The organism is Leucobacter sp. wl10, assembly GCF_003569785.1.
GTDB lineage: Bacteria > Actinomycetota > Actinomycetes > Actinomycetales > Microbacteriaceae > Leucobacter.
This window is the reverse complement of record NZ_KZ983993.1, coordinates 112375-168812: the sequence shown is the minus strand read 5'-3', so window position 1 is coordinate 168812 and position 56438 is coordinate 112375. Positions and strand designations below refer to the sequence as shown.

Sequence of the window (56438 nt, the reverse complement as noted above, 5' to 3'; positions counted from 1 at the left end):
GCTGTACGGCGACGACGGGTTGTACGGGGTCCGCTCCGTGAAGCGCTCCGGATCGTCGAGCGCGAGATCCCCGTACACCTCGTCCGTGGAGACGTGGTGGTACCGCTTGCCGTGCCGTCGCACCGCCTCCAGCAGCGTGTACGTGCCCACGATGTTCGTGTCCACGAACGGACGCGGATCGCGCAGCGAGTTGTCGTTGTGCGACTCCGCGGCATAGTGCACCACGACGTCGGCGGCCGCGACGAGCTCGTCGACCAGCCCGGCGTCGCAGACATCCCCGCGCACCACCGCGACGCGGTTCCCCGGCAATCCCGCCAGCGACGCCGCGTTCCCCGCGTAGGTGAACTTGTCCAGCACCGTCACCGCGTCGTCCGTGCGCCCCACCAGATAGTGCACGAAATTCGAACCGATGAACCCGGCCCCGCCCGTCACCAGCACCCTGCGAGCCATCATCGGCCATCCTCGAGGAGCCTGAGCAGGTAGTTGCCGTATCCGCTCTTGACCAGCGACGCCGCGAGATCGGCGAGCTGCGCGTCGTCGATCCACCCGTTGCGCCAGGCGAGCTCCTCCACGCAGCCGATCTTCAGCCCCTGCCGCTCCTCGATGACCCGCACGTAGTCGGAGGCCTGCATCATCGACTCGAAAGTGCCCGTGTCCAGCCACGCCGTGCCCCGGTCGAGCACCTGCACGTGCAGCCTCCCCGCGCGCAGGTAGTGCTCGTTCACCGACGAGATCTCGAGCTCGCCCCGGGCGCTGGGCGTGATGCTCTTCGCGATCCCCACGACGTCGTTGTCGTAGAAGTACAGACCCGGAACCGCGTAATTGCTCTTCGGATTCTCGGGCTTCTCCTCGATCGACAGCGCCCTGCCGTCCCCGTCGAACTCGACCACGCCGTACGCGCGAGGATTCGCGACGTGGTAGGCGAAGATCCTCGCCCCTTCGATCTCGGCGTGCCGCTGCAGCGCCGTGCCCAGGCCCGTGCCGTGGAACAGGTTGTCGCCGAGCACCAGCGCGGCGCTCTCGCCCGCGATGAAGTCCTCGCCGATGATGAACGCCTGCGCCAGGCCGTCCGGAGAGGGCTGCACCGCGTACTCGATCCGCATCCCCCAGCCCGAGCCGTCGCCGAGCAGCGCCCGGAACTGCGCGTTGTACTCGGGGGTCGTGATGATCAGCACCTCGCGGATGCCGGCGGCCATCAGCGTCGCCAACGGATAGAACACCATCGGCTTGTCGTACACGGGCATCAGCTGCTTCGAGATGCCCCTGGTGATGGGCCACAACCGGGTACCGGAACCCCCTGCAAGAACAATGCCGCGCACATCGCACCTCACCTCCGGCTGCCCGAGGCGCCGGCCGGACGGGCCCGCACCAGGTCGCCTCTGATCTGGATGCTCCGATCCTCTCACGAGGAGCCCGGAATGCGGCAACCACCGGACCGCAGCGCGATCGCCTCGGGACGGGCCATCGCGGCGCGAGTCCGCCGATCTGCGCGGCACCCGGTCGGCCGGGCTCAGCCCGGCAGCTCGGCGAGCCCGGGGCCCGCTTCCCCCTCGATCTCGGTGAATGTCAGACTCTCCCCAGATACTCACCTGGTTAGAAACGACATTTGAATCCGACGGCACCTCACGGGAGACCCAGCACTTTTGAAGCATCGATGAGATTCGCTGACTGTGTCAGAGATTGCGGCCCCGGCGATCGGAATTCACAGGTCTCACTTTGACGCCCTCACATCAGTCGTCAGGTCTTCTTCATAGGTTGTCGAGGTCGAAGGCGCCGTCATCCTCCTCCGCAGAGACGGCGACTTGGCGATCCTGCAGATTGTTAATGTGAAGTGGGTCATTGAGATTTTCGGGTTCCCGACGAACGCATTCCCATAGGCCGTCGATATGCTCGTGCAGAGAGTCGGAAATGTGAGCCCACATGGGATCGAGCACAAAATCAATACCCGCGCGTCGCGCGTGCTTCGCTGCAGGCACGAAATCGCTGTCACCCGCGATCATGATGATCTGATTGACGTGGCCGTTCATGGCCAGTGTTGCAATATCGAGGCCGAGCCTCATATCTACACCCTTCTGGGTGATATCGAGTGTGAAATCAGCTTCAGTGAGGTCACGGACGGCGATTGAGCCTCCCAGTAGGCGCTTCAGCTTGTCCGGTTTCAGCTGGTAGCCGGACTGAGTTTCAAGAACCTCACCGCGCCTCAGTGCCACCTTACGTCGTTTGACAAGCGCCTGATGAAATTCGACCATCCAGTCGTGATCCTTCGTCTTGGCGAGATTGATGTCTCGCCTGGTCAATGGATGGAATAGGACTTTCTCGGAAGGCGGGCAGTCGTAGTAGAAGATTCGATAGAGCCGAGACTTTGCTTTCCTCGTATGACGGCGACAATACTCGAGAAGCTCATCAGCACGTTGTTCCGGCGTCTTGTGGCCGAAGAGACGCGCGGCACGACGACGATAGAAACCGCCGTCAACCAAGATGGCAGTGACCTGCTCGGCTCGCGTCGGAAGCGGGGAGGAATTCCGATGGCCCGTAACCGCTACTGGTTCAGTCCCAGGGCTACCGCGCCGTCCTCGTCCGCCTGCCATCTGCAACCTCTTCTGTTTATAGAAAAGGCCCCTGTCATCGGCCGACCCATGATCAATCGGGTGGTCAACGGCAGGAGCTCTTGTTCGCATGATTCTACCTCAACTCTGCGAGTCGGGCGGCATCTCTGACAATGCGAACTGCGCTCAGAACCCCTCGATGGCCCGCTCCAGCCGTTCGAGCTTGCCATCCAGCTCCCCCTCGTAGCCGGGACGGATGTCGGCCTTGATCACGAGCGAGATGCGGGAGCCGAACGGCTCGACCGCCTCGGTCGCGCGCTTCACGACGTCGAAGACCTCGTCCCACGAGCCTTCAACCTCTGTGAACATTGCCGAAGTCCTGTTGGGCAGGCCCGAGTCCCTGACGACCTTGACGGCGGCCGCGACAGCGTCGTGGACCGAACCGTCAGCACGGCCGTTGCCGGACGGGGCTACCGAGAATGCGAGCAGCATGACGGTGTCTCCTTAGATCGCTTCCGGGCTGACAGACAACCCTTGTCCTAGATTGACGATATTTGTGAACATGCTGCTCGTGCGGTGCGTCGTGATCGATTGATGCGTTCCGCAGCCGGGCCGCTCAACCCTCGACCGGAATCCTGACGCCTCCGGTGCGCGCCGGCCGCGGGCCGAAGAACAGCGCGATGGCGGCACCCACCAGGATGATGCCCAGGGGCATGAGGATCGACTGCGTCATGGCGGTGGCGAAACCCTCGCGCAGTGGTTCTGGCAGCGCAGAGCCGGCCGATCCGCCCTCGCCTCCGAACCCGCCGGCCCCGACGGCCGCGTCTCCGAGCTGGGCCGCGATGCGCGCGTTCATGAGCGCCGCCATCGCTGCGGAGCCCATCACCGCGCCCACCTGCCGGCTCGTGTTGTAGACCCCGGATCCCGCCCCCGCGAGCCGCGGCTCGAGGCCGAACGTGGTGATCGAGGCGAGCGGGCCCCACATGAAGGCGTTGCCGAAGCCGAGCACGGCGCTCGGGATCAGCAGGAGCCAGACCGGGGTGTCGGGGCGCACCAGCAGCGCGTAGAGCAGCAGCCCGGCGGCCACGAGCAGCAGACCGAGCAGGGGGAGGCGTCGCGGATCCCGGCGGTCGATGAGCAGGCCGACCGGTCGCGCGAGCACGATCGAGAGGATCGCCATCGGCACCATCATCAGCGCCGACTGCGTGGGCGTCAGCCCGAGCACCAACTGCAGGAAGAACATCAGCGGCAGGCTCATGCTCGTCACCGAGAGCCCGACCGTCACGATCACCGCGGCGCCGACCGAGAAGTTGCGGTCTCGGAAGATGCGCAGCGGGATCAGGGGCTCCCCCCTCTGCACCCGCTGCCACACGACGAAGAGGGCCAGCACCGCCGCGCCCGCGATGATCAGGCCCCACACCGTGATCGGCCCCCAGATCACGCCCCAGTCGTAGCTCGAGCCCTCCTGGATCCCGAACACCAGCATGAACATGCCGGCCGCGCTCAGCAGCACCCCCAGCCAGTCGAAGCGATGGGCGCTCGTGGGCAGCTTCGGAACGAAGCACATCGCCAGCACGAAGGCGATCATCCCGACCGGCACGTTGATGAAGAAGATCCACTCCCAGCCCCACGCGTCGAGCAGGAAGCCGCCGAGGATCGGGCCGACGAGCGTCGCCGCTCCCGCGGTCACGCCCCAGATCGCCATGGCGGAGCCCCGCTCCCGCGGCCCGAAGATGCGGGTGATCACGGCCATCGTCTGCGGCGTCATGAGCGATGCGCCGAGCCCCTGGAAGACGCGGGCGCCGATGAGCGTCTCGATGTTGGGCGATATCCCGCACGCGAGCGACGAGAGGGTGAACACGGTGAGCCCGATCAGGTAGATGCGCCGCGGGCCGAAGCGGTCGCCGAGGCGGCCCGTGATCAGCAGCGGCACGGCGTAGGCGAGCAGGTACGCGCTCGTCGCCCACAGAGTGGCCACCATGGTGGTTTCGAGGCCCTGCATGATCGACGGATTGGCCACCGACACGATCGTGGTGTCGACGAGGATCATGAAGAAGCCGAGCACCATCGACCAGAGGGCGGCCCACGGTAGGATCTGGGGGCGCGCCGACTGCGCGGTCTGATGCTGCATCACTCAGTCAGCCTACTCCCGACCGCCGACGTCGCCGCCCTCCCCGTGCGCCGCGTGCGCCTCGTGCGCCGCGCGCCTCGTCGCCAGAACCGCCCGAGCCGCACCGACTTGACCTCGGTGCACCAGCTGGACCGTTCCAGGCGGTGCCGCAGGGCAAATCGGTGCAGTTGAGGAGTCGGCGATCGCGGGATCGGGTGGTCCCGGCCCTCAGAGCGCCTTGCGCCACTCCGGGACGCGCGCCGTCACGCGGTGCGAGAGATCCTTGATCTCGACCTCGCCGCCCGGGTTCGCGAAGATCGCCTCGTGGGCGATGCCGGTGAAGAGTCCGTTCTCGACCACACCGGCGATCCAGTTCAGGTTGGTGTCGAGCAGCACCTTGTCGCGCAGTTGCCCGAGGTGGGCGTCGATGATGAAGTTGCCGCTGTCCGTGACGACGACCTCGCCGTCGCGCTCCCGCAGCACGAGCGGCACGTCGGCGCCGTAGCCGAGATCGACGAGGAGTGCTCGGATCGAGTTGCGGGTCGCCTTCCAGGCGTAGGGGATGACCTCGATGGGCAGCGGGAACCCGCCCAGCCGGTCCTTCAGCTTCGAGTCGTCGGCGATGCAGACCATCCTCTCCGAGGCCTCCGCGACGAGGCGCTCCCAGAGCAGGCAGGCGCCGCCGCCCTTGATCATGTCGCCATCGTGGTCGATCTCGTCGGGGCCGTCGATGGTCACCTCGAGCCTGCGGCCCTCGTCCGCGAGGTCGTTGAGGTCGACGAGCGGGATGTCCAGCGAGAGTGCGAGCTCGCGGGTGGAGTTCGAGGTCGGCACACCCGTCACTCGCAAGCCCTCGGCGACCTTCTCGCCGAGGGCCCGCACGAACCAGGCGGAGGTGGTCCCGGATCCCAGTCCGAGCAGCGCGCCCTCGTGCGCGTAGCGCTCCACGGCGGCTCTGCCCGCCGCGTACTTGGCGGCGTCCTGCGGAGAGAGGTTTTCGTACATGATTCTTCCTTCGATGATGTGGATGAGGTCGAGAGACGCCGGGTGTCACCCCCCGGGGGGCGGTACGGTTCAGCACCCGGTCGAGACGAGCGACAGGAGATCCGAGAAGCTGCGCAGCCCGGTCCTGGCATCGGCGAGGGGTCGGCCCCAGGCCACGTGGGCGTAGCGAACACCGGCTGCTGCCGCGGTCTGCGCGTCGATATCGGTGTCGCCGACGTAGAGGCACTCATCGGGCGTCGCGTGGAGTTCGGCGAGGGTCTCGAGCAGGTGAGCCGCGTCGGGCTTCGAGCGGCTCGCCCGGTCGCTGCCGACCACGGAGCCGAAGCAGTCGCGCACGCCGAGGTGGTCGAGTACGCGCTCGGCGATGTCGGTGCGCTTGTTCGTGCACACGCCCAGCTTGAGGCCGCGCGCGGCGAACTGCGGGAGCACATCGGCGGCATCGGCGAAGAACGTCGTGCGATCGACGGGGTGCGCGCGGTAGGCGGCCGTGTACGCCTCGACGAGTCCGTCGAGGCGGCGCCGGTCGGCGCTCCGCCCCACCGCGTCGATTGCCTGCTGCACGAGCGCCCGGGGCCCTCCGCCGAGCATGGCGAGCACCTCCGACGCGGTCAGCTCGCGGACGGCGAGCGGCGCGAACGCGGTGTTCAGCGCGGCCGCGATGTCCGGCGACGAGTCGACGAGCGTTCCGTCGAGGTCGAACACGATGCTGGTCGCGGTCACGCCCTGCCCTCCTCTCCGGCGCTCAGGGTGGCAAGTCCCGCCTGCACCCCCGCAAGCTGTTCGAAGAGGCCGGCGTGCACGCGGTAGACGCGATCGTATCGGCCGGCACGATCGGGATCCGGCCGCACACGGGCGATCTTCTCCACCTCGGCGAAGACCTGCTCGTAGTCGGACCACAGGCCCGCCCCGACGCCGGCGGCGAGGGCGGCGCCGAACGCGCCCCCCTCTGCGCCGGCCGCGAGCGTCACGACCTCCCGGTCGCAGACGTCCGCGAGGATCTGCACCCACAGGGGGCTCCTACTGGCACCGCCGGAGGCGACGATACGCGCGCAGGGCACCCCGAGCTCGTCGAATTCCTCGAGGATGCGCCGGAGGTTGAGGACGGCCCCCTCGATCACGGCGCGCGCGAGATGCGGTGCGCCGTGCGTGCGCGTCAGGCCGACGAACGCGGCGGTGGCATCGGGGGCCACGTGCGGCGAGCGCTCGCCGTTGAGGTACGGCAGGAAGAGCAGGCCGCCGCTTCCCGGCGGGGCGGCGGCGGCCAGCTCGGTGAGCGCGTCGAAGTCGGGGCGCTCGAGGCCGGCGTACTGCGCGACGATCTCGCCGAACCACTGGAAGGCGCCCGCAGCGGCCAGCGAGACCCCCATGATGTGCCAGGCGCCGGGGGCGTTGCCCACGGAGACCTGTACGCGCGCCCCGGCGTTGTCCGGGCAGAAGTCGGTCGAGGCGGCCACGATGCCGGCCGTGCCCAGCGTGATCCCGACGTCGCCGGGCGCGATGATCCCCATCGAGGTGGTCTGGATCACGGCGTCTCCGCCACCGCCGAACACCGGCACGCCGCGGGGCAGGCCGAGCTCGTGCGCGATGTCGTCGAGTACCGCGCCCGTCTGCTCGGTCGACCCAGCGATGCGCGGCAGCATCGACGGCGTCGCGCCGCACGCCTCGACGACCTCGGGCACCCAGCTCCGGGTGCGCGGGTCGAAGAAACCGGTGCCCGAGGCGTCGGACTCGTCGGTGACGAGCAGTCCGGTGAGGCGATAGCGCAGGTAGTCCTTCGGCAGGCAGAGCCGCGTCATCTTCGCGTAGAGCTCGGGTTCGTGATCCCGGAACCAGCGCACCTTGCCCCCGGTGAACCCCGGCAGCATGCGGTTGTTGGTCAGCGAGACGAGCGCGTCGAGGCCGCCGAGCTCGGCGGTGATGAGCTCGCACTCGGCTGCGCAGCGCTGGTCGTTCCACAGGATCGCGCGCCGCAGCACCCGGCCCGCGTCGTCGAGCGCGACGAGGCCGTGCATCTGGCCGCTCAGCCCGACTCCGGCGATCTCGGCACCGCCGAGTTCGCCGACGAGCGCCGCGATCCCCTCTCGGGTGGCGTTCCACCAGTCGAGGGGATCCTGCTCCGACCAGCCCGGCCGTTCCGAGTAGAGCGGGTAGTCGCGCATCGTGCTCGCGACGACGACGCCGCGCTCGTCGACGGCGACCGTCTTGCAGCCGGAGGTGCCGATGTCGACCCCGAGAGTGACGACGCCCATCACGCTCCCGACGCGCCGTGGTGGATCCGCGTGTGCTTGATCTGCAGATAGCCGTGCAGGCCCTCGGAGCCGTGCTCGGAGCCGAACCCGCTGCCCTTGCGGCCGCCGTACGGCGCGTTCATGATCCCGGGATCGGGGTTGTTGATCGCCACGTTGCCGTAGTCGAGAAGGGCGCTCAGGCGGTGGGTCTCGCGCAGGTTCTCGGTGTAGGCGTAGGCGGCGAGTCCGGAGTCCCTCCGATTGGCGAGTCCGATCGCCTCGTCCAGGGAGTCGACCGGGGCGACACCGACGATGGGGCCGAAGGTCTCCTCCCGCATGACCAGCATCTCAGGCGTGCAGTCCGCGAGCACGGTGGGCGCCACGAAATAACCCGTGTCCGGTACCCGCCGCTCCGCCGTCAGCACGCGAGCGCCCAGAGCCACCGCATCGTCGACGTGCGCCCGGGCCTTTCGCTGCCCCTCCTCGTTCGCAAGCGGACCCATGTCGACGTTCTGCTGCGCGCCGTCGCCGACGCGGAGCTCGTCCACCGCCGCTGCGAGCAGCGCGAGAAACTCCTCGTAGCGGCTGCGGTGCACGTAGATGCGGTTGACGGCGATGCAGATCTGGCCGGCGTTGCGAAACCCGCGTCGAGCGGCTCCGGCGGCGGCCTTCGCCACATCGGCGTGCTCGGTCACGATCATCGGGCAGCTGCCGCCGAGCTCCATCGAGAGCGGGATGGCGTGGTGCACCGACCGAGCGATGCGGTTGCCCGTCTGCGTCGACCCGGTGAAGGCGATCTTGCCGACGAGGGGGTGCGCGACGAGTTGCGGTCCGATGCCGCGACCGTAGACGAGATTCGCGACTCCCGCGGGTACGCCCGCCTCTTCGAGGCACTCGAAGAGCGAGGCCGCGGAAGCGGTCGAGTACTCGGAGGGCTTCACCACGATGGTGGCTCCCGCCGCGAGCGCGGCGCAGAGCTTCCAGCCGATCAGCTCGAGCGGATAGTTCCAGGGGGTGATCGCAGCGACGACGCCGACCGGCTCGTAGCTGACGAGGCTCGTCACGTCGAGCGTCTCGTTGGGCACGATCTCGCCCATGATCCGCACGGCCTCCTCGGCGTAGAAGCGGAATGCTCGGGCGAGTTTCTGCACTTCGCCGGAGGACTCGGCGAGCGTCTTGCCCATCTCCCTGGTGACGGCGAGCGCGAGCTCGCCCTCGCGCCGATCGACGATGTCCGCGATCCCGCGCAGCAGCTCGGCGCGTTCGAATGGCGTGGTGCGGCGCCAGCTCTGGAACGCCGCGTCGGCGGCGACCACGGCGGCGTCGACGTCGTCGGCAGTGGCCTGCGCGACCCTCGCCAGTTGCCCGCGGTTCGCGGGATTCAGCACGGTGAAGGTCTCGGCACTCGATCTCCAGGCGCCGTCGATGTAGTTTCGGATCTCGATCATCGAATCGTTCACGGCAGCAAACCCCTCTACTCGGTCACAGCCGCCGGATGCGGCACCGGACGGTTGACAGGACAGCGCAGCGGCTCACCCAGCGCGGCGCGCTGGGCTTCTTCCACGGCCAGGCGCTGCAGATTCTGCATGGAGCTCTCCGAGTAGAAAGCCGCATGCGGAGTGAGGATCGCATTCTCGAGCGAGCGGATCGGGTGATCCTCGGGGAGAGGCTCCGGCTCGAACACGTCCAGGCCGACACCCGCGAGCTGTCCGCTCTCCAGAGCGTCGCCGACGGCGTCCAGGTCGACGAGTGCCCCGCGGGCGGTGTTGACGACGTACGACCCGCGAGGCATCGCGGCGATGCTCTCGGCATTGACCGCGCCGACCGTAGCCGGCGTGGCGGGAGCGTGCAGCGTCACGAGATCGGATCGGCTCCAGAACTCGTCCAACGCGACGAGCTCGATCCCGAGCGCATCCAGCTGATCCTTGTTCGCGTAGGGATCGTGGGCGAGCAGGGTGAAGCCGAATGGCCGCAGCCGCTCCGCCACGGTCAACCCGATCTTGCCGGTGCCGAACAGGCCGATCGTGGTTTCCGAGAACTCCTGGATCGGAGCCTGGCTGGCGGGCTTCACCCACCCACCGGCGGATATGACGGCGCTGAACTGGTGCAGTCGGCGCAAGAGAGTCAGGGCGAGGCTCACCGCGTGATCGGCTACGGTCGTGGTGCCGTAGTCGGGCACGTTGCACACTGAGACGCCGCGCTCGGCGGCGGCGACGACGTTGACGTTGTCCCAGCCGACTCCGTAGCGGATGACCACGGCCCCCGGCGCAAGGGCGTCGAGCACGGCGGGGGTCACCGGGGCGAAGTTCACAAAAACTATGTTCGCACCACCCACGGCTTCGATGGTTTCGTGTTCGGAAGTGCACTGGGCCGAGCGGAACTCGGCTCCGATGCGGGCCGCGAACGCTCGCTCCCTCTCGAGGTCCGCGAAGATGTGGTCGGTGACGACGACGACGGTCATGCGTATCCCCTATCGGCCGACGCGCTCGAGGAGGCCGCGATCGCGGAGGTTGGCGATGAATGCGCGCAGGCCGAAGGTCCAGGGCTCGGCCCGCTCGGAGGTGTTGACGCGGTTGACGAGCGCGCCGAGCTTCGGACTCGAAATACGGACCACGTCGCCGACGGTGTGCGTGAACCCCCTGCCCTCGGCGCCCCGGTCCTTCGTGGGGGCGAAGAGCGTGCCGGTGTAGAGCACCAGGCCGTCCGGGTACTGGTGGCTGTCGCTCACGGTGTACGCGGCGAGAAACTCGACATCGCGGCTGATCTGGTCCATGCTGCTGGTCTCGTCGAGCACGAACCCGTCCTCTCCGAGCACCGTGAGGTCGACCTCGGCGATGCGCACGTCGTCGATGGTGAAGTGCTCGTCGAAGAGCCGGATGAAGGGGCCGAGCGACGCCGAGGCGTTGTTGTCTTTCGCCTTGGGCAGCAGCAGCGCCGAACGCCCCTCGACATCGCGGAGATTCACGTCGTTGCCGAGCGTCGCTCCGAGGATGCGGCCGCCGGAGCTCAGCAGGAGCACGACCTCCGGCTCGGGATTGTTCCAGTCGGAGACCTCCGCGACCCCGATCTCCTGGCCGAACCCGACGGCGGAGAGCGGCTGCGCCTTGGTGAAGATCTCCGGATCGGGTCCGAGGCCCACCTCCAGATACTGCGACCACAGCCCCTGCTCCACCATCGTGCGCTTGAGTTCGGCGGCCCCCTCGCTGCCCGGCGCGATATCGGCGAGGTCGACTCCGACGGTCTCTTCGAAACTCGCGCGGATCTCGGCCGCCTTCTCGAAGTCGCCGCCCGCTCGCTCCTCGATCAGGCGCTCGACGAGCGAGGCTGCGAAGGTGACCCCGGCCGCCTTGACCGCGGCGAGATCGATCGGCGCCAGCAGATGCACCGCATCGCGACGCTGCCCGAGCGAGTTCTCCAGCACGTCGGACAGCGGCCAGCTCGCTCCGCCCTCCACGGCGCGTACCGCGGCGAGCACATCGTCCTGCTCCGACAGGTCGGTCATCGTCGGAAACGTCTCACTGATGTCGACCAGTCGGTCCTCCCGGAGCGCGACCACGGCCGGGCCGCCGAACTCCGGCACATGGACCCTGCCGACGAGGGTTGCGCGCCCGACGTCCTCGGGAAGCGCGTCTCGGGTTGTCTCGATCAGAGGTATGGACATCGTCGTGGTCACTCCTTGGCGGTCCCGCTGCACCGCTTCGGGCAGCTCCGTTTTTTCGGCATCGATTCTCGATACTTAAGATCATAATATGATCTTGATGATGAGGACAAGCTACGCTGGAGACGCAGGCGCGGATTCGTCGGGGCTTCCGAGGGGTCGCGCCCGCTCATTCCCAGAGGAGTTGCAGGACACCATGTCATCGACCGACCAGCCGCACCGGGCTCCTCAGCGACCCAAGCGCCTTCCGGAGATCGTCGCGGACCAGCTCCAGGAGTACATCCTGAGCAACGGACTCAGCGCGGGGGATCGGCTTCCCACCGAACCCGCCCTCACCGAGATGTACGAGGTCAGCCGACAGGTCGTGCGCGAAGCCGCCCGGCTCCTCGAGCAACGGGGCGTGGTCGAGATCCGAGCCGGGCGCGGCATGAGCGTCGCCGACGTCTCGGTGGACCGCGTTCACGACATCTACCGCCTCTTCCTCCGCTTCAAGCCTGAGAACTTCCAGGACCTCCTCGCCACTCGCCTCGTACTCGAGCCCGGGACGGCCGCGCTCGCCGCCACTCAGCGCAGCGAAGAGGACATTGCACGCATGAGGGAGACGCTCCAAGCCAGCAAGAGCCTGGCCTCGGATGCGTTCAGCGAGCATCTCGCACTCGACCTGGAATTCCACCGACGGGTCAGCGACGCCTGCCACAATCCGTTCCTCATCGCGCTCTCCACACCCATCAACGAATCCCTGCGCGAGGTGTACGCCGAACCGATCGCCTATCTTTCATCCCTTCCTCGAACCCATGCCGAGCACGAGACCATCCTGGAGGCGATAGCCGCCGGCGACGAGGAGGCGGCGCGCACGGCCACCGTCGCACACCTCGGCAGAGTGCGCGACGAGGCCCGGAAGCTGATCCCCGACGCCGGATGACGCGGGCGCCGGGAGCGGAACCCCGCCTCTGCCCCGCACCCGGCGCTACCGACGACGAGGCTATCGCAGCGAGTAGCCGCCGTCGACGAGCAGCTCCGACCCGCAGTAGTAGCTCGCGTCCTCGCTGAGGAGGAAGGCGACCGTGCCGGCGATCTCCTCGGGCCGCGCAAAACGACCCGAGGGGGTATGCCCCAGCCACTCCTCGAACTGATGCCGCTTCTTCGCCAGCAGAGGGGTGTCGACGTAGCCGGGCGCCACCGCGTTGACGCGCACACCCCGGTCCGCCCACTCGGAGGCGAGCGACCGTGCGAGGGCCGACACCCCGGCCTTCGAGGCGTTGTACGCGCACTGCTTCTGCGGCACGTTGACCACGTGATTGCCGCTCATCGACGAAATGAGCACGATGTTGCCGGCTCCGCGCTCGAGGAACTCCCGGCCGAACGCCTGAGCGGAGAAGAACAACCCGCGCAGGTTCACTCCGAGCGTGAAATCGAAGACCTCCGGGCTCATGTCCTCGGCCGCCACATCGTCCTCGACCACGCCGGCCGCCGCGACCAGGCCGTCGACCGAGCCTTCAGCCTCCACGACGGCGGCCACCGCCGCCGCGAGCGACGCGGGGTCGGTGACGTCGACCTCGATCCCGTACGATCCCTGAGCCCGCAAGTCGAGCTCGTAGACCGTCGCGCCCTCGTCGCGGAGCCGAGCGCAGACGGCGAGACCGATCCCGCCCGCCGCGCCGGTGACCGCGTACACCCGTCCCGAAACACCGCGCATGCTAGGCACCAGCCGTTCCGACATGGGCTTCTCTCGCGGCCTGGCGACGCCTGATCACTCCACGCCAGTAGTTGAGGAACTTCTCGCGATTGGCCCTCGTGGTGCCGAGTTTCGCGGCCAGTACCGCGCCCACGAGCACCACGCCGTTGAAAACCGGCTGCACCCAGGCATCGGCGCCCATCATGAAGAGGCCCGTGGTACCGGCGGCGACCAGGAACACCGCCACGAAAGTGCCCCACACGTTGTAGAAGCCGCGGCGGATGGAGGTCTCTCCGAGGAAGCAAGCGGCGATGGCGGGCATCAGGAATTCGGAGCCGTTCGTCGGCGCCGCCGATCCCACCTGAGCGACCTGCACCACGCCCCCGAGGCCCGCAAGGACCGCGCCGAAGACGAATGAGCCGACCACCGTGCGCTCCACTCGGATGCCCGTGAGGCGCGCCGCGTCCTCGTTGCCTCCGATCGCGTAGAGGCGGCGTCCGATCGGACGGAAGTAGAGCACGAACCAGATGACGAGCGCCGCGATGAGCGCGTAGACGAAGGGCAGCGGAATTCCGGCGGGACGAGTCTGACCGAGCGCCTTGAACTCATCGGGAATGCCGCTGTATATGACCTGCCCTTTTGAGTAGAGCAGGATCGCGCCGAAGAGGATCGTCTGCGTGCCCAGTGTCACGACGAGGGATTGCAGCTTGAACAGCGCGACCAGAACGCCATTGATGAGCCCGACCAGCGCGCTCACGGCGACCACGATCAGGATCGCGATGGACCAGTGGGGCACGGTGCCGTAGGCCATGAGTCCCGTGGCCAGGACGCCCCCGAAGCCCGCCATCGTGGCGACGCTCAGGTCGAAGTGGCCGGCGATGAGCGGCAGCATGAGTCCGAGCGAGACGAGCACGATCGACGAGTTCGCCTGCAGCACGGAGCCGAAATTGCCGAGCGTGGGGTAGGTCTCGGGGCGCAGAACGGTGAAGATCGATACCACGACGATCAGCGCGATGACGATGCCGTACTTGCTCGCCTGCTGACCGACGACGCGCAGGCCCCGTGGTTTCGTAGCGTGTTGCTGGGTGGTCATGTTTCTCCGTTGGTAGCGGTGGTCTGGTCGGTGGCGTAGCTCGCCGCGGCGATCGCGTCGACGGTGACTTCCTCACCGATGAGCTCGGAGACGAAACGGCCGGAGCGCATGATCAGCACCCGGTCGGCGTACTCGGAGATGAGATCGATGTCGGAGTCGAGCAGGAGAACGGCGAGCCCGCTCCGCGCGATCCGCTCGACGATGGTGCCCAGGATCGAGCGTCGGGCGCCGACGTCGACGCCATAGGTGCACTCGTCAAGGATCAGCACCCGCAGGTCGAGTTCGAGCCATTTGCCGAGGATCGCCTTCTGCTGGTTGCCTCCGGAGAGCTCGGAAATCTTGCGGGTCGCGTCGGGCGGCCGCACGTCGAGCGCCGCGATGGCCCGATCGGCGGTGCGGCGCTGGCTGCGCTTCGAGAGCACCGGGCCGCGCAGATGCCGCTCGAGCGTCGCGAGCGTCAGGTTCTCGATGAGATCGAACGTCGCGATCGCCGCCTGCTTGCGGTCCTGCGGCACATAGCCGATGCCACGCCTGACACTCGCATGCGGTGATATCCCCGACAGCGGTTCGCCTTGGTACTCGATCGAGCCGGTCGTCAGCGCCTGCGACCCGAAGAGCAGGCGCCCGATCTCGCTGCGGCCGGATCCGGCGAGTCCCGTGACGGCGAGCACCTCCCCCGGGTACAGGCGAAGACTGGCGTTCTGCACTCGCGCGCCGGAGACGCCGAGAGCCTCGAGCACGGGCGGCGTGGTGCGCAGCTGATGCGTGACGGTGTCGTCGAACACGGCGCCGGGACGCCGATGACGAGCGGCGGCCTCGGCGCTCAGCCCGGTGATGACGGAGGTGAGCCGGTCCTCGTCGGTCTCGGCGATCGCGCCCGAGAAGACGAGGTTGCCGTCGCGCAGCACCGACACGGTGTCGGCCATCGCGAAGACCTCGTCGAGGCGGTGCGAGACGTAGATCAGCGCGACTCCCCGGTCTCGCAGCGCGCGGCAGCGCTCCAGCAGTTCGTCGACCTGGTCGTTGGGGAGCCTCGCCGTCGGCTCGTCGAGCACCAGAATGCCGCCGGAGTCGATGATGCCCTTGGTAGCGCGCGCGACTGCCACCAGCGTCTGCTGAATCGGCCCCAGGTCGCGCACCAGAGTGTCCGGATCGATGTCGTCGATCCCGACGGCCGCGAGATCCTCACGCACCTCCTCGCGCTGCCTCCTCCAGCCGATCGCGGGGCCCGAGGTCTTGTAGCCCAGCGAGAGGCCGAAGTTGTCGGTGACGGAGAGATCCTCCACCAGGCCCAGGTCCTGGTGCACGAAGCGCACACCGCGCTCCCGCACCAGGACCGGGGTCAGCTGCTGCCCCACCTCCTCGCCGCGCAGCAGGATCTGCCCGGAGGTGAGGGGGTGGTAGCCCGCGAGGATCTTGATCAGCGTGGACTTCCCGGATCCGTTCGCCCCGAGAAGCGCGTGGATGGATCCCGACCGGAAATCCAGGTTCACGCGGTTCAGCACCCGGTTCTCGCCGAACTCCTTGACCAGATCCACGAAGGAGACCGCGGGCGTTCCCATGCCGGCCCCGTCTCGCGGGTCCGCACCGTTCGTCATCGTCGCTTCCTCCGAGTGGCTACTTCAGGCCCCAGAGCTCTTCGAACTTCCCGCGGAAGTCGAAGTTGCCCTGCCAGCCGAGCTCTTCGAGCTCGGTGGCCTTGTCCTTGGGCAGCGCGTCGAGCACGTCCTTATCGAATAGCGCCACCGGGATCGCCGACGTGTAATCGAACGGGTCCTCACCGTTGGTCATGCGGTTCACGTTGTCGACGGTGGCGTAGGCGAGCCACTCACGGGGATCGGCGAAGCACACCTTCTGGCTGCCGCGGGAGCGGATGATGTCGATGTTCTCCGGGTTGCAGTCGAAGCCGGCGCCCGATACCCGATCGGTGATGCCCGCGCGGTCGATCGCGTTGGCGACGCGGAAGAGGCAGCTATCGAAGCACGAGACCCAGTTCAGCGATGGGTCGGCCTGCAGCGCGGCCACGGCCTGCGCGGCGGGGCCTGTGTTGGGATCCTCGAAGTTCGCGAGACTCCACTCCTTGGTGGTGATGTTGCACCCGGGGCAGTTCTCGCCGCTCTGCAGGTACTCCTGGCTGCCCTTGTACTGACCCTCGACGGTGATGTAGAGGTCGCTGTTCTTCATCTGCAGCAGGTTGAGGTCGCCGCCGCTCTTCCACACCATGTACTGGGCGATGGCCTGACCCGAGCGCACCCAGTCGAAGCTGACGTCGGGCACGGTCTCCGGCGTGTTCTTCAGCGATCCGAGCGTGATGATCGGGATGTTCGCGGCGATGGCGCGCTCGACGCCCGACTGCACGCGGGTCGTGTCGACGAAGATCAGCACGATGGCGTCGGCCTTCTCATCGACGGCCGAGTTGACGGCGCTCAGCTGCACGTCCGGCTGGCCCTGGCCGTCGGAGATCTTCGCGTTCCAACCCAGCTTGGCCGCCACGTCCTTGATGGCGTTCGCCGGACGACTCGAGCCGGTCGAGGCCATCTGCTCGGGGATGATCGTGATGTTCAGCCCCTCGATCGGTACCGGGCTCGAGTCGGGACCGGTCCACTTGTTCTCCTGGGAGGCCGCGTTGATCAGTTCCATCGCGCCCTCTTTCGCCTTGGCGACCGCCGCCTCACGGGCGGCGGGATCCACTTCGCCGCTCCCGCTGCCGCTCCCGCCGCCGCTCCCGCCGGAGCAGGCGGTCAGCAGCATGCTGGCTACGGCGATCCCCCCGACAGCCGCGAGCAGACGCCCGAGCAGCTTCGATTTCCTGAGTCTCATAAGTTCACTTCCTTGTGCATCGATCGGATGTCGCCCGTCACTGTGTTTCGCGCTCGTGACCCCTCAGTTACCGAGCAGGTTCAGCCTACCAGTGTTTCAGATTATCAGCAGACCATATGATGAATTTGTTACCTTCCTCGGCTCCTTGCCGCGATCCGCCTCGGCCCACCAGAGAGTGTGCCCGCCGTCGACCGGCAGCACGGCACCCGTGAGGCTTCCGCCGCCAGTGAGCGAACCGCGTAGGCCACCTCCTGCGGCGGTCCCCGCGCGCCGCACCGCGGGGTCCCCGAGCGCACTCTCGAGCATGTCTGTGACGACATGGCCGGGCGCGACCGTGTTCACCCGGATCCCATAGCGAAGCCGCACACTCCGTCCGCGAGGGCCCGCACCAGCACCTCGTCGGCGGCGGGACTCGGCACCGGCCGCGTCTCGGTGCGGATGGCATCGGACCCCACCAGCACGCTGGCTCGCCGCTCCCGCATGAGATCCTCCTTGATCACTAGTCGTTCTGACGCTACATGCGATGATACGATCATATTACTATCTAGTTTCTCGAACAACCCGGAAGACTCCGCCATGAGCCAAACGCATCTCCTCATCGCCGACACCCCTGAGGCCCTCGAGCCCGTTCTCGCGGCCGCGGCCGCGGCCGCCCAGCCGTTCGCGGCACTCGCTCCCGCCGCCCGGGCCGCCGGACTGTGTCTCATCGCAGAACGCCTGGAGCAGAACGCCGACCGCCTCATCCCTCTCGCGCAGCAGGAGACCGGGCTCGCAGAAGCGCGTCTCACCGGCGAGCTCAAGCGCACCGCCGTGCAGCTGCGGCTCTTCGCCGAGGTCGTCCTCGACGGCGGCTACCTCGACGCGCGCCTCGATCAGGCCGATCCCCGCTACGCTCTCGGCGTGCGCCCCGATCTGCGTCGCTCGCTGCGCCCCGTCGGTCCCGTGGTCAACTTCTCGGCCAGCAACTTCCCCTTCGCCTTCTCGGTCGCGGGGGGCGACAGCGCGGCGATCCTCGCCGCAGGCTGCCCGCTCATCGTCAAGGGCCACTCGGGGCACGGCGAATTGTCCCTGGCGACCGCCGATGTCGTAGCGACCGCGGCTCGGGATGCGGGGTTCCCCACCGGCGCTTTCGCGCACATCACCGGGCAGGAGACCGGAGTCGCCGCCCTCCGCGACCCGCGGGTGCAAGCCGGATCATTCACCGGCTCCATCGCCGCGGGTCGTCTCCTCGCCGACATCGCAGCTTCCCGCCCGCAGCCCATCCCGTTCTTCGGCGAGCTCGGCAGCGTCAACCCAGTCGTCGTCACGCCTGCGGCTCTCGCCGAGCGCGGTGAGGAGATCGTCGAGGGCTGCGTGGCGAGCGTCGGCGGGTCCGCGGGACAGCTGTGCACCAAACCGGGATTCGTCTTCATACCGGCAGGCCATGGACTCGACGAGCCGATCGCGGCGGCGGCCACGCAGATCGCGCCGCATCGCCTGCTCAATCCCCGCATCGCGCGCGGCTACGAGGAGCGGCTGCAGCGGGTGCTCAGCGCCTCGGACGTGCGCACCATCGTTCGGGGAGACAGCGAGCCGTCCGTCGACGGCAACGCTCTCGTCACCCCCACGATCGCCGCGATCGCGCTCGCCGATTTCACAAGCGCGGACCCGCAGCTCCACGAGGAGGTCTTCGGCCCCTTCTCGCTCGTCGTCGAGTACGGCGACCTCTCCGAGGTGCCCGTCACGATCGAAGCCGCCTTCCAGGGCAATCTCACCGGAACCCTGCACCTGGGCGAGGCCGAGTACGCGGGCACCGCGCCCGGGGAGCAGCTCGAACGCCTGCGCGAACTCACCGCGCTGCTCGCGAGGACGGTCGGCCGAGTACTCTTCAACGGCTGGCCCACCGGCGTCGCGGTGACGCCGGCACAGCAGCACGGCGGCCCGTGGCCGGCGACCACCAACGACTCGAGCACCTCGGTCGGCACCGCCGCCATCGGGCGCTTCCTGCGCCCCGTCGCCTACCAGAACGCTCCCGAGCACCTGCTGCCGGCCGAGTTGCAGACCGCCAACCCGCGCGGGGTGCGCCGGAGCATCGACCCGGCGGGCTCCTCCCTGACCTGGGGTCGAGGCCACGCCTCCTGAGCTGGTGTGGCGGAGCGGTGCGCGGACGCGCTGCAGAAGCTCATCCCCGCCCCTCCCGGCCGCCCCCGCCTCGCCGTCCGCCCCCGCCTCGCCGTCCGCTTCCGCCTCGCCGAGACGCCACGAATTCCCCGAGACGCCACGATATCTACACGAATATCATGGCCTCTCGGGGAAACGATGTGGTTTCGGCGGGGATGCTGGGCAGGGTCGGGGCGGCTGGGCAGGGGCAGGAGCAGGAGCAGGATCGGGGCGCGGGATCCCGCACGGGGGCCGGGCATGCAAAGCCCGGCCCGAGGCTCTCAGGGTCTGGACCACCTACCCCTTGATCGCCTCGCTCAGCTTGACCTTCGCGCCCGTGCGCAGAATCGAGTTGCTGTAGATGCGCGATCCGATCAGGAGCACCACGGCGATCGAGATGAACAGGATCGCGAGCGACAGGAGCGGCTCCCACCACTCCGCCGTACCGAGATATAGCCGCATCGGCATGCCGATGGGTGCCGAGAAGGGAATATAACTCATGATCGCGAGCGCCTGCGGGTTGCTGTTGAAGAAGATGATCGCGAAATAGGGCAGCATCACGAGCCACATGACCGGGCTGACCGCCGAGGCGACGTCCTCCTGCCGCGAGACCAGCGTGGCCAGGGCCGCGTACATCGTCGCCAGCAGCACGAAACCGAAGGCGAAGAGAACGCCGAACCAGATGAGCGAGGTGCCCAGTTCGCCGAGCAGCAGATCCTGGCCCGTGGCGAGCAGGCCCACCGACGCGACCGCCACGATGGCCACCACCTGCGCGAGCGCGAGGATGCTGTTGCCGAGGATCTTTCCCGCCAGCATGGTGCGGGCCGAGACCGTCGCGAGCAGGATCTCGACGATGCGGGTCTGCTTCTCCTCGACGACGCTCTGCGCGATCGTGGTGCCGAACGTGATGGCGCTCAGCATGTAGATCACGCCGAAGGCGACCGCGATGAGGTAGGCGAGCGCGGGGTTGTCGGCGGTGGGCGCGAGCAGTTCGACGGACGGCGCCGCCGAGAGAGCCTGGATGAGCTCGCTGGGCGGGCTGTCCTCGGCCAGCACGGTGAGGCCGACCGCGGTGTCGCCGCCCGGCACGACCGCCGCGTCCGCCTCGCCGTCGAGCACGAGCTGCTCGGCGGCAGCGCGATCCTCGGCCTGCGTCACCTCGAATCCCTTGCCGTCGAGCGGCTGTACCGCGGCGGTCGCCTCTCCGACGGCCGCCACCCGGGTCGGCCCGCCGAAACCGCCGGAGTTCGCCATGAAGCCGCTGAACAGCACGCCGCCGAGCACGAGCAGCAGCAGCACCGCGCTCGAGACGATGTACGCCTTGCTGCGCAGCTTGGTGGTGATCTCGCGCTCGGCGACGAGCCAGGCGCCCTGCGCGCCGCCGATGGGCCGCGCGCCGTCCGGCCCCCTGTTGATGGTCTGGGTGCTCATTTCACGACCTCCTTGAAGATCTGGGCCAGCGAGGGGGTGACCGGTGCGAAGCGGCGCACGGCGGCTCCGGATCCGGAGGCCTGCGAGGAGGCCACCGCTCGGGCGAGCACCGCCTGGGCGGCCTCGTCGGAGGCGTCGAAGCGGGCGAAGCCGCCGTCGAGGTGCGTGACCTCGACCCCCGGCTGATCCCGCACCCAGCCGGCGTCGGCCGAGGGGCCCGCCAGCTCGATCTCGAAGGCGCTGCCGGAGTGCTCGGCCCGCAGCCCCTCTCGGGAGCCGGAGGCCAGGATCCTGCCGTCCCCGATCACCACGACGTCGTCGCAGAGCCGCTCGACGATGTCGAGCTGGTGCGAGGAGAAGAGCACGGGCGCGCCCTGCGCCGCGTAGTCGCGCAGCACGCCGAGCACCACCTCGACGGCGATGGGGTCGAGACCGGAGAAGGGCTCGTCGAGCACGAGCGCCGTGGGCTCGTGTACGAGCGACGCGGCGATCTGCGCGCGCTGCTGGTTGCCGAGGGAGAGGCTCTCGAGCGCGTCGTTGGCGCGCTCGGCCAGGCCGAGCCGCTCGACCAGGGTGCCCGCCGAGGTCTTCGCGGCCGCAGCGCTCATGCCGTGCAGCCTGCCGAGGTAGACGAGCTGCTCGAGCACCTTCATCTTGGGATAGAGGCCGCGCTCCTCGGGCATGTAGCCGAAGCGCGCGCGATCCGCGGCGGTGAGCGGCGCCCCGTCGAGGCTCACCGTGCCCGCGTCGGCCGAGAGCACCCCGAGGATGATGCGCATGGTCGTGGTCTTGCCCGCGCCGTTGCCGCCCACGAAGCCCGTCATGCGACCGCCCTCGACGCGGAAGCTCACGTCGTCGAGCACTCTGCGGTTTCCGAAGCTGCGGGACACACCTGCGATGTCGATCATCTCGCTCCTTTCGTCCCCTCCAGACTGGCGGAGCCCGCGCGGAGACGCCTCCCTCGCGCGGCTGATTCTGGCCGAGGTTCCCGCGNCCCCGGCCCCCGGCCCCCGGCCCCCGGCCCCCGGCCATCCGTGTGCGCCTTTCGGTCGCTTGGCTTCTCCGAAAGCGTCTGAAAGGCGCACACGGATCGGGGCGGCGGAGGATCGGGGCGGGCGGCGGAGGATCGGGGCGGCGGGGGCCGAGGATCGCCGGCGGGCGGCGCCGGATCGGGGCGCCGAAGACGGGAATGAGGAGGCGGGGACGTGGGACCGGCTCCCCCTGGCGGGGGAGCCGCCGCGCGGGGATCCCCCCTACGCTGGAGGCATGACCGCGACCGCCCCCACGAGCGCCACAGGCGCTGCGACCGCCGAGTGGGTGCGCCCGCGCCCCGGCCGCGAGGGCATGCAGGCCGACATCGGCATCGCGGTCCTGCTCGCCATCGCCTCGCCGCTGATGGGCCTGCTCTACCTGCGCACCGGGCTCTACGAAGACGTCGCCGAGGCCTGGGTGTGGGTGGTCGGGATCGCCTTTGTCGCGCTGCCCCTGGCACTGCGCCGCCGCTTCCCCGTGCCGGTCGCGATCCTCGTCGCCATCGGCTTCTTCATCTGCGTCCAGTTCACGGTGCCCGACGGGCTCATCGTGCAGATCTGCCTGGTGCTCGCGCTCTACACCGTCGGCGCCTGGGAGCAGAATCGCCGACTGGCGCTGTGGACGAGGTTCGGGATCGCCGCCGGCATCGTGCTCTGGGTCGTGCTCAACCTCATCGTCACTTCCGCCGACGAGAACTTCCTCCCCGGGCTGCCGCGCACCGGCATCTTCTCGGCCTTCGCGACCTTCGCCGCGATCCAGATCATCACCAACCTCATCTACCTCGGCGCCGCCTTCGTCTTCGGCGAGCGCTCCTGGCGGGCCGCCCAGAGCCAGGCCCAGCTGGAGGCGCAGGGGCGAGAGCTGGAGCTGGAGCGGCAGACGAGCGCCGCGCAGGCCGTGGCGCTGGATCGGATCGAGATCGCGCGCGAACTGCACGACGTGGTGGCGCACCACGTGTCGGTGATGGGGATCCAGGCGGCCGCAGCCCGCCGCAGCCTCGACCCCGACCCCGACCGCGCGCGAGCGGCGCTCGAGGTGGTCGAGAAGAGCGCGCACTCCGCGGTGGAGGAGCTGCGGCGACTCGTGCGCACGCTGCGCACGCCCGAAACCGAGGGGGCGTCGACGGTGGGCATCGCCCAGCTGTCGGCGCTCGTCGCCGAGTCGCAGAGCGCCGGCGTGCCGGTCACGCTCATCGTGACCGGCGATCCGCTGCCCGTTCCGCTGCTCGTCGACGTGGCGCTCTACCGGGTGGTGCAGGAGGCGCTCACGAACGTGCGCAAGCACGCGGGGCGCGGGGCGACGGCCGAGGTGCGGCTGCGGTTCGAGACCGGCGCCGTCGAGGTCGAGGTGAGCGACGACGGCGTGAGGCAGACGCTGGAGCATCACGATGCGTCGGGGTCTCGACTCGGTCTGCGCGGCATGCGCGAGCGCGTCGGCGCGGTGGGCGGCGACCTGAGCGCGGGGCGCCGGGAGCGCGGCGGATTCATGGTGCGGGCGCGCGTGCCGCTCGCCCGGTACGAGGGGGTGGCCGCGTGATCCGCGTGATGCTCGTCGACGATCAGCAGCTGGTGCGATCCGGCTTCCGCATCATTCTGCAGTCGGAACCCGACATCGAAGTGGTGGGCGAGGCCGCGAACGGGGTCGAGGCCGTGGAGCTCGCCGCGACGGCGCGCCCCGACGTCATCTGCATGGACGTCGAGATGCCGCGGATGGACGGGATCGAGGCGTCGAGGCGGATCCTGTCAGGGCGGGCGGGCGACGCCGCCGCGGGATCCGGTATCTCGATCCTCATCCTCACCACCTTCGGCCACGAGACCTACCTCTTCGACGCCCTGGCCGCCGGGGTGAGCGGCTTCCTGCTGAAGACATCGCGCGCCGAGCAGCTGATCGAGGCGGTGCGGTCGCTCGCCGCGGGCAACGCGCTGCTCGGACCCGACGTGACGCGGGCGGTGATCGAGCGGGTCGCGGCGGAGCGGGCGGGCGCTGACGGGCAACGCGGGGCGCCCGGTCCGGATCCGGAGACCTCGCCCGCCGAGCGCGCCGCCGCGGCGTTCGACCGCGCCGGGCTCACCGAGCGGGAGCGCGAGGTGCTGTCGCTGCTCGCCGAGGGCAGGTCGAACGCGGAGATCGCGGCCGAACTGTTCCTGGGCGAGGCGACGGTGAAGACGCACGTGTCGAACGTGCTGCAGAAGCTCGGGGTGCGGGATCGCATCCAGGCCGTCGTGTGGGCGCACACGCGCGGCGCGGCGGCCGCTCTCGACTGAGATAATCGTTGACGATGAAGGCGCACGAGGTGGTCATGGCGTGGGTGACCGAGGAACTGCGGAGCGGACGGCTCCACATCGGCGACCACCTGCCCGGGGAGCGCACGCTGGCCGAGACGCTGCAGGTCTCCCGCAGTTCGCTGCGCGAGGCGCTGCGCGTGCTCGAGGCGCTGGGCACGATCCGCACCGCCACCGGTTCGGGCCCCCGATCGGGCACCGTCATCACGGCGGCCCCTGAACAGGCGCTCACGCTCGCGCTCAACCTCCAGCTGGCGACGAGCCAGGTGGAGCACCGCCACGTGTACGAGATGCGGCTGCTGCTCGAGTGCTGGGCCGCCGAGCACTCGGATCCGGATCGCGGCGACTGGGAGCGGGCGGCGCGCCTGCTCGAGCTCATGGACGATCAGGAACTCCCGGTCGAGGAGTTCCTGCCGCTCGACGCGGAGTTTCACGTGCTCCTCTCCCGCGCGGCGGACAATCCGCTCATCAGCACGCTCATGGACGCCCTGCGCACCTCCATCGCCGACCACACGCTGCAGCGGGCGCAGGCGCTGCCCGAGTGGGAGCGCACCGCGCAGCGGCTGCGAGACGAGCACCGCGGCATTCTGGCGAGTCTGAGGGAGGGCGACCGGGAGGGCGCCGTCTCCCGGATCCGCTCGCACATCCGCGGGTACTACGTCGAGACCGCGCGCTGAGCGCCGCTGCTCGCCCGCGCGCCCGACCCCGCACCCGATCCGACTCCAGCCCCGATCCGACCCGACCTCTCGCCCGATCCGTGTGAGCCTTTCGGCCGCTGGGGCGGGGAGCGAGCCGCCGAAAGGCGCCCACCGATGCTCCCGGCGGGCGGCGGACGGCGGGCGGCGCTCGGCGCGCGGCGCGGCCGGCGCGAGGCGCGGCCGGCGCGCGGCGACGGGCGCGAACGCGGGCGACGCCCGCGTTGGTTTGACGGATCGCCCGGATCGACCTACACTACTTGTGGTCATACCACATGGTCCGACCACACTTGTTTCCAGAACATGAAGTTCTCGCCAAGATCTCAAGGGAGAGATGCCATGACAGCCACAGCAGCCCAGCCCGGAACCGGACTGAACTACCGCGTACTCCTCGGCAGCCTCAGCGGCAGCGTCATCGAGTGGTTCGACTTCCTCGTCTACGGCACCGTCGCCGCGCTCGTGTTCAACAAGCTCTACTTTCCGAGCGACAACGAGTTCGTCTCCACGATGCTCGCCTTCGTGTCGTTCTCGCTCACCTTCTTCTTCCGGCCGCTCGGCGGCATCATCTTCTCGCACATCGGCGATCGCATCGGCCGCAAGAAGACGCTCTTCATCACCCTGACGCTCATGGGCGGCGGCACCGTCGCGATCGGCCTGCTGCCCGACTACGCGGCCATCGGGGTAGCGGCCCCGATCCTGCTCATCTGCTTCCGCATCCTGCAGGGCCTCGGCATCGGCGGCGAGTGGGGCGGCGCCCTGCTGCTCGCCTACGAGTACGCCCCGAAGCACCGCCGCGGCCTCTACGGCGCCGTGCCGCAGATGGGGATCAGTCTCGGCATGCTGCTCGCCGCGGGCGTCATCGCGCTGCTCACCCAGCTGCCCGACGGCCAGTTCATGACCTGGGGCTGGCGCGTGCCGTTCGTCGCCAGCATCGTGCTCGTCTTCATCGGCCTCTGGATCCGCAACGGCCTCGACGAGACCCCGGAGTTCAAGCGCGTGCAGGAGACCGGGGCCCGCCTCAAGCTACCCATCAAGGAGGTCGTGACGAGGCACTGGGGCGCCGTGCTCGTCTCCATCGGCGCCAAGGCGGCCGAGACCGGCCCCTTCTACATCTTCGGCACGTACATCGTCGCCTACGCCACCGACATCCTCGGCGCGCGCGACAATGTCGTGCTGCTCGCCATCGCGGCTGCGGCACTCGTCGCCACGGTCTGGATGCCAGTCTTCGGCAGCATCTCCGACCGCGTCTCCCGCGCCGCCCTCTACCGCTGGTCGGCCTGCACCACCATCGTGCTCGTGGTGCCTTACTACCTGATCCTCAACACGGGCGAGACCTGGGCGCTGTTCGCCGCCACCATCCTCGGCTTCGGCTTCCTGTGGGGCAGCGTAAACGCGATCCTCGGCACCCTCATCGCCGAGAACTTCGCGCCCGAGGTGCGCTACACCGGCGCCTCCCTCGGCTACCAGCTGGGCGCGGCGATCTTCGGCGGCACCGCCCCGCTCATCGGAGCGTGGCTGCTCGAGATCAGCGGCGGGCAGTGGTGGCCGATCGCGGTGTACGTCGCCGTCTGCGCGGCGATCTCGGTCGTGGCGTCGTTCTTCATCAAGCGCGTCGCCCACGTCGAGGAGGAGCACGCGCAGGATCCCCTCCCCCGCCTCGGGCAGATGGCGTAGCATCCCGGCATGCCGCCGCCCCCGATCCCGAACCGATCCGAACAGGAGCCTCAGATGAAGCGCCAGCTCCCCAACCCCGCCGAGCTCTTCGAGCTCATGCGGTTCAAGAAGCCCGATCTCAACGCCAGGCGGCGGCGCCTCGACGCGGCCCTCACCACGTACGACCTGCTGCGCATCGCGAAGCGCCGCACGCCGAAGGCCGCCTTCGACTACACCGATGGCGCAGCCGAGGGCGAGCTGTCGCTCGATCGAGCCCGCAGGGGCTTCGAGGACATCGAGTTCCACCCCGACATCCTGAAGCCCGCCGAGCACGTCGACACCTCGACCGAGATCCTCGGAGGCCGATCCGCGATGCCCTTCGGCATCGCGCCCACGGGGTTCACCCGGCTGATGCAGACCGAGGGCGAGATCGCGGGGGCCGGGGCAGCGGGAGCGGCGGGCATCCCCTTCACGCTCTCGACGCTCGGCACCACGTCGATCGAGGACGTGCGCGCGGCGAATCCGCACGGCCGCAACTGGTTCCAGCTCTACGTGATGCGCGAGCGCGAGATCTCCTACGGGCTCGTCGAGCGCGCCGCCGCGGCCGGATTCGACACCCTCATGTTCACCGTCGACACCCCGATCGCCGGGGCCCGGCTGCGCGACAAGCGCAACGGCTTCTCCATCCCTCCCCAGCTCTCGCTGGGCACGATCGTCAATGCGATCCCGCGCCCGTGGTGGTGGATCGACTTCCTCACGACGCCCAAGCTCGAGTTCGCGTCGCTCTCCTCGACCGGCGGCACCGTGGGCGACCTGCTCAACGCGGCGATGGATCCGACCATCTCCTACGAGGATCTCGAGGTCATCAGGGAGATGTGGCCCGGCAGGCTCGTGGTCAAGGGCGTGCAGAACGTTCCGGACGCGGTGAGGCTGATCGAGCGCGGCGTCGACGGCATCGTGCTCTCGAATCACGGGGGCCGCCAGCTCGACAGGGCCCCCGTACCCTTCCACCTGCTGCCGCAGGTCGTGCGCGAGGTGGGTCGCGACGCCGCGGTGATGATCGACACCGGCATCATGAACGGCGCCGACATCGTCGCCTCGGTGGCGCTCGGGGCCAAGTTCACCCTGGTCGGCCGCGCCTACCTCTACGGGCTCATGGCGGGCGGGCGGGCGGGCGTCGACCGCATGATCGCCATCCTGCGCAGCGAGATCGAGCGCACCATGGCCCTGCTCGGGGTGTCGTCGCTCGAGGAGCTGGAGCCCCGCCACGTGACTCAGCTGCGGCGCCTCGTGCCGGTCTCGCCGGAGGGCGCGCGGGCGGGCGCCGAGAGGTCTCCTCGGGGCTGATCCCGAGGCGCCCCGATCCGCGGTTCAGCCGGGGCCCGCACTCACCCGCGCAGGGGGTCTACGAGCAGGTCGAGCTCGCCCCAGAGCTCTTCCGAGACCTCGAGCTGCCGCCTGGTGCGCTCTGGGTCGATGCGGGCGAGCGTCGCCATGATGCCCTGCTGCACCGCTATGGGCACCGTGAGCGACGCGAAGAAGGAGGTTCCCTCGGCGGGGATGAGCACGACCTCCTCCGCAACGGGAGCGAGCGCCTGCGGGAGGTAGTCCGAGATCACGACCACCTTCGCGCCCCGGCGCCGAGCGGCGATGGCCGCGCCGACCACGACTCGGTAGTGCCGCCAGTAGCTGCACACCACCAGCACGTCCGAGGGCCCGAGCCGGGCGACGGTGTTCGCGAGGAGCGGGTCACGGTCGAGCAGCCCGTACGAGGGGTACCCGGCCAGCAGCAGGTTGTGGCTGAGCGCCTGCCCGACGGCCGCGAAGCTGCCCATCGCCGCGACGTGGATCTGGCTCGCGTTCGTCAGCAGTTCCGCGATCCTTCGTATCGCGTGCTCGTCGAGATCCCTGACGGCCTGCGTCAACGAGGAGATGTCCCTGCGCATGGCGCTCTGGAAGGGGGTGTCCGTCACGCCGTGAACCTCGGAGACGTCCACCATGCTGAGGCCTGAGAGGTAGCGCGCGCGGAGGCTGCGCTGCAGATCGGGCCAGCCGTCGAAGCCCAGCTGCTGCGCGAGCCGGGTGACGCTCGACACGCTCACGCCTGCCACGCGGGCCACCTCGGCGGCGCGGGCGTACACCGCCTCACCGATGTTGGTGAGCAGATAGTTCAGCAGCGTCTTCGCCGAGGAGCCGAGGCCGCCGGCGGGCACGCGCGCCCGCAGCCATGCCTCGGGAGCCATGTCGCGCGCCCCGCCTCGGGCGTCGTCGGAGCCCTTCTCCGATCGTGTCCTCATGCGATCCATTGTCGCGGACTCGGACCCCCTTCCGCATCTGCTACGCAATTTTTCTTGCATATACCTCAGTTATGGAATTAACATTGCCAACTGTGCGGCGCAGCCAGGGTCGCCCCTCTTCCGACAAAGGAGTCATCACCATGTCACTGAGCGCTCGCTTGGACCGACTGCCGATGAGCCGGCCGCACTTCCTGCTGCTGCTCATCGGCGGCCTGGGCTACACCTTCGACGGCATGGACAGCGCCGTCGTCGCCTTCCTCATGCCCAGCGTGCGAGAGGTGTTCGCCCTCGAGCAGGCGCAGCTCGGGATCGTCGGATCCGCGGCGCCGTTCGGCTTCCTGTTCGGAGCGCTCATCGCCGGCTATCTCGGCGACAAGATCGGCCGCAAGCAGGTCATGATGTGGGCCCTCGCGGTCTACGCCGTCGCCTCCCTCGCCGCCGCCCTCTCGTGGAGCTTCGAGAGCTTCCTGCTGTTCCGCATCATCGCCGGCGCCGGCGCAGGCGCCGAGAGCGCGATCATCGCCCCCTTCCTCTCCGAGTTCGTGCCGAAGCACCGTCGCGGCTGGTTCCTCGGCGCACTGGCGGGCTTCTTCTCCTTCGGGTTCGTCGGAGCCGCGCTCATCGGGCGCTTCGTCGTGCCCGCGTTCGCCGAGGGATGGCGCTGGGCGCAGGTCATCACCTTCATCCCGATCGTGATGCTGCTGTGGTGGCGCCGCTCGCTGCCCGAGTCGCCGCGCTACCTCATCACGCAGGGCAGGCACGACGACGCGGAGCGCGTCGTCACCGACTTCGAGCAGCGCGTCGGACGAGCCACCGGCCGCGAACTCCCGCCGGTCGACCCGAACGCGCCCGCCGAGGAGCCCCCCACCAAGTTCGCCTTCGGCAAGGCGATCCGATACCTCTGGGGGCGCAGCATGTGGCGGATCACCGCAACGACGTGGCTCATCTGGTTCGTCATCACCTTCTCCTACTACGGCTTCTTCACGTGGATCCCGACCCTGCTCGTCGATAAGGGGATCGACGTCACGACGAGCTTCACCTACTCGCTGTTCATCTACCTCGCGCAGATTCCGGGCTACTTCAGCGCCGCCTGGCTGAACGAGAAGCTCGACCGCAAGTTCACGATCGCGATGTACCTCACAGGCGGAGCGCTCGCGGCGCTCTGGATGAGTCGGGCCGAGGATCCGGCCCTCGTCACGCTCGCCGGGGTCACCCTCTCCTTCTTCCTCAACGGCACGTACGCCGGCGTCTACGCCTACACGCCCGAGGTCTTCCCCACCTGGCTGCGCGCGACCGCGACCGGCATGAGCTCGTCCTTCGGGCGGGTCGGGTCGATCACGGCGCCGATCATCATCGGCCTGTTCGCCGCGCAGTGGGGCTTCGTGGGCGTCTTCGGCCTGACCACGGCCGTGCTCGCGGTCGGCGTCATCTGCACGCTGCTCTTCGCCGTTCGCACCGCGGGTCGCTCGCTGGAGGACATCACCGGACCGGTCGAGACGCGCGCCGCGAAGACGGGTGGACCCGCATGACCGCCGCACGGCCCGCGAGCCCCGAACGCAGCTGGGCGGCGATGCACGCGGCCGTCTCCCGAGACGTCGGCGTCATCCTGTGCACCGTACTGGTCTTCACCCGCGGCGGCACCCGCATGGAGCGCGTCTACTCGTCCCACCCGCAGGAGTACCCCGTCGGCGGCTGGAAGGACGTCGCGACGGAGGTGTCGCCCGACTGGATCGCCGCAACGCGCGATTCCGACGGCGTCTTCGTCGCGCAGACCGGAGCCGAGATCGACCGCATCTTCGGCGACGCGGAGCTCATCAGGTCGCTCGGCTGCGGGGCCATCGTCAACATCCCGCTCCGGCGCGCGGACGGCAGCAACTGGGCGACCGTGAACCTGCTCGGCCCGGAGCACGGCTACCCGCCCGAGAGCGTCGCGGCGGCCGAGCGCATCGTCGCCGAGACATCGCCCGCAGAATCCACCACGATCACCGATCAGGAGGGTACGCCGTGACCAACGACCTCATCGTCCGCAACGCGACCTGGCTCGACGTCCACGCCGGGGAGTATCGCGAGGGGACCCTCGAGATCCGGGAGGGCCGCTTCGTCGATCTCGAGGCGGGGACGGGCCCGGCCCCCGGCGACGCGCCCGAACTCGACGCCCGCGGCGGCTTCGTGCTCCCCGGCCTCATCGACTGCCACGTCCACGTGACCGCCCACACGGCGGCGCTCGACCGCCTCGGCTCCGAATCGCCGAACTACGTGGCGCTGCAGAGCGCTCGCCTGATGGGCGACATGCTCGATCGCGGCTTCACCACGGTGCGCGACGTGGCGGGAGCGGACTTCGGCCTCCACGACGCCCAGCGAGAGGGCCTGCTCCGGGGCCCGCGGCTCTTCTTCGGGGGCAAGGCCCTCTCGCAGACGGGCGGGCACGGGGACGCCCGGGGCCGCGGCGAATCGCACGTGCGGAACGATCCGACCTGCGCGAACATCGGCCGCGTCGCCGACGGCGTCGCGGCCGTGCGCGAAGCCGCCCGGGACGAGCTGCGCAAGGGCGCTCACCACATCAAGATCATGGCCGGGGGAGGCGTCGCCTCGCCGACGGACCGCGTCGACTCGACGCAGTACTCGCTCGAGGAGATCCGCGCGGTCGTGGAGGAGGCCGAGGCCGCAAGCCGCTACGTGTCGGCGCACGCCTACACGGCGCGGTCGATCAACCGCGCGCTCGCCTCGGGCGTGCGGGGCATCGAGCACGGCAACCTCCTCGACGACACCTCGATCCCGCTGTTCCTCGAGCACGACGCCTACCTGACGATGAACCTCGTCACCTATGTCTACCTGCAGAAGGAGGGGCGCGAGTTCGGGCTCTCGCAGGAGAACTGGGAGAAGGTCGACGCGGTGCTCACCGGCGGCATGGCAGCGCTCGAGAAGGCCTACCGGGGCGGCGTGAACCTCTGCTACGGCTCCGACCTGCTCGGCGGCATGCAGCGCCACCAGCTGCGGGAGTTCGAGGTGCGCGCAGACATCGTGCCCGTCATCGACACGATCCGCAGCGCGACCAGCACCGCAGCGCGCCTGCTGCAGCGCGAGGGAGAGCTCGGCGTCATCGCGCCGGGCGCCATGGGCGACCTCGTGGTGCTCGACGGCGATCCGCTGGAGCGGGTGAGCGCGATCTCGGAGGGCCGGCCGCGGTCGGTCGTGCAGGGCGGGCGCGTCGTCGCGGGCCGGTGACCCACCCGTCGCCGTCCGCTCACCGCTCTCCGCTCACCCGAGCCTCGGAGACGCCCAGTCGCCGGGCAGGTGCCGGGAGATCCGGTGCTCGAGGCCGAGGCGCACACCGGGCCACTCGGGCTGCGTGATCGAGAACACCACCGTGTCGCGCAGGTAGCCCGCCGCCTGCCGCAGATGGGCGCGCAGGATCCCGTCCTGCTTCGCCCCGAGGCGCGCGATCGCCTCCCGCGACTGATGGTTGTGGAAGTCGGTGCGGAACTCGACGGCTGGGCAGTCCCACACGTCGAAGGCGTGACCGAGCAGCAGCAGCTTCGACTCCGCGTTCGTGCCGGTGCCCTGCGCGCTCGCGGCGTTCCACGTGGAACCGATCTCCACGCGCGGGGTCGCCGCGTCGATGTTCATGAAGGTGGTCATGCCGATCGCGCGGCCCGTATCGGCGCGGCGAACGGCGAAGGGCAGCATGCTGCCCTGATCCTGCAGCGCGAGCCTGCGCCGGATCTCCGCGTCCATCCCCTCCGGGTCCGGGATCCGCGTGTACCACAGCCGCCACAGCTCGCCGTCCCGCACGGCGTCGACGAGCTCGTCGTGGTGCTCCAGCGAGAGCGGTTCGAGGGTGACGAGGCGGCCACGAAGCGTGCCGGGGTGATCGAGTTCCATGCGGCTATTCTCCCCCGGTTTCAGCCGTGCGGGCCTCGGCCCGCGGCGGGCGGCCGGTTCGCGTCGGGCGAGCACCGGTTCGAGCGGCCTCGGCGATGCGGCGCAGTGCCGGCCTCCCTCGCCGATCCGGCCTCCCTCGCCGATCCGGGCGATGATCGCTCACGGCCGCTGCGCGCCCGGCAGGCACTTGCGCACCTCGACCGGCGAGTCCACGCCCCTCGCGAGCCGCGCCGCCAGCTCCAGAGCGCGCTCGCGATCCTGCACCCGCACCACCCACGCCCGCTGCAGCGGCGACCCCTCGCTGTTGAACCACCCCTCGCCCGTGCCACCGGGCCCGACCAGCACGGCGTGCTCCTCGTCGTCGAGCACCTCGGTCCACTCCAGCTCGGAGCCGACCGCGAGCTCGTCCTCGAAGCGCGCGAGAAAGGCCACCGCCGCCTCCCTGCGGTCGGGGGTGCGGCGCTGGAACTCGGCCTCCCGGCCGTGCAGCAGAAGCATGTAGCGCATGGTGCCCTCCGCATCCCCGGGCCCAGACCCCCGGTGCCTCCATCGTGGCACGAAGCCGGGGCGGCGTCGAGCGAGGGCGCATCTTCGCGCCGCCTCAGCCGGGCGCCGCCTCAGCCGGGCACCGCCTCGAGCGCGGGGCGCGGAGCGAGCGCGGTCGCGAGGATCGCGCGGGCGCACCGGTCGTGGATGCGGAACGGCAGCGAGTCGATGCCCGGGCGCGTGAACGCTCCCCCGCCGGGCCCGGCGACGAAGGGTCCGAGCGCGAACTGGGGCGCCGGCCCGTCGATGCGCCCGTCCGGGGCGGCCTCGATCAGCCCCGTCGTCAGCACGGGGGCGGCGTCTCCGGGGCCGTCGGGCACCGCGAGCTCGCGCACGCGCCCGCTCTCGACGAGCCCGCGAAGCAGCGGATTGTCGCTCCTGGCCGCCGATGCCTCGGGGAGCCACGCATCGATCAGGATCCGCGCGCTCGCCCCCGAGCGAGCCGTCCGGCTGCCGACCACTGCGCTCCCCGAGACCGCGAACTCGCCCCGCTCCTCATCGGCGACGAGATCGAGGTCGCCGCCCAGAAACCGCACCGCTCCGGCCTCAGCCAACGCGATGAGCTCCTCGAGTCGGTGCCCGGGCGGGCCGCTCGCGAGGTAGCTGAAGCAGGCGTGCCAGCGCTTCGGAAGGTCGCGCGTGCGGCTGCGGGCGCTCCACAGTTGCGGCGGCACCTCGGCCAGCGAGAGGTAGACGTGCAGCGCCGTCATGAAGAGGCCGAGCGTCGCGCTGTGCCGCTGGGAGGTGCGGTGCCGCAGATCGCGCTCGATGTGCTCGCGCACGCGATCGTGCACCGTCGTGTGCGCGGATCGCTGCTCCGCCTCCGTGAGCGGGTCGGCGAACGCGAGCGGCCGGTCGAAGGCGTCGAGGTCGAAGCGGTCGTCGGGATCGGGGACGTGTGCGCGGATCAGCCCGGCCAACTCCGCCGAGGCCTCTCCCAGATGCCTCCCGTTCAGGATCCGCCGCAGCCGCGGGGCGAACCGCTCCCAGGGGGCGGCGACGCGGTCAGGGTGCCCGGTGAAGAGCTCGCGATAGTAGCCGGTCACGAACTCCGCGGCGATCAGGTGCCGGACGTCGCGCTCGAAGTCGAGCGGCTCCGACCGTCTCGCGAGCGACGCGTGGAAGCCGGGACCGAGGTACTCGAGCTCGACGGGATCCCCCGACAAGCGGCTCGTGATCTTCGAGCGGTACGGCACCCCGCGACGGGATCCGAGGTGCAGCACCGGTTCCCGGCCGCTCGGCACGTAGCGCAGCGCGCCGTCGCGGCCGCCGTCGCGCTCGAAGCGGCCGCCGCGGCCCTCGGTCAGCAGCACGACCAGGTCGACCGCCGCGAGCCCCATGCCGCGCACGATCACGTCGGCTCCGGAGGGCACCCACCCGAGGTCGACGTCGGCCGTGAAGGCCGGCGCGACGTAGCCGAGGCCGTGGCGGTCGGCGAAGTCGGCGAGCCGGATCGACTCGTTCGTCGGGTGCGCGCCGCTGTGGCCCAGCGCGTAGACGACGATGTCGGCGTCGAGCCCGGCGCCCGAGGCGAGGCGCACGCGCTGCGGGCGATCCCCCTCGGCTCCCTCCTCCACCGCCACGGCGACGTCCTCGAGCCACTCGACGCGCACCGCATCGCCGCCGCGCAGCACCGTCTCCTCCAGAGCCCAGCTCAGGTAGGCGTTGTTCAGGCGGCGCGTCGGGAAGTCCCGCTCGCCGATCCCGTCGATCTCCCGGTCGAGCGCGGCATCGCTCCACGCGGGCCGCGCGATCCGCCCCTCCCGCACCGCGCGCACCCACTCGGCGAGCGTGGGCCCGGGCTCGATGGGCCCCTCGATGCGGCACGAGGGATCCGTGAAGAACGCGACGTCTTCGAGCATCGAGTTGAGCTTGAGCAGGGGCGACTGGTCCCGCCGCCAGATGCGCCCTCCGCCGGGCGGGTGCGGGTCGACGAGGCGCACCTCGAGCCTCGCGCCGGGGGCCGTCTGCGCACGATTCGCGACGATGCGCTCCAGCAGCATCGCGGCCGCCGGCCCGGCGCCGATGCAGACGATGCGCACGGGCGGGGCCGTCGCGGGAGGCGTCGAACCGCTCACGGCTTCGGGAGCCCGGGCGGGTTGACGAGCGACTCGGTCACCGCCTCGTCCTCCTGGCCCCAGCGCGCGAGTACCTCGTCGTAGACGCCCGTCTCGATGAGCTCGTTGAGCACGATCGCGACCGGCTCCGTCAGCCCGTTGCCCTTCGCCGTGGCGGTGCCGACCTGCCCGGTCACGGGGTAGGCGCTGTTGAACTTGCCGACCACGCGCGTCTCGCCGAGCGTCGCCTCCTGGAACTTCGCGAGCGAGTACGGCTGAATGCTGGCGTCTGCGCGCCCGGAGGTCAGCGCGAGCAGGCCGGCCGCGGAGTCCTCGTAGTAGACCGCCTCGCCGGACGGGATCCCGGCCTCCTCGTTCTGGGCGATCCAGTCGAGCAGGAACTTCTCCTGGTTCGTGCCGCTGCCCACGATCACCCTGAGACCCGAGATGTCCTTCGGCTTCGATATCTTCCTCACGGCGCTGTCGTCGGCGACCGTGAACCCCATGATCGCGTCCCGGTAGGTGGCGAAATCGAAGAGCTCCTTGCGCTCCTCGGTGACGCCGATGTTGGTGAGCGCCAGGTCGTACTTGCCCGACTCGATCCCCAGCGGCCAGTCGGCCCACGCCACGTTCTCGGGCGCGTACTCGAGACCGAGGCCGTCGGCGATGAGCGACGCGAAGTCGGGGTCGCTGCCGATGATGGTCTTCGCGTCGTCCTCGGCGAAGAACGAGGTGGGCGGGGCGCCGGCGCCGAGCAGCGCGACCGTGAGCCTGCCCTTCTGGATCGGCTCGAAGCCGCTCGCCCGCAGAGCCGCGACGGCATCGGGGACCGGGTCGATGCGGGGTCGCGTCTTCAGGTTGCCGGTGGTGAGGTCGAACGCGGCGGTCGACTTCTCGGGAGCGGGCCCCTCGTCCGCGGTCCGGTCGGTGACGACCGCGGAGCACGCGGTGAGCGCGAGCGCGAGCGCGGCCATCGTGGCGAGCGCGATGCGGGCGGTGGCGGGGGTGTGTGGCATGGGGCGCTTTCTGGTCGGCGGCTTGGGTCGGGTGAGGTCGGATCTGGCCGGGTCTGGTCGGTGCTACGGTCGGGGCAGCCCGGGCGGGTTGACGAGCGACTCGGTCACGGCCTCGTCCTGCAGCGCCCAGCGGTCGAGCACCTTCCGGTACTCGCCGCGCTCGATGATGGCGTTGAGCACGATGGACACGGCGTCGATGAGGCCGTTGCCCTTCGCGGTGGCCACTCCGATCTGCGCGTTCTCGGGGAAGCCGCCGTTCACCGCCCCCACGATCTTCGTCTCGCCGTCGACGGCCGCCGAGTACGCGTTCGTCGAGTTGGGCTGAAAGATGGCGTCGACGCGGCCCGACGAGAGCGCGAGCTTGGCCGCCGCCGTGTCTTCGTAGTAGACCGCCTCGCCGGGCGGCAGACCGTTCTTCTCGTTCTCGGCGAACCAGTCGAGCAGGATCTTCTCCTGGTTCGTGCCGCTGCCGACGACGACCTTGAGGCCGGAGACGTCCTTCGCCTCCTTGATCGAGGCGATACCGCTCGTCGCCTGCACCGCGAAGGAGATCACGTCGTCCCGGTAGGTGGCGAAGTCGAACAGGTCCTTGCGCTCCTCGGTGACGGTCACGTTCGCGAGCACGACGTCGTACTTGCCCGATTCGACGCCCAGCGGCCAGTCGGCCCAGGCGACGTTCTCGGGCGCGTACTCGAGACCGAGACCGTCGGCCAGCAGCTGCGAGATATCCGGGTCGGCGCCCAGCAGCGTCCGGTTGTCGTCCTCGGCGAGGAAGCTGAGGGGCGGCGTGAAGGCGCCGTTGGCGACCGTGAGCCTGCCCTTCTGGATCGGCTCGAAGCCGCTCGCCCGCAGAGCCGCGACGGCCTCGGGGATCGGCTCGATGCGGGGTCGCTCGTCGACGCCCGCGCTCGTCAGGTCGAACGGCGAGTCGTTCCGGGCCGCGGCGCCGGAGCCCGTGTCGGATGACGCGCTGCCGGAGTCGACGATCGCGCTGCAGGCGGTGAGGCCCGCGAGGGCGAGCGCCGCGAACGACGCGGCGGCGAGGGAGAGGGTGCTGCGGGCGCCGGATCGGCGGGTGCGGGCGGGTGGCGTGGTCATGGGAGGGTGCGGTCCTTGCTGTGCTCGTGGCGGGGTCTGGGATGGGATGGGATGGGATGGGAAAGAAGGGTCAGATGACCCAGTCGAGGAACTCCTGCGTGCGCGCCTGCTCGGGAGCGCGCAGCACCCGCTGGGGCGGCCCCTCCTCGATGACGCGCCCGTCGTCGAGGAAGACGACGTGGTCGGCGACCTCGGCGGCGAATCCGATCTCGTGGGTGACGATGATGAGCGTGGTGCCGCCGTGCGCGAGGCCCCGGATCACGCCGAGCACCTCGCCGACGAGTTCGGGATCGAGGGCCGAGGTGGGCTCGTCGAACAGCAGCACGTCGGGATCGAGCGCGAGCGCTCGGGCGATCGCGACGCGCTGCTGCTGGCCGCCCGAGAGCTGGCGCGGGTACTTGTCGGCGTGATCCGCGAGGCCGACGCGTGAGAGCAGCTCGCGCGCGCGCTCCGTCGCCCCGGTGCGGTTCGCCCGCCTCAGGCCGATCGGAGCCTCGATGATGTTCTCGAGCGCGGTGAGGTGGGGGAACAGATTGAAGTTCTGGAAGACCATTCCCACCCGGGTGCGCCGCTGCAGCACCCGCTTCTCGGGCAGTTCGTGGAGGCGGTCGCCGCGGCGCTCGTATCCGATGAACTCGCCGTCGATGGTGATCGATCCGGCGTCGATGGTCTCGAGATGGTTGATGGCGCGCAGCAGGGTCGACTTGCCCGAGCCCGAGGGGCCGAGCAGGGCGACGACCTGGCCGGGTTCGACCGTGAGCGTGATGCCGTGCAGCACCTCGTGGGCGCCGTACGACTTGTGCACGCCCGAGATCTCCACGAGGCCGGTGCGCGGGGCGTCGGGGGCCTCGGAGCCCGCGAGGCCCCCGACGCCCGTGTCGATGGTGTCGATGGTGTCGATGGTCATTTCGGTCTCCTAGCGCTGACTCGAGGTGATCGCGGCGACGGACGATGCCGGAAGCGGCAGCCCGCCGCGCCCGCGGGCGCGGTGCCCCCGGATCGCGCGCCGGGCCCGCTGGATCGGCGTGGGCGGCAGCTCGCGGGCGGTGCCGCGAGCGAAACGGCGCTCGATGTAGTACTGCGCGATGCTCAGCACGGTCGTGAAGATCGTGTACCAGACGGCCGCCACGAGCAGCAGCGGGATGACCTGCTGGTTGCGGTTGTAGATGACCTGCACCGTGTAGAAGAGCTCGGGCAGGGCCACGATGAAGACGACCGAGGTGCCCTTGACCAGCCCGATCACCTCGTTGAAGGCGTTGGGCAGGATCGCGCGCGCCGCCTGGGGCAGCACGACGCGGAAGAATCGGCGGGAGCGCGGGATCCCGAGCGCCTTCGCCGCCTCGATCTGACCCTGGTCGACCGACAGCAGCCCGCCGCGGATGATCTCGGCCGAGTAGGCCGCCTGGTGCAGCGAGAGGCCGAGGATCGCGGCGACCGACGAGGAGAGCAGCCGCACCGTGTCGAACTCGACGACCCAGAAGTCGTAGGTGAAGGGCCAGCCGACGCCGAGCGTGGGGAACAGGTATCCGAGGTTGTACCAGATGACGAGCTGCACGATGAGCGGCACGGAGCGGAAGAACCAGATGAAGCCCCACGCGAACGAGCTCAGCAGCGGCGACCCCGAGAGGCGCGCGAGCGCGAGGAGGCCCCCCAGCACGAAACCGATCGCCGCCGAGACCGCCGTGAGCCAGAGCGTGAGCCAGAGCCCGCGCAGCACGGCGCCGTTGAAGAAGTACTCGGCGAAGACGGGCCACCGCCACTGCTCGTTGGAGAAGAAGGTCCACGCGAGCTGCGCGAGCAGGAAGACCGCGACGGCGCTCAGCGCCCAGCGCCACCAGTGGCGCAGCGGGACGACGTCGAGCGCGGCGGGCCGCGCAGAGCCGCGGTTCGCCGCCTCGGTCTCCGGGGGATCGAGTGTGAGGGTCATGGTCGTGCTTCCTTTGCGGTTTCGGCCCCGACCGCCGCGGTCGGGGCGAGGAGCTTCTCGAAGGGGTGGACGCCGATCTCGTGCGCGGGCAGCGCGGGATCGAAGAGCGGGGTGTAGCCGGAGCGGCGGTACAGCCGCACGGCCTCCGGTTGCCGCGGGCCCGTCGTGAGGTAGATGCGGCGGTAGCCCGCGGCCTCGGCGCGACGCTCGATCTCGGTGAGCACGAGCCCCGCGAGGCCCCGCCCCCGCAGATCGGAGCGCGTCCACACGCGCTTCACCTCGGCGGTCGCGTCGTCGTAGCGCATGTACGCGCCGCCCGAGATCGGCTCGCCGTCGCGCAGCAGCAGCAGGAAGAGGCCGTTCGGCGGGGCGAACGCCTCGGCCGGGTAGCGGTTGATCTCGACGTCGGCGGTCTCGCCGAAGACCTCGGTGCCGTAGCGCGCGTCGTACTCCCGCTCGAGGTCGGCGAGGAGCGGGGCGCCGAGCGGATCGGTGTAGGCCGCCGTCGCGAAGGCGTCGCCGGGCTTCGCGCCGTATGCGCCGTCCGGCGCGCCGGATCGCGCGTACGGCGTCGCGGTGCTCATGCGGCCGCCTCCTCGGCGACCCGCTCGGCGGGCTCCCCGGCGCGGATCGCGGGGCGGGGCGGCCGCGGCAGGCCCAGCGTGCGGCGCAGCGTGGGGTTCGCACCCGTGACCCGGTCGGTCTCGTAGGCGGTGCGGAAGACCCCGCGCTCCTGCAGCAGCGGCACCACCCGATCGACGAACTCGTCGAGGCCGCCCGGCGTGAGGTGCGGCACGAGCACGAAGCCGTCCGATGCGCGGCCCTGCACGGAGCGGTCGATCTCGGCGGCGATCGTCTCGGGGGATCCCACGAAGCTGTGCTGAGCGGTCTCGGCGGCCACGAGCTCGCGCAGGGTGAGTCCCTCTCGCGCCGCGCGGCCGCGCAGCCGGGCGGCGCGAGCGATCCGGTCGTCGACGCGCGTCGACACCTGGCCCAGCCGCTGCTCCCCCTCGCCCGGGTCCTCGTCGGGCAGCGCGCCGTCGGGATCGAGGCCCGGGAGCTCCCGGCCCCAGATCGCCTCGATCCAGGCGACCGCGGTCTGCGGACTCGTCTGGGCGAGCGCGATCTCGCGCGAGCGATCCCGGGCTTCGGCGTCGGTGTCGCCGATCGCGAACGTGGCTCCCGGCAGGATCAGCAGCGAATCCTCGCCGCGTCCCGCGGCGGGCAGCCGGCCCTTGACGTCGCGGTAGAACGCCCGCCCCTCTTCGAAGCTCGTGTGGCGGGAGAAGATGACCTCGGCGTTCGCGGCGGCGAAGTCCCGTCCGGCGGGCGAGTCGCCCGCCTGCACGATCACGGGGTAGCCCTGCGGGCTGCGCGGCACCGTGCTCGTCGCCGCGATGTCGAACTGCGGCCCCCGGTGCAGCACGCCGCGCACGCGATCGGGGTCGACGAACCTTCCGCTCGGCGCATCGGCGACGATCGCGTCGGCCTCCCACGAGTCCCAGAGCGCCTTCGCGAGCACCACGAACTCCTCGGCGCGGGTGTAGCGCTCGGCGTAGGGCAGGTAGCCGCCGCGCCGGAAATTGCCCCCGTGGAACGCGTCGGGCGAGGTGACGACGTTCCATCCCACGCGCCCGCCCGAGAGGTGGTCGATCGTGGCGAGCTGGCGCGCGAGCTCGTAGGGCTCGTTGAAGGTGCTCGACAGGGTGCCGACCACGCCGATGCTGCGGGTCACCGACGCCAGTGCGGCGAGGATGGCGAGCGTGGCGGGGCGCCCGGCCACGTCGAGGTCGTGGATCCTGCCCCCGTGCTCGCGAAGGCGCAGGCCCTCGGCGAGGAAGATGTAGTCGAAGAGGCCGCGCTCGGCGGTCTGCGCGAAGTGGCGGAACGACGAGAAGTCGATCTGGCTTCCCGACTCCGGATCGCTCCAGACGGTTGTGCTGTTGACACCGGGGAAGTGCGCGACGAGGTGGACCTGCCGCTGAGCGGGGTCGCCGCCGAGGGCGCTCATGCCGCCACCTCCTCGGTCGCGGGGGCGGTCGCGGGGGCGGTCGCGTAGCGATTGGCGGCCTCGGGAAGGCCGAAGCGCTCGCGGAGGGTTCGCGGGGCTTCGGCGCGGCCCGCGAGCCCCCGCGCCCGCAGCACGGGCAGCAGCCCGTCGGCGATCGCGTCGAGATCGCCCGGCAGCGTCAGCGGCCGCAGCCGCACACCGTCGACGCCTGCGTCGCGCCACTCCTCGATGCGGGCGGCGATCTGCTCGGCCGGCCCGACGGCGAGGGCGGCGTCGCTCTCGAAGCCGCCTCCCGCGAGCGCGTCGAGGCGGCGCAGACGCTCGTCGGCCCGCTCCCCGGCGGCGTCGAGCGCGACGACCAGATCCGCCACGATGCGCAGAGGCTCGAGTCCCAGCACCGCGCGATCCACCGCGCCCTCCGCCGCGCGCACCTCCGCGACGACCTCCGCGGCCGGCTTGTCGCGCGAGGCGCCGGCCCTGACCGACGGGCTCTCGGGGGTGACGAACACCACGTCGGCGGCCCGCGCCGCGAGCGCGTGGACGGGCGCGGAGTGCGCCAGCAGGGTGACGGGCAGCTGGCCCTGCGGCGAGCGCGGCACGATCGATGGCCCGATGACGGAGAAGCGCTCGCCCGCGAAATCGATGTGGTGCACCCGGTCCCGGTCGAGGAACCTGCCGGTCGCGACGTCGCGGATCACGGCGTCGTCCTCCCAGCTGTCCCAGAGCCGCCGCGCCGACTCGGCCGCGTCGCCCGCCTCGCCGATCAACTCGTCCAGCCCCGCATCGGGTTCGCCCGCCGCGATCCGCTCGGCGTCGATCTCCGGTGCGGGCTTGCGGCCGAACGCCGCGGCCGCGGCCGCTTCCGCGGAGAACCGCAGCTGCCAGCCGGCCCGGCCCTCCGAGATGTGGTCGAGCGTCTGCAGCGCGGTCGCCACGTGGAAGGGCTCGGTGTGGGTCGTCGTGACCGTGGGGATGAGGCCGATGCCCCGCGTGCGGGGGGCGACCCAGCTCGCGACGAGCAGCGCGTCGAGGCGCCCCTCCACGATGGCCGGGGCGGGGCGGGGCGGCAGCCCGCGCGCGGCGCCGCGCCCGAAGGGGTCGGCGCTCTGCAGTCGCAGCGCATCCTCGATCGTGGCGTAGTCGATGCCGGCGGCGTCGGCGCGGGCGATGAGGTCGTGCCAGTACTCGGGCGAGAATATCTCGGCCGCTCGGGCCGTCGGTTCCCGCCACGCGGCGGGGTGCCAGCCGGCGCCGTCGAGTGCGACGCCGACGGTGAACTGAGCTTCGGCAGCTTTCGTATTGGTTATGGGAGACATGCTGTGAGCTTATGTGTGCTCCGCGGGGGCTCCGCAACCCTCATGACGGAAAATGACCGTTACGCTCCGTTGCGCCGCCTGGCCGCCATCGCCGGCCAGCACCTACACTGGCTTTCAATCCGCAGGATGAGATCCCGCGGCGACCCGCGACACCGCATCGCGGATCACCCTCCGCCCGCGCGGCCGCCGCCCCCGAAAGGAGCGCCATGTCCACCGTCTCCGTCGTCGTCGGAAACCCCAAGCCGCACTCGCGCACGCGGCAGATCGCCGAGGATCTCGCTCAGCGCATCGCCGCACTCACGGGTGCCGAGCTCCGGCCGACCGTCGACCTCATCGAGCACGCCGACGAGCTCTTCCGCTGGCCCTCGACGACCCTCGATCCGTTGAGCGAGCAGCTGCGGGCGTCGACCTGCGCCGTGATCGCCTCCCCCACCTACAAGGCCAGCTACACGGGCCTGCTGAAGGCGTTCCTCGATCGCTCCCCCGCGCGGGGCCTCGAGGGGCTCGTCGCCGTGCCGGTCTTCACGATCGCCTCGGCCGAGCACGCGCTGGCCGTCGAGTTCACGCTGCGCCCGCTGCTCGTCGAACTGGGGGCGAGCGTGCCCACGCGGGGGCTCGCGTTCGCAATGCACCGCTTCGACCATCGCGACGAGGTGCTCGACGAGTGGATCGCCGGCCAGGGCCGGCTGCTGCCCGGCTCCGCCGCGCGGGCCGGGACGGGCGCATGATCCCGGACACCGCCGCGACCTCCCCCGCGCCGTTCGACGAGCGCGAGTACCGCGACGCGATGGGCGCCTTCGCGTCCGGGGTCACGATCATCACCACGCACGGAGCCGCCGGCCCGGTCGGCTTCACCTGCCAGTCGTTCACCAGCGTCTCGATCGATCCGCCGCTCGTCTCCTTCTCGATCGCCCGCACCTCGCAGAGCCTCGCGGCCGTGCGCGACCACGCCAGGGTCGTCGTCAACTTCCTGAGCGCCGAGCAGCAGTATCTGAGCTCGCAGTTCGCGCGATCCGGCACCGACAAGTGGCGCGACGTGTCCTGGCACCCGTCGGAGGCCAACGGCGCGCCCGCGCTCGACGGGGGAACCGGCTGGGTGGCCGGGGAGGTCGAGCGCGAGGTCGAGGCGGGGGACCACCTCATCTTCCTCGTGCGAGTGCTCGGCATCTCGACCGACCCGGATCGCCCCCCGCTGCTCTTCTACCGCGGGGCCTACCGCGAGCTCGAGTACATGATCTGAGCGGCCGCGCTCAGCGGGCGACGATCCCGCGGCCTCCTCCACGGGTCGGTCGGCGCGCTGCACGCGGTGCGGAGCCGGATACTGCGGGACCGCAGCGCACCGCCGCCCGCGGAAGCCGTGCCGAGCGCAGCGGATTGCGCCCGCGCCCCGCGGGGATAGCATCGAAGGCGAACGGCCTCACCACCGCATCACGAAAGCGAGCGCCCATGTCCTCCAGCACCATCATCTACCGCAACGCCGCCGTCTTCACCGGCGACGCCTCCGTCGCGCTCCGGGAGAGCTTCGCCGTGCGCGCCGGCCGCATCCTCGCGGCCGGCGACCTCGACGCCGTACGCCTCGCCGCGGGCGGCGGCGACGTCGAGGAGGTGGACCTGGGCGGCGCGCTCGTGACGCCGTCGGTCTGGGAGGGCCACGCGCACGTGCTGATGCTCGGCGAGGCGCTGTCGAAGGTGCAGTTGCGCGACGCGACATCGGTCGCAGAGGTGCAGGGGCGCATCGCCGCCGCGCGCGCCGCCGACCCCGATGCGCCGCGCATCACCGGCGTCAGCTGGCGCTTCGACATCTTCGAGCAGGGGCAGCGGCCCACCGCGACGATGCTCGACGCGGCCGTCTCCGACGTGCCCGTGTTCCTCGACGCGAACGACCTGCACACGATGTGGGTGAACTCGGCGGCGCTCGAGGCCATGGGCATCACCCGCGACACCCCCGACCCCGTCGGCGGCGAGATCGAGCGCGACGAGAACGGCGACGCCACCGGGTTCCTGCTCGAGACCGCGGCCATGCAGTACGGCTGGGGCTACCTCGACCAGGTGGCGACGGACGAGGATCGCGACCGCTGGCTCGCCGCCGCCTTCGAGGCCTACCTCGAGACCGGCGTCACCGGGGCCTCCGAGATGTCGTTCGGGCACCCCGACCTCGAGGCCTACCGCCGTATCCTCGACCGCGACGGCCGCCTCCCCTTCCCCGTCAACGCGCACTGGATCCTCACCGCCTCCGGCGACCTCGAGACCGACCTCGCCGAGGTCGCCGAGGTCGCGAGGATCCGCGACGAGGTGGCGGCGCGGTACGGCGACGAGTGGCTGCGCATCGTGGGCGTGAAGTTCATCCTCGACGGCGTGATCGATGCGTGCACCGCGGCGATGCGCGCGCCCTACGCGAACGGCGCGATGCCCGGCCCGATCTGGGAGCGGGAGTTCGCGCTGCCCGTCGCCGCCGCCGCCGACGCGGCCGGGCTGCAGCTCGCGCTGCACGCGATCGGCGACGAGGCGAGCACCATCGCCCTCGACGCGGTGCAGGAGTGCATCCGCGTGAACGGTCCGCGGGCGGATCGCCGCCCCCGCGTCGAGCACCTCGAGTCGGTCGCCGACGACACGATCGCGCGCATGGCGGCGCTCGGCGTCACCGCCTCGATGCAGCCGGTGCACTGCGACCCGGCGGTGCTCGACAACTGGCAGGCCGTGCTCGGCGACGAGCGCGCGCTGACCGGCTTCCCCTGGCACAAGTTCCGCGAGGCCGGTGTGCCGCTCGCGCTCGGCACCGATGCGCCCACCGCACCCCACGTGGCCCCCGACAACCTGTTCATCGCACTCACCGCGAAGTCGGCGCTCGAGCGCAGCCGCGAGCCCTACCAGCCGCGGCGCGTCTTCACCCCGGCACAGGCGCTCGAGGGGCTCACCCTGGGCGCCGCCTACGCGACCAAGCGCGAGCACGAGCTCGGCCGCATCGCGACCGGCTACCGCGCCAACGTGACGGTGTGGACCGCGAACGCGCTCACCGACGCGCCCGACGAGCTCCTGGGCACGACCGCGGCGCTGACGCTCGTCGACGGCGAGGTCGCCTACCGGGCCGCCGCGTAGCGGCGGGCCGGCCGCCCCGCCGCGCCTTCGTCGCAGGCCGCAATAAAAATACCCGCACGAACAGATCCCCCGCATAGAATGAAGTTTTGGCGATTCTCACCGACGGTCGCAAGATGGAGACGTTCATGAAATCTCGGAAGTACCTGCTGCTCGGAGCAGTCGCAGCTCTGGGTCTCACCCTGGCCGGGTGCGCGAGCTCCGCCGAGCCGGCCGCACCCGAGACCGCGCCGGAGGCGGTCGAGGTGACCCCCGAGATCGAGCAGATCCGCAAACTCATCCCCGCCGAGATCGCCGCCAAGGGCTTCCTCAACGTCGGCTATCAGAACACCGCCGGCCTCCCCTACGGCGAGATCGACGAGAACGGCAAGGACCGCGGGCTCTCCGTCGACCTCGCCAACACGCTGGGGGGCGTCCTCGGGCTCGAGGTGCGGGGCAAGGGAGTCGACTTCGCGACCCTGATCCCGGGCCTGCAGGCGGGCCGCTACGACCTCGTCACCAACATCACGACGGACAAGCCCGACCGCCGAGAGGTCGTGGACTACGTCGACGTCATGTTCGGCGAGCCCTCCTCGCTCGTCGTGCAGGCGGACAGCCCGCTCAAGGGAACCGGGCTCGCCGACGCCTGCGGCCTCACGATCGGGGTCGACACCGGCTCCAGCCAGGAGGAGCAGGTGAACACGCAGTCCGATGCGTGCGTCGCCGCGGGCGAGAAGAAGATCACGGTCCAGGCGTTCCAGGGCATCCCCGACATGCTCCTCTCGCTCAAGAGCGGCCGGTCGGACGCCGTCTTCCTCTCGATGGGCGCCTCGCGCTACACCGCCAGCCAGGACGACACCCTCGCCCTCTCCAAGACCGGCAACGAGCTCGTCGAGCTCAACGGCATCCTCACCCCGCAGGGCAACGGCATGAAGGAGGCCGTCAGGGCCGCGATGCTGTACCTCGTCGGGAACGGCGAGTGGGAGAAGATGCTCGCGAAGTACGGGCTCGAGGATCTCGCTCCCACGGAGGAGGTCGTGAACAACGACAACGCCGACTACACGGCCCTCCTCGAGGCTGCGCAGGCAGAGCGCCAGTAACCTCGGCGGCGATCCGATGACCCCTGTGAAAATCGTCCCGCGGCGCCACATCGCCCGCAGGGTCTTCAGCCTCGCGGTCATCGTCGCGGTGCTCGGGCTGGCGAGCACGCTCGTCACGAACGAGCGGTTCCAGTGGGGCGTCGTGGCGAACTACTTCACCTCGACGCTCGTGCTCCAGGGCCTCTGGAATACGATCCGGCTCACGGTGCTCGCGATGCTCATCGCCCTCGTGCTGGGGGTCATCACGGCGCTCATGAGCCAGTCGGCCTCGTGGGTGCTGCGCGGGATCGCCTCGCTCTACCTCTGGCTGTTCCGCGGCACGCCGCTCATGGTGCAGGTCATCCTGATCTTCAACATCTCGGCGCTGTACCCCACCATCGCGTTCGGGGTGCCGTTCACACCGTGGCAGATGGCTCCACTCGACGTCAACGAGCTGATCACCCCCTTCATGGTCGGCGTGCTGGCACTCGGCATCAACGAGGGCGCGTACATGGCCGAGATCATCAGGGGCGGGATCCTCTCGGTGCCGCGGGGGCAGGTGCACGCGGCGCAGGCCCTCGGCATGGGGCCGGCGAGGGTGTTCTCGAGGATCGTCTTCCCGCAGGCCATCCGCACGATCCTGCCTCCGACGGGCAACCAGGTCATCTCGATGCTGAAGGCGACCTCGCTCGTCTCGGTCATCGCGTTTCCCGACCTGCTGTACTCGGTTCAGGCGGTGTACTCGCGGACGTTCGAGACCATCCCCCTGCTGCTCGTCGCGACGATCTGGTACCTCATCGTGACCACGCTCCTGATGATCGGCCAGCACTTCCTCGAGAAGCACTACGGCAAGAGCGATCGCGACTCGGCTCGTACGAGGCTCGCGTCCTCGGCGAGGGATCCCGAGTCGGCGGACGCAACGGTGGAGGCCGGCGCCGGGAGGGCGGAGCGATGACCGGACGGATCGCGATCGACGCGCAGCGGGTCGTCAAGAACTACGGGTCCCTCGAGGTGCTGCGCGACGTCGACCTCCGCGTGGACTCGGGCGAGGTCGTCTGCATCGTCGGCCCCTCCGGCTCGGGCAAGAGCACGCTCCTCCGGTGCATCAATCACCTCGAGAGCATCGACGGGGGCACCATGACGGTACTCGGGCAGCGCATCGGGTACCGGGCCAGGGGCGACAAGCTGTACGAACTGCCCGAACGGGAGATCGCCAAGATGCGAGTGGACACCGGGATGGTGTTCCAGCAGTTCAACCTCTTCTCGCACATGACGGTGCTGCAGAACCTCATCGAGGCCCCCGTGGGAGTCGCGCGGATCCCGAAGCCCCGCGCCGTCGCGACCGCTCACGAGCTGCTGGAACGAGTGGGCCTGGCCGACAAGGCCTCCGCCTACCCCGCTCAGCTCTCCGGCGGGCAGCAGCAGCGCGTGGCGATCGCCCGCGCGCTCGCGATGAACCCGAAGGTCATGCTCTTCGACGAGCCCACCTCCGCGCTCGACCCGGAGATGGTCCACGAGGTGCTCGCCGTCATCAGGGATCTCGCGGGGGAGGGCAGGACGATGGTCATCGTGACGCACGAGATGGGCTTCGCGCGCGAGGTCGCCGACCGGGTCGTCTTCATGGACCGGGGCCGCGTCGTCGAGGAGGGGCCGTTCGACCGGCTCATGAGCGAGCCCGTCCACGAGCGCACGCGCGCGTTCCTCGCGAGCATACTGTAGTGGCGCCCGCCGGGCTTCCCGGCTGCGACGCCGCCCATCGATACGGAGGGATCCACCATGAACATCATCGGCGCCGGCGACATGATATTCGGCAGTCGCCGCCTTCGCGAACGGTTCGACCCGACGATCACCGAGCTGTTCGACCGATCGGACGCGATCTTCGCGAATGCCGAGTTCACGGTGCCGAACGACTCGACCCCCGCCTACCCCCACGGCTACACCCTCGGCAACCACCGCTGGGCCGCGCAGGAGATGCGTGAGCTGGGGATCTCGCTCGTCTCGGGCGCGAACAACCACACCGGAGACTACGGCCACCTCGGAGTCCTCGACACGATGCAGGCCTTCGCCGAGCAGGGGCTCGTGCTCGCCGGGGTGGGCCGCACCCTCGCCGAGGCCCGGCAGGCGGCTTTCGCCGACACGGCGAAGGGCCGGGTGGCGCTCATCGCGGCCTCGACGTCGGGGGCCGACGAGTTCCGCGCGGCCGACGCGGGAAGGAACGTCGCCGCGCGCCCCGGGCTGAACCCGCTCCGCTGGCGGGTCTCCTACGAGTTGCCCCCGGAGCAGTTCCAGCAGATCCTCGGCATCGAAGCGGCGCTGGGAATCGACGCGACCCACCGCGAGACGGACCGGATCGAGATCCGGGAGAACCTCGATCCGGATCTCACGACGTTCGGAGGCGTGCCCGTGCGCCGCGGCGACGCCGCCCGAGTGCGCTGGGAGGTCAACCGTCACGACCTCGACGAGATCCGCCGCTCGATCGTCGACGCGAGCCGATCGGGCGACACCGTCATCGTGAGCCTCCACGCCCACGAGGGCGAGCGCGACGGCTGGTACTCGGACCAGCCCGCGGAGTTCATCGTGGAAGCGGCGCACGCCATGGTGGACGCGGGCGCCCACGCCGTGTTCGGGCACGGCCCTCACATGCTGCGCGGGATCGAGGTCTACCGGGGTGCGCCGATCTTCTACTCGCTCAACGGCCTGACCTTCGACCTCGAGTCGGGCTACCGGGTGCCCGTCGAGATGTATGAGAAGTACTCGCACCCGGCGGACGCGTTCCCCTCCGATCTGCACGGCGCCCGCCGCCGCGGCGCGAACGGCGAGCGGCTCGGCTTCTACAGCCAGGAGCGCTTCTCGCAGGCACTGCTCGCGGAGCTCGAGACGGACGAGAAGACGGGCGGGGTCGCGAGCGTCGCGCTGCACCCGCTCGACCTGCAGATGAACAGCGAGCAGCGATCGCTGCGGGGCATGCCGCGCATCGCCGCCGGCGACTCCGCCGAGACGATCATCGATGAGCTCTCGCGCCTGAGCGAGCCGTTCGGGACGCGGATCTCCTTCGACCGCACGCGCGGCGTCGGGGCTGTGGAGGTCGAAGCGCCGGCGGTCCGGGCATGACGAGCCCGCCCCCGCCCTGGCGGCGCGCAGCCGGACCGACCAGAATGAGGACATGAGCAGCGAGACGCCCGGGTACGCCGAGTTCAGCTACATCGATGCTCACGGCGTCGAGATCTTCGCCTACGAGTGGGCCGCCGAGGATCCGGTGGGCGTGGTGCAGATCTCGCACGGCATCGGCGAGCACGCCAAGCGCTACGACGCCTTCGCGGGGCACCTGGTGGAGGCGGGCTTCACGGTCTACGCCGACGACCACCGCGGCCACGGCGAGACCGGACGCAAGCAGTACGCCGGCGACCTCTCGAGGCTGGGGCGTCTCGGCGCGGGCGGACTGCCCGCCGCCGAGGCGGCGATCCTGCAGCTCACCTCGATCATTCGCGAGCGGCACCCCGATCTGCCGGTCGTGATGTTCGCGCACTCGTTGGGCTCCCTGATCGCGCAGCGGATCCTGAACGAGCATCCACGCGCCTGGAACGCGCTCGTGCTCTCGGGAACGGCGTTCCGCACCTTCAAGCACATGGAGAGCGGGAAGCTCAACGCGCGCTGGGCGGGCCCGGAGGCCAGCGGCTTCGAGTGGCTCAGCCGCGACCCCGAGGTCGCTCGGGCCTTCGCGGATGACCCGCTGTGCTTCGACGCCGACACCGCGAAGCTGCTGGGCGTCGCCGACGGCCTGCGGCTCTTCGGCAAACCGGGGCACGGCCTCGCAACCGAGGTGCCCATCCTCATCGTCTCCGGCGGCGATGACGCGCTCAACCGCGGCGACGGCGTGCGGCAGCTGGCCGAGGCGTACCGCAGGCGCGGGGTGCGCGACGTGACCGTCAAGGTGTATCCCGGTGCGCGTCACGAAACGCTCAACGAAACCAACCGGGACGACGTCTTCGCCGACCTCTCGACCTGGATGCTGGACCGCGTGGCGGGCGAGTGAGCTGAGGCGTAATCTAAACCTATGAGCATGCACGGTGAGTACAAGGTCCCCGGCGGCAAGCTGGTCGTCGTCGACTTCGAGGTGGTCGAGGGCCGTATCCGCGACTTCCGCCTCTCCGGCGACTTCTTCCTCGAACCGGACGACGCGCTCGAGTGCATCAACGGCGCCGTTGACGGCCTGAATCCGGCCAGCACCATCGAGGAGGTCGGCGACGCCATCCGCAAGACGCTGCCGAGCGAGGTGCACCTGCTCGGCTTCACGCCCGACTCGGTGGGCGTCGCGATCCGGCGCGCCGTGACCGGGGCGGCGCACTGGCGCGATTACGACTGGCAGATCGTGCACGAACCGCCGGTCGCGCCCGTGCTCAACGCCGCCCTCGACGAGGTGCTCACCGCGGCCGTGGGCGAGGGGCTGCGCGGACCCACGCTGCGCATCTGGGAGTGGAACGCCCCCGCGGTGTTCATCGGCAGCTTCCAGTCGGTCAAGAACGAGGTCGACGAGGAGCAGGCGGGGGCGTATGGCGCCCGGATCGTGCGCCGCATCTCGGGCGGCGGCGCCATGTACATGGAGCCGGAGGCCTGCATCACCTACGCGCTGTACGTGCCCGGCGAGCTGGTGCGCGGCATGAGCTTCGCCGACTCCTACGCCTACCTCGACGAGTGGGTGCTGGAGGCGCTGCAGGCGCTCGGCATCGACGCGCACTACAAGCCGCTCAACGACATCACGAGCCCCCACGGCAAGATCGGCGGAGCCGCGCAGAAGCGCCTCGGATCGGGCGCGGTGCTGCACCACGTCACCATGGCCTACGACATGGACCCCGAGGCTATGACGCAGGTGCTGCGCATCGGTCGCGAGAAGCTCTCCGACAAGGGCACCGCGAGCGCGCAGAAGCGGGTGGATCCGCTGCGCAGCCAGACCGGCCTCGAGCGCGAGGCGATCATCGAGAAGATGATCGAGGTCTTCAAGCGGCGCCACGGCGGCACCGACGGCGAGGTCACCGAGGGCGAGTGGGACGCGGCCGAGCGCCTCGTCGAGAAGAAGTTCACGACGGAGGCCTGGCTGCGGCGCGTGCCGTAGGGATCGCCGTCCCGGCACTGCACCTGCACATGCCTTGTGCATGTGCAGGATCCGGCGTAGGCTGCGGTCATGGCCACCCTGGAGAAACGAGTGCAGGTGCTCTTCGACCCGGAGCGCTACGCGGCGCTCGAGGCCGAGGCGCGCATCCGCGGCGTGAGCGTCGGCGCGTTCATCCGCGAGGCCGTCGACGAGCGGGTGAACGCGCTGCACAGGCGGAAAACGGAGATCCTCGAGCGAATGCTCGCGCGGGCCGATGCCGCGCCCCAGGATCCGCTCCCAGACTGGAACGATCTCAAAGCCGACTACGAACGCGAGATGGACCCCTTGCATCAGTCGACCCGGAACAACGGCGAGGCCGCCGCGTGATCCCTGAGATCATGGAGGACGCGGTGCTTCTCGACGCCAACATCGCCATCTATGCGCTCTCCGATTCGGGCAGGTACAAAGCCCCATCCATCGCCATGCTTCGAGACCTCGCGGCGGGGCGTGGACGCGGCTACGCCAGCACGGAGATGATCCAGGAGGTCGTGCACCATCGCCAGCGCGTCACCGGCGACCGTGAGCTCGCAGTTCAGGAAGGACGCGACCTCATGGCGATGCTCACGATCCTGAAGTTCGACCACGAAGTGCTCGATACCTCGCTCAAGCTGATCGAGCAGCTGCCCGGCGTCGGGGGCCGCGACGCCGTGCACGCGGCGACGGCGCTGGCGTACGGCATCGAGAAGATCGCCTCGACCGACCGGGGCTTCGACGGGATTCCGGGCATCACGCGCATCGATCCCACCGCGGATCGCTGACGCGCGCTCAGTCCCCCAGAGCGGCGTGTCGCGCGTGATGCGCACCGCCTCGATGCCCGCGGCCCGCCGGCCCCGACCCTCCCCGGGGCTCAGAGCGTGAGCACCCGCAGTCCCGCCCTCAGGTTTCCCCTCACTCCTCGCCGGCCGCGCCGACGATCTCCTCGACGAACCGCAGCGCGGCGACCCCGCCGGGATCCCGCTGCCCGATCGACCGCTCCTGCTGCCAAGCGGCCCGGCCGCGGCGCGACCGCCACCCCGCGGTCTCCTCGACAGCCGCCGCGGCGACCCCCGAGAGCTCCTCGGGGGCGGCACCGGCTTCGAGCGCCGAGACCACTGGAGCGAGCACGTCGAGCAGGGTCTTGTCGCCCGGCTCAGCGCCCCCGCGCTCGGCGATCCGCTCGGAGAGCGCCCGAAGCAGGCCGGCCGCACCGTCGACCCCGAGGTGCGCGCCGCGCTCGAGCGTGTCGGCCGCCCCGATCAGGCCGCTGCCGACGAGGGCCGCGAACGTCGACGGGTTCGCCGACGAGAAGGCGAGCCCAGCCACGCGCAGCACGCTGCGGGCGTCAGCGTCCTCGGGGAGCCCCGCCACCGCCCCGGCCGCGGCCCGGCTGCCCGCCGACACCGTGATGCCCAGGTCCCCGTCCCCGAGTATGGCGTCGAGCTCGCGCAGCTCGTCCGTGTGCCGCTCCATGCGCGGCAGCGCGGCGATCAGCGTCTCGCGCAGTCGACTCGGGCTCCCGGCCGACACGATGTCGGCGACCGCCGCAGCGCTCACCGGCACGATCGGCGCATCGCCCGCCGCGGCCTCGGGCACGGTCGCATCGCCCTGCCGGAAGAACGGGGACCCCGCGGGATCGTGCAGCAGCTCCTCGAGCTCGTCGTCGAGCTGCATGATCGACAGCGACGCCCCGGCCATCTCGAGACTCGTGACGTACTCGCCGACGAGCCGGTAGGCGATCTCGACCCCGCGCTCGGCGAGCACCCGGTGCACGCGACGGTAGACGACGTAGAGCTCCTCGAGCGGGGTCGCGCCGAGCCCGTTCACGAGCACCGCGACGCGCGACCCGGCGCTCAAGTCGAGCTCGGTGCCGAGCTCCGCGAGGAACCGGTCAGTGATCTCGTCCGCGGTCTCGATCGGGCCGCGATGGCTGCCCCGCTCCCCGTGGATCCCGACGCCGATCTCCATCTCCCCCTCGTCCAGCGCGAAGGTCGCCTCGCCCGCCGCGGGCAGGATCGTCGGCGACAATCCGACGCCCATCGTGCGGGTGGCATCTGCCGCTCGTTGCGCGACTCGGGCCACCTCGTCGAGCGAGGCGCCGCGGTCCGCCATGGCGCCCGCCGCCTTGTAGACGAGCACGAGGCCGGCGACCCCGCGGCGCATCGCGGCCGATGCGGGCGGGGCCGACTGGACGTCGTCTGCTCCCAGCACCGTGCGCACCTCGATGCTCTGCCCGCGGCACAGCTCGGCCGCGATGTCGAAGTTGTAGACGTCGCCGCCGTAGTTCCCGTAGAGGTAGAGCACCCCCGCCCCCCCGTCGACCGCGACGGACGCCGCGTGGATCTGTGCCGGGCTCGGCGAGGAGAACACGTTGCCGACGGCGACGGCCGAGCACAGCCCGCGCCCGACATAGCCGAGGAAGAAGGGCAGGTGACCCGATCCGCCGCCGGTGACGATGCCGACCCGACCGGCTGCGGGGGAGTCGGCGCGCACGAGCGCCCGACGATCCTCGGTCGCCGCCCGCAGCTCGTCGGGGTGCGCCAGCAGGATGCCTTCGAGCACCTCGTCCACGAACGCGTCGGCCCCGTTGATGATCTTGCGCATGGTGTCTCCTTCGATCAGTCGCCGGCCAGCACCGGCGCGTACCGCTCCCCGTCGATCAGCGCCTCGCCGTCGATCTCGAGCCGACCGGAGGGCCGCAGGTCTTTCACGATGTCCCAGTGGATGGCCGACTCGTTGAGGCCACCGCACTGCGGGTACGAGCGCCCGAGGGCGATGTGCACCGTGCCGAGGATCTTCTCGTCGAGCAGCAGGTCGCCGGTCATGGTGCGCATGCTCGGGTTCGTGCCGATCCCGAGCTCGCCGACGACCCGCGCGCCCGGCGCGGCGAGGACGCGGTCGACGAAGTCGGCGCCCTCGGCTGCCTCGGCCCGCACGACCCGGCCGCCCGAGAACTCGAGCCGCAGGTCGGTGATGCGGGCCCCGCCGAACCAGAAGCGGCCGGGGAAGGAGATACGGCCGTCGACGCCGTCCTCGCGGGGCGCCGTGGCCACCTCGCCGTCCGGCAGGTTCGCCTCGCCGGCGAACGGCACCCAGGTGCGGCCCGTGCAGTCGAGGATGAGGTCGGTGCCGGCGTCGACGATGCGCACCGTGCGGACGCCGTTCAACCGCTCGCACAGCCGGTCGAGGTGCGCCCGGTGGGCCTCCCAGTCGGCGAGCGTGCCCGCGAAGAACTCGCGCTCGAGCTGCGCCGCGGGCACCCCGACGAGGTCGGCCCACTCCGCGCTCGGAATGCGCACGAGGGTCCACCTCGTGCCCCGCCACCGGGCCGTCGAGACGACGCCCTTGCCCTCGCGCTGCAGGCTCAGCCGCGCACCGTCGATCTCGGCGGCCGGCGGCTCCATGCCGCGGAAGGAGACGTGCACGTCGGCCCACTCCATCGAGGCGAGCTCGAGCGGGGCCGGCACACGCAGCACCTCCTCGTCGGCGTGGGCGAGCGCGTACCGGTCGTAGCGCTCCTCGGTCAGCAGCACCTGCGGAACGCCGCCCAGCCGGTAGACCTCCTCGACGAAGGCGGCCACGGCGTCGAGCGCGCCGACCGTCGTCGCGAAGATCCCGACCTTTGTGCCGGGGCCGACCCCGTTCACCAGCGCCAGGTGCGCGGCCAGTTCGGGCCAGCGACTCATGCGTGCTCTCCCTCTCTGGCCGCCCGGAGCGCCCAGTACGTGCGTTGGAAGCGGTCGTGTGCGAGCCGGATCTCGCGCACCCCGGCGTCGCCGTCGGCGCCCGGCGTCGCCGGCTCGAGAAACCCAGGCCATCCCGCGCCCTCCGCCTCCGAGATCGCACCGACGCCGATTCCGGCGAGGATCGCGTCGCCGTACGAAGCGCCGACGGTCTCCGCGAGCGCCAGCTCGTGGCCGGTGACATCGCAGATGGTGCGGGTGATGATCGAGTTCTTGATTCCGCCGCCGACCGCGACGACCCGCGGGTCCCCGCCCCCCTCGGCCACGAGCGCGGCGAGCGCCAGGGCGATCGAATGGCCGACACCCTCCGAGACCGCCCGCGCGAGGTCGGCGCGGTCCGTGCCGAGGCTCATCCCGACGAACGCGGCGCGCGCGTCGGGGTCGTGGAAGGGCGTGCGCTCACCGCTGAAGTGCGGCAGGTGCAGCACCCCGTTCGCGCCGATCGGGGACGCCCCGGAGAGTTCCATCAACCGGCCGAACAGCGCAGCGTCGCCGTCGCCGCGCTCAAGGTCGAGCTGATCCGCGATCCAGCGGGTCGCGGTGCCGCCGGTCGACGTGCCGGCCGCGAGCACGAATCGGCCCGGCATCACCCACGGGGCCGCCCAGAGCACGTCGCTCGTCGCCGGCCGATCGCCGATCCGGATCAGGTAGCCGGTGGAGCCGAGCTGCAGCATGAGGTCGCCCGGCGCCATGACGGAGGAGCCCACGGCCTCGGCCGGCGAGTCCGTGGTGCCGACGACCACGGGCAGCCCCTCGGGGAGACCGGTCTCGGCGGCGGCGGCCGCGGTCACCGTCCCGGCGACCTCGGCGGACCACGCCGCCTCGGGCAGCTTCTCCTCCGGCACCGTTCCGGCGAGCCCGTCGCAGTTGTAGCGCAGCTCCGCGAGTTCGTAGAACGGGTG

The 56438-nt window shown here is 70.3% G+C and carries 53 protein-coding genes (2 of these 53 only partly in view); 21 read left to right on the top strand and 32 right to left on the bottom strand.

Going from position 1 to position 56438, the window contains the following annotated elements; all coding sequences use genetic code 11:
• The 11 genes from rfbB to D1J51_RS08720 form a co-directional block, all read right to left on the bottom strand.
• A protein-coding gene (rfbB, locus tag D1J51_RS08770; RefSeq protein ID WP_162903735.1) for a dTDP-glucose 4,6-dehydratase crosses the window boundary here: on the bottom strand, positions 1–450 show its beginning. 552 nt of this gene lie to the left of the window's left edge; only the first 450 of its 1002 coding nucleotides appear in the window; its start codon is at positions 448–450; its stop codon lies beyond the left edge, outside the window.
• Complete coding sequence (gene rfbA, locus D1J51_RS08765) at positions 450–1319, bottom strand: glucose-1-phosphate thymidylyltransferase RfbA (protein WP_119074805.1); 870 nt, start codon at positions 1317–1319, stop codon at positions 450–452. Before rfbA ends, rfbB begins: the two co-directional genes overlap by 1 nt.
• A gap of 429 nt (positions 1320–1748) precedes the next feature.
• Positions 1749–2477, bottom strand: a complete 729-nt coding sequence (locus tag D1J51_RS08760; RefSeq protein ID WP_240423077.1) for an NYN domain-containing protein — start codon at positions 2475–2477, stop codon at positions 1749–1751.
• 255 nt (positions 2478–2732) lie between these two features.
• The gene (locus D1J51_RS08755; protein ID WP_119074803.1) at positions 2733–3038 is read right to left on the bottom strand and encodes a thiamine-binding protein; all 306 of its coding nucleotides are present in this window, start codon (positions 3036–3038) and stop codon (positions 2733–2735) included.
• Positions 3039–3162: 124 nt separating this feature from the next.
• Positions 3163–4677, bottom strand: a complete 1515-nt coding sequence (locus D1J51_RS08750; RefSeq protein WP_119074802.1) for a DHA2 family efflux MFS transporter permease subunit — start codon at positions 4675–4677, stop codon at positions 3163–3165.
• Between the two features lie 207 nt (positions 4678–4884).
• On the bottom strand, positions 4885–5661 hold the full coding sequence (rpiA, locus tag D1J51_RS08745; RefSeq protein WP_119074801.1) for a ribose-5-phosphate isomerase RpiA: 777 nt from the start codon (positions 5659–5661) through the stop codon (positions 4885–4887).
• A 69-nt stretch (positions 5662–5730) separates the two neighbouring features.
• Positions 5731–6381, bottom strand: a complete 651-nt coding sequence (locus D1J51_RS08740; protein WP_119074800.1) for an HAD family hydrolase — start codon at positions 6379–6381, stop codon at positions 5731–5733.
• Positions 6378–7910, bottom strand: coding sequence for a xylulokinase (xylB, locus tag D1J51_RS08735; protein ID WP_119074799.1), 1533 nt, complete (start codon positions 7908–7910; stop codon positions 6378–6380). Before xylB ends, D1J51_RS08740 begins: the two co-directional genes overlap by 4 nt.
• On the bottom strand, positions 7910–9349 hold the full coding sequence (locus D1J51_RS08730; protein ID WP_205547835.1) for an aldehyde dehydrogenase family protein: 1440 nt from the start codon (positions 9347–9349) through the stop codon (positions 7910–7912). The genes xylB and D1J51_RS08730 overlap by 1 nt, the downstream gene beginning before the upstream one ends.
• Before the next feature lie 14 nt (positions 9350–9363).
• On the bottom strand, positions 9364–10350 hold the full coding sequence (locus D1J51_RS08725; protein ID WP_119074797.1) for a C-terminal binding protein: 987 nt from the start codon (positions 10348–10350) through the stop codon (positions 9364–9366).
• A gap of 9 nt (positions 10351–10359) precedes the next feature.
• Entirely contained in the window at positions 10360–11550 is a 1191-nt protein-coding gene (locus D1J51_RS08720; protein WP_119074796.1) for a fumarylacetoacetate hydrolase family protein, read from the bottom strand.
• Between the two features lie 193 nt (positions 11551–11743).
• On the opposite strand from D1J51_RS08720, the gene D1J51_RS08715 reads away from it, so the two are divergent.
• Complete coding sequence (locus D1J51_RS08715) at positions 11744–12469, top strand: FadR/GntR family transcriptional regulator (RefSeq protein ID WP_162903732.1); 726 nt, start codon at positions 11744–11746, stop codon at positions 12467–12469.
• Positions 12470–12529: 60 nt separating this feature from the next.
• Here D1J51_RS08715 and D1J51_RS08710 read toward each other — a convergent pair whose 3' ends face one another.
• The 5 genes from D1J51_RS08710 to D1J51_RS17895 form a co-directional block, all read right to left on the bottom strand.
• Complete coding sequence (locus D1J51_RS08710) at positions 12530–13243, bottom strand: SDR family oxidoreductase (protein ID WP_119074794.1); 714 nt, start codon at positions 13241–13243, stop codon at positions 12530–12532.
• Position 13244: 1 nt separating this feature from the next.
• Positions 13245–14315, bottom strand: coding sequence for an ABC transporter permease (locus D1J51_RS08705; RefSeq protein WP_119074793.1), 1071 nt, complete (start codon positions 14313–14315; stop codon positions 13245–13247).
• A complete protein-coding gene (locus D1J51_RS08700) occupies positions 14312–15913 on the bottom strand; it encodes a sugar ABC transporter ATP-binding protein (RefSeq protein ID WP_119074792.1) in 1602 nt (533 codons plus the stop codon). The genes D1J51_RS08705 and D1J51_RS08700 overlap by 4 nt, the downstream gene beginning before the upstream one ends.
• Before the next feature lie 19 nt (positions 15914–15932).
• Positions 15933–17135: a sugar ABC transporter substrate-binding protein gene (locus tag D1J51_RS08695; protein ID WP_119074791.1), complete on the bottom strand. Its 1203-nt coding sequence runs from the start codon at positions 17133–17135 to the stop codon at positions 15933–15935.
• 338 nt (positions 17136–17473) lie between these two features.
• Positions 17474–17617: a hypothetical protein gene (locus D1J51_RS17895; protein WP_162903731.1), complete on the bottom strand. Its 144-nt coding sequence runs from the start codon at positions 17615–17617 to the stop codon at positions 17474–17476.
• A 94-nt stretch (positions 17618–17711) separates the two neighbouring features.
• On the opposite strand from D1J51_RS17895, the gene D1J51_RS08690 reads away from it, so the two are divergent.
• The gene (locus tag D1J51_RS08690; protein ID WP_119074790.1) at positions 17712–19256 is read left to right on the top strand and encodes an aldehyde dehydrogenase (NADP(+)); all 1545 of its coding nucleotides are present in this window, start codon (positions 17712–17714) and stop codon (positions 19254–19256) included.
• A 315-nt stretch (positions 19257–19571) separates the two neighbouring features.
• Here the strand turns inward: D1J51_RS08690 and D1J51_RS08685 are convergent, their stop codons facing one another.
• Entirely contained in the window at positions 19572–20705 is a 1134-nt protein-coding gene (locus D1J51_RS08685; protein WP_119074789.1) for an ABC transporter permease, read from the bottom strand.
• Positions 20702–21613, bottom strand: a complete 912-nt coding sequence (locus D1J51_RS08680) for an ABC transporter ATP-binding protein (protein ID WP_119074788.1) — start codon at positions 21611–21613, stop codon at positions 20702–20704. The genes D1J51_RS08685 and D1J51_RS08680 overlap by 4 nt, the downstream gene beginning before the upstream one ends.
• A 358-nt stretch (positions 21614–21971) precedes the next feature.
• On the opposite strand from D1J51_RS08680, the gene D1J51_RS08670 reads away from it, so the two are divergent.
• The 5 genes from D1J51_RS08670 (at position 21972) to D1J51_RS08650 (ending at position 27714) form a co-directional block, all read left to right on the top strand.
• Positions 21972–23273: a sensor histidine kinase gene (locus D1J51_RS08670; protein WP_119074787.1), complete on the top strand. Its 1302-nt coding sequence runs from the start codon at positions 21972–21974 to the stop codon at positions 23271–23273.
• A complete protein-coding gene (locus tag D1J51_RS08665) occupies positions 23270–24001 on the top strand; it encodes a response regulator (protein ID WP_119074786.1) in 732 nt (243 codons plus the stop codon). Before D1J51_RS08670 ends, D1J51_RS08665 begins: the two co-directional genes overlap by 4 nt.
• Before the next feature lie 14 nt (positions 24002–24015).
• Positions 24016–24696: a FadR/GntR family transcriptional regulator gene (locus D1J51_RS08660; RefSeq protein WP_119074785.1), complete on the top strand. Its 681-nt coding sequence runs from the start codon at positions 24016–24018 to the stop codon at positions 24694–24696.
• 357 nt (positions 24697–25053) lie between these two features.
• On the top strand, positions 25054–26388 hold the full coding sequence (locus D1J51_RS08655; RefSeq protein ID WP_119074784.1) for an MFS transporter: 1335 nt from the start codon (positions 25054–25056) through the stop codon (positions 26386–26388).
• Between the two features lie 54 nt (positions 26389–26442).
• Positions 26443–27714 (top strand): alpha-hydroxy acid oxidase, encoded by a 1272-nt coding sequence (locus tag D1J51_RS08650; RefSeq protein ID WP_119074783.1) that lies wholly within the window; start codon positions 26443–26445, stop codon positions 27712–27714.
• Between the two features lie 41 nt (positions 27715–27755).
• On the opposite strand, the gene D1J51_RS08645 is transcribed toward D1J51_RS08650, so the two are convergent.
• Positions 27756–28664: a MurR/RpiR family transcriptional regulator gene (locus D1J51_RS08645; RefSeq protein ID WP_162903729.1), complete on the bottom strand. Its 909-nt coding sequence runs from the start codon at positions 28662–28664 to the stop codon at positions 27756–27758.
• A 140-nt stretch (positions 28665–28804) separates the two neighbouring features.
• Here D1J51_RS08645 and D1J51_RS08640 point away from each other — a divergent pair, with 140 nt between their 5' ends.
• From D1J51_RS08640 to D1J51_RS08630, 3 genes are read left to right on the top strand one after another with little or no spacing between them, the layout of a single operon-like run.
• The gene (locus D1J51_RS08640; protein WP_119074781.1) at positions 28805–30193 is read left to right on the top strand and encodes an MFS transporter; all 1389 of its coding nucleotides are present in this window, start codon (positions 28805–28807) and stop codon (positions 30191–30193) included.
• The gene (locus D1J51_RS08635; RefSeq protein ID WP_119074780.1) at positions 30190–30672 is read left to right on the top strand and encodes a GAF domain-containing protein; all 483 of its coding nucleotides are present in this window, start codon (positions 30190–30192) and stop codon (positions 30670–30672) included. The genes D1J51_RS08640 and D1J51_RS08635 overlap by 4 nt, the downstream gene beginning before the upstream one ends.
• A complete protein-coding gene (locus D1J51_RS08630) occupies positions 30669–31889 on the top strand; it encodes a metal-dependent hydrolase family protein (protein WP_119074779.1) in 1221 nt (406 codons plus the stop codon). Before D1J51_RS08635 ends, D1J51_RS08630 begins: the two co-directional genes overlap by 4 nt.
• 33 nt (positions 31890–31922) lie before the next feature.
• On the opposite strand, the gene D1J51_RS08625 is transcribed toward D1J51_RS08630, so the two are convergent.
• The 10 genes from D1J51_RS08625 to D1J51_RS08580 form a co-directional block, all read right to left on the bottom strand.
• A complete protein-coding gene (locus D1J51_RS08625; RefSeq protein WP_119074778.1) occupies positions 31923–32546 on the bottom strand; it encodes a GNAT family N-acetyltransferase in 624 nt (207 codons plus the stop codon).
• Positions 32547–32705: 159 nt separating this feature from the next.
• Positions 32706–33053: a YciI family protein gene (locus D1J51_RS08620; protein WP_119074777.1), complete on the bottom strand. Its 348-nt coding sequence runs from the start codon at positions 33051–33053 to the stop codon at positions 32706–32708.
• Between the two features lie 110 nt (positions 33054–33163).
• Positions 33164–35170, bottom strand: a complete 2007-nt coding sequence (locus D1J51_RS08615) for an FAD/NAD(P)-binding protein (protein WP_119074776.1) — start codon at positions 35168–35170, stop codon at positions 33164–33166.
• Entirely contained in the window at positions 35167–36165 is a 999-nt protein-coding gene (locus tag D1J51_RS08610) for a transporter substrate-binding domain-containing protein (protein WP_119074775.1), read from the bottom strand. The genes D1J51_RS08615 and D1J51_RS08610 overlap by 4 nt, the downstream gene beginning before the upstream one ends.
• Before the next feature lie 63 nt (positions 36166–36228).
• Positions 36229–37263: an ABC transporter substrate-binding protein gene (locus tag D1J51_RS08605; RefSeq protein ID WP_119074774.1), complete on the bottom strand. Its 1035-nt coding sequence runs from the start codon at positions 37261–37263 to the stop codon at positions 36229–36231.
• Positions 37264–37333: 70 nt separating this feature from the next.
• Positions 37334–38170: an amino acid ABC transporter ATP-binding protein gene (locus D1J51_RS08600; RefSeq protein WP_119074773.1), complete on the bottom strand. Its 837-nt coding sequence runs from the start codon at positions 38168–38170 to the stop codon at positions 37334–37336.
• A 9-nt stretch (positions 38171–38179) separates the two neighbouring features.
• On the bottom strand, positions 38180–39190 hold the full coding sequence (locus tag D1J51_RS08595) for an amino acid ABC transporter permease (RefSeq protein ID WP_119074772.1): 1011 nt from the start codon (positions 39188–39190) through the stop codon (positions 38180–38182).
• Positions 39187–39774 (bottom strand): GNAT family N-acetyltransferase, encoded by a 588-nt coding sequence (locus D1J51_RS08590; protein WP_119074771.1) that lies wholly within the window; start codon positions 39772–39774, stop codon positions 39187–39189. The genes D1J51_RS08595 and D1J51_RS08590 overlap by 4 nt, the downstream gene beginning before the upstream one ends.
• Positions 39771–41201, bottom strand: a complete 1431-nt coding sequence (locus D1J51_RS08585) for an NtaA/DmoA family FMN-dependent monooxygenase (protein ID WP_119074770.1) — start codon at positions 41199–41201, stop codon at positions 39771–39773. Before D1J51_RS08585 ends, D1J51_RS08590 begins: the two co-directional genes overlap by 4 nt.
• The gene (locus D1J51_RS08580) at positions 41198–42517 is read right to left on the bottom strand and encodes an LLM class flavin-dependent oxidoreductase (protein WP_119074769.1); all 1320 of its coding nucleotides are present in this window, start codon (positions 42515–42517) and stop codon (positions 41198–41200) included. Before D1J51_RS08580 ends, D1J51_RS08585 begins: the two co-directional genes overlap by 4 nt.
• 206 nt (positions 42518–42723) lie before the next feature.
• On the opposite strand from D1J51_RS08580, the gene D1J51_RS08575 reads away from it, so the two are divergent.
• From D1J51_RS08575 to D1J51_RS08525, 11 genes are all read left to right on the top strand, one after another.
• Positions 42724–43245, top strand: coding sequence for an NADPH-dependent FMN reductase (locus tag D1J51_RS08575; protein ID WP_119074768.1), 522 nt, complete (start codon positions 42724–42726; stop codon positions 43243–43245).
• Positions 43242–43757 carry a flavin reductase family protein gene (locus tag D1J51_RS08570; RefSeq protein ID WP_119074767.1) on the top strand — a complete coding sequence of 172 codons (516 nt, stop codon included), beginning with the start codon at positions 43242–43244 and terminating at the stop codon, positions 43755–43757. The genes D1J51_RS08575 and D1J51_RS08570 overlap by 4 nt, the downstream gene beginning before the upstream one ends.
• A 206-nt stretch (positions 43758–43963) precedes the next feature.
• Positions 43964–45613: an amidohydrolase gene (locus tag D1J51_RS08565; protein WP_119074766.1), complete on the top strand. Its 1650-nt coding sequence runs from the start codon at positions 43964–43966 to the stop codon at positions 45611–45613.
• Between the two features lie 86 nt (positions 45614–45699).
• Complete coding sequence (locus D1J51_RS08560) at positions 45700–46689, top strand: transporter substrate-binding domain-containing protein (protein WP_119074765.1); 990 nt, start codon at positions 45700–45702, stop codon at positions 46687–46689.
• Positions 46690–46705: 16 nt separating this feature from the next.
• Positions 46706–47623: an amino acid ABC transporter permease gene (locus D1J51_RS08555; protein ID WP_119074764.1), complete on the top strand. Its 918-nt coding sequence runs from the start codon at positions 46706–46708 to the stop codon at positions 47621–47623.
• Positions 47620–48387 carry an amino acid ABC transporter ATP-binding protein gene (locus D1J51_RS08550; RefSeq protein WP_119074763.1) on the top strand — a complete coding sequence of 256 codons (768 nt, stop codon included), beginning with the start codon at positions 47620–47622 and terminating at the stop codon, positions 48385–48387. Before D1J51_RS08555 ends, D1J51_RS08550 begins: the two co-directional genes overlap by 4 nt.
• A gap of 57 nt (positions 48388–48444) precedes the next feature.
• Complete coding sequence (locus tag D1J51_RS08545; protein WP_119074762.1) at positions 48445–49779, top strand: CapA family protein; 1335 nt, start codon at positions 48445–48447, stop codon at positions 49777–49779.
• A gap of 52 nt (positions 49780–49831) precedes the next feature.
• Positions 49832–50701 (top strand): alpha/beta fold hydrolase, encoded by an 870-nt coding sequence (locus D1J51_RS08540; RefSeq protein ID WP_119074761.1) that lies wholly within the window; start codon positions 49832–49834, stop codon positions 50699–50701.
• 27 nt (positions 50702–50728) lie between these two features.
• Positions 50729–51778 (top strand): lipoate--protein ligase family protein, encoded by a 1050-nt coding sequence (locus tag D1J51_RS08535; RefSeq protein ID WP_119074824.1) that lies wholly within the window; start codon positions 50729–50731, stop codon positions 51776–51778.
• A 69-nt stretch (positions 51779–51847) separates the two neighbouring features.
• Positions 51848–52144 (top strand): ribbon-helix-helix protein, CopG family, encoded by a 297-nt coding sequence (locus tag D1J51_RS08530; protein WP_119074760.1) that lies wholly within the window; start codon positions 51848–51850, stop codon positions 52142–52144.
• A complete protein-coding gene (locus tag D1J51_RS08525) occupies positions 52141–52575 on the top strand; it encodes a type II toxin-antitoxin system VapC family toxin (protein WP_119074759.1) in 435 nt (144 codons plus the stop codon). The genes D1J51_RS08530 and D1J51_RS08525 overlap by 4 nt, the downstream gene beginning before the upstream one ends.
• Positions 52576–52705: 130 nt before the next feature.
• On the opposite strand, the gene D1J51_RS08520 is transcribed toward D1J51_RS08525, so the two are convergent.
• The 3 genes in view from D1J51_RS08520 to D1J51_RS08510 are tightly spaced (at most 14 nt apart) and all read right to left on the bottom strand, a layout consistent with a single transcriptional unit that may run on beyond the window.
• Entirely contained in the window at positions 52706–54397 is a 1692-nt protein-coding gene (locus D1J51_RS08520) for a dihydroxyacetone kinase family protein (protein ID WP_119074758.1), read from the bottom strand.
• Positions 54398–54411: 14 nt separating this feature from the next.
• On the bottom strand, positions 54412–55479 hold the full coding sequence (locus D1J51_RS08515) for an aminopeptidase (RefSeq protein ID WP_162903728.1): 1068 nt from the start codon (positions 55477–55479) through the stop codon (positions 54412–54414).
• Positions 55476–56438, bottom strand: partial view of an FGGY-family carbohydrate kinase gene (locus D1J51_RS08510; RefSeq protein ID WP_119074756.1) — the 3' portion only. 546 nt of this gene lie beyond the right edge of the window; 963 of the gene's 1509 nt are visible here — the last part of the coding sequence; its start codon lies beyond the right edge, outside the window — the gene reads right to left on this strand; its stop codon occupies positions 55476–55478. Before D1J51_RS08510 ends, D1J51_RS08515 begins: the two co-directional genes overlap by 4 nt.

Excerpts from the sequence above, each read along its gene's own strand:
- D1J51_RS08680 (WP_119074788.1), bottom strand. The coding sequence starts at position 21,613 with ATGATCGACATCGCAGGTGTGTCCCGCAGCTTCGGAAACCGCAGAGTG.
- D1J51_RS08535 (WP_119074824.1), top strand. The coding sequence starts at position 50,729 with ATGCACGGTGAGTACAAGGTCCCCGGCGGCAAGCTGGTCGTCGTCGAC.
- D1J51_RS08540 (WP_119074761.1), top strand. The coding sequence starts at position 49,832 with ATGAGCAGCGAGACGCCCGGGTACGCCGAGTTCAGCTACATCGATGCT.
- xylB (WP_119074799.1), bottom strand. The coding sequence starts at position 7,910 with ATGGGCGTCGTCACTCTCGGGGTCGACATCGGCACCTCCGGCTGCAAG.
- rpiA (WP_119074801.1), bottom strand. The coding sequence starts at position 5,661 with ATGTACGAAAACCTCTCTCCGCAGGACGCCGCCAAGTACGCGGCGGGC.
- D1J51_RS08650 (WP_119074783.1), top strand. The coding sequence starts at position 26,443 with ATGAAGCGCCAGCTCCCCAACCCCGCCGAGCTCTTCGAGCTCATGCGG.
- D1J51_RS08690 (WP_119074790.1), top strand. The coding sequence starts at position 17,712 with ATGAGCCAAACGCATCTCCTCATCGCCGACACCCCTGAGGCCCTCGAG.
- D1J51_RS08515 (WP_162903728.1), bottom strand. The coding sequence starts at position 55,479 with ATGAGTCGCTGGCCCGAACTGGCCGCGCACCTGGCGCTGGTGAACGGG.
- D1J51_RS08600 (WP_119074773.1), bottom strand. The coding sequence starts at position 38,170 with ATGACCATCGACACCATCGACACCATCGACACGGGCGTCGGGGGCCTC.
- D1J51_RS08585 (WP_119074770.1), bottom strand. The coding sequence starts at position 41,201 with ATGAGCGCCCTCGGCGGCGACCCCGCTCAGCGGCAGGTCCACCTCGTC.
- D1J51_RS08550 (WP_119074763.1), top strand. The coding sequence starts at position 47,620 with ATGACCGGACGGATCGCGATCGACGCGCAGCGGGTCGTCAAGAACTAC.
- D1J51_RS08595 (WP_119074772.1), bottom strand. The coding sequence starts at position 39,190 with ATGACCCTCACACTCGATCCCCCGGAGACCGAGGCGGCGAACCGCGGC.
- D1J51_RS08625 (WP_119074778.1), bottom strand. The coding sequence starts at position 32,546 with ATGGAACTCGATCACCCCGGCACGCTTCGTGGCCGCCTCGTCACCCTC.
- D1J51_RS08685 (WP_119074789.1), bottom strand. The coding sequence starts at position 20,705 with ATGAGCACCCAGACCATCAACAGGGGGCCGGACGGCGCGCGGCCCATC.
- D1J51_RS08530 (WP_119074760.1), top strand. The coding sequence starts at position 51,848 with ATGGCCACCCTGGAGAAACGAGTGCAGGTGCTCTTCGACCCGGAGCGC.
- D1J51_RS08660 (WP_119074785.1), top strand. The coding sequence starts at position 24,016 with ATGAAGGCGCACGAGGTGGTCATGGCGTGGGTGACCGAGGAACTGCGG.
- D1J51_RS17895 (WP_162903731.1), bottom strand. The coding sequence starts at position 17,617 with ATGCGGGAGCGGCGAGCCAGCGTGCTGGTGGGGTCCGATGCCATCCGC.
- D1J51_RS08605 (WP_119074774.1), bottom strand. The coding sequence starts at position 37,263 with ATGACCACGCCACCCGCCCGCACCCGCCGATCCGGCGCCCGCAGCACC.
- D1J51_RS08580 (WP_119074769.1), bottom strand. The coding sequence starts at position 42,517 with ATGTCTCCCATAACCAATACGAAAGCTGCCGAAGCTCAGTTCACCGTC.
- D1J51_RS08715 (WP_162903732.1), top strand. The coding sequence starts at position 11,744 with ATGTCATCGACCGACCAGCCGCACCGGGCTCCTCAGCGACCCAAGCGC.
- D1J51_RS08590 (WP_119074771.1), bottom strand. The coding sequence starts at position 39,774 with ATGAGCACCGCGACGCCGTACGCGCGATCCGGCGCGCCGGACGGCGCA.
- D1J51_RS08710 (WP_119074794.1), bottom strand. The coding sequence starts at position 13,243 with ATGCGCGGTGTTTCGGGACGGGTGTACGCGGTCACCGGCGCGGCGGGC.
- D1J51_RS08750 (WP_119074802.1), bottom strand. The coding sequence starts at position 4,677 with ATGCAGCATCAGACCGCGCAGTCGGCGCGCCCCCAGATCCTACCGTGG.
- D1J51_RS08640 (WP_119074781.1), top strand. The coding sequence starts at position 28,805 with ATGTCACTGAGCGCTCGCTTGGACCGACTGCCGATGAGCCGGCCGCAC.
- D1J51_RS08700 (WP_119074792.1), bottom strand. The coding sequence starts at position 15,913 with ATGACGAACGGTGCGGACCCGCGAGACGGGGCCGGCATGGGAACGCCC.
- D1J51_RS08635 (WP_119074780.1), top strand. The coding sequence starts at position 30,190 with ATGACCGCCGCACGGCCCGCGAGCCCCGAACGCAGCTGGGCGGCGATG.
- D1J51_RS08705 (WP_119074793.1), bottom strand. The coding sequence starts at position 14,315 with ATGACCACCCAGCAACACGCTACGAAACCACGGGGCCTGCGCGTCGTC.
- D1J51_RS08720 (WP_119074796.1), bottom strand. The coding sequence starts at position 11,550 with ATGTCCATACCTCTGATCGAGACAACCCGAGACGCGCTTCCCGAGGAC.
- D1J51_RS08565 (WP_119074766.1), top strand. The coding sequence starts at position 43,964 with ATGTCCTCCAGCACCATCATCTACCGCAACGCCGCCGTCTTCACCGGC.
- D1J51_RS08610 (WP_119074775.1), bottom strand. The coding sequence starts at position 36,165 with ATGCCACACACCCCCGCCACCGCCCGCATCGCGCTCGCCACGATGGCC.
- D1J51_RS08570 (WP_119074767.1), top strand. The coding sequence starts at position 43,242 with ATGATCCCGGACACCGCCGCGACCTCCCCCGCGCCGTTCGACGAGCGC.
- D1J51_RS08575 (WP_119074768.1), top strand. The coding sequence starts at position 42,724 with ATGTCCACCGTCTCCGTCGTCGTCGGAAACCCCAAGCCGCACTCGCGC.
- D1J51_RS08520 (WP_119074758.1), bottom strand. The coding sequence starts at position 54,397 with ATGCGCAAGATCATCAACGGGGCCGACGCGTTCGTGGACGAGGTGCTC.
- D1J51_RS08620 (WP_119074777.1), bottom strand. The coding sequence starts at position 33,053 with ATGCGCTACATGCTTCTGCTGCACGGCCGGGAGGCCGAGTTCCAGCGC.
- D1J51_RS08645 (WP_162903729.1), bottom strand. The coding sequence starts at position 28,664 with ATGAGGACACGATCGGAGAAGGGCTCCGACGACGCCCGAGGCGGGGCG.
- D1J51_RS08725 (WP_119074797.1), bottom strand. The coding sequence starts at position 10,350 with ATGACCGTCGTCGTCGTCACCGACCACATCTTCGCGGACCTCGAGAGG.
- D1J51_RS08695 (WP_119074791.1), bottom strand. The coding sequence starts at position 17,135 with ATGAGACTCAGGAAATCGAAGCTGCTCGGGCGTCTGCTCGCGGCTGTC.
- D1J51_RS08755 (WP_119074803.1), bottom strand. The coding sequence starts at position 3,038 with ATGCTGCTCGCATTCTCGGTAGCCCCGTCCGGCAACGGCCGTGCTGAC.
- D1J51_RS08670 (WP_119074787.1), top strand. The coding sequence starts at position 21,972 with ATGACCGCGACCGCCCCCACGAGCGCCACAGGCGCTGCGACCGCCGAG.
- D1J51_RS08655 (WP_119074784.1), top strand. The coding sequence starts at position 25,054 with ATGACAGCCACAGCAGCCCAGCCCGGAACCGGACTGAACTACCGCGTA.
- D1J51_RS08555 (WP_119074764.1), top strand. The coding sequence starts at position 46,706 with ATGACCCCTGTGAAAATCGTCCCGCGGCGCCACATCGCCCGCAGGGTC.
- D1J51_RS08545 (WP_119074762.1), top strand. The coding sequence starts at position 48,445 with ATGAACATCATCGGCGCCGGCGACATGATATTCGGCAGTCGCCGCCTT.